The sequence below is a fragment of the Burkholderia sp. APQ4-4ca genome (genome assembly GCF_057837105.1).
This window is the reverse complement of the sequence record NZ_JBYQCG010000236.1, coordinates 1-42059: the sequence shown is the minus strand read 5'-3', so window position 1 is coordinate 42059 and position 42059 is coordinate 1. Positions and strand designations below refer to the sequence as shown.

At 70.1% G+C, this 42059-nt stretch carries 20 protein-coding genes and 2 pseudogenes; 19 read left to right on the top strand and 3 right to left on the bottom strand.

Annotation, left to right across the window (positions count from 1 at the left end; all coding sequences use genetic code 11):
• Positions 1–497: porin (locus tag AC3IFE_RS30520; protein WP_489193958.1), on the top strand; the 497-nt coding region annotated here is incomplete at its 5' end.
• 236 nt (positions 498–733) lie between these two features.
• Positions 734–2815: a putative bifunctional diguanylate cyclase/phosphodiesterase gene (locus AC3IFE_RS30515; protein ID WP_489193956.1), complete on the top strand. Its 2082-nt coding sequence runs from the start codon at positions 734–736 to the stop codon at positions 2813–2815.
• Between the two features lie 95 nt (positions 2816–2910).
• On the opposite strand, the gene AC3IFE_RS30510 is transcribed toward AC3IFE_RS30515, so the two are convergent.
• Positions 2911–3702, bottom strand: coding sequence for a thioesterase II family protein (locus AC3IFE_RS30510; RefSeq protein ID WP_089471028.1), 792 nt, complete (start codon positions 3700–3702; stop codon positions 2911–2913).
• Positions 3703–4031: 329 nt separating this feature from the next.
• Here AC3IFE_RS30510 and AC3IFE_RS30505 point away from each other — a divergent pair, with 329 nt between their 5' ends.
• The 13 genes from AC3IFE_RS30505 to AC3IFE_RS30445 all read left to right on the top strand — a co-directional run bounded on the left by AC3IFE_RS30505 (position 4032) and on the right by AC3IFE_RS30445 (position 33953).
• Positions 4032–4241: an MbtH family protein gene (locus AC3IFE_RS30505; protein WP_089471029.1), complete on the top strand. Its 210-nt coding sequence runs from the start codon at positions 4032–4034 to the stop codon at positions 4239–4241.
• 226 nt (positions 4242–4467) lie between these two features.
• A complete protein-coding gene (locus tag AC3IFE_RS30500) occupies positions 4468–5796 on the top strand; it encodes an MBL fold metallo-hydrolase (protein WP_489193953.1) in 1329 nt (442 codons plus the stop codon).
• Between the two features lie 25 nt (positions 5797–5821).
• Positions 5822–6712 carry a cupin-like domain-containing protein gene (locus AC3IFE_RS30495; RefSeq protein ID WP_489193951.1) on the top strand — a complete coding sequence of 297 codons (891 nt, stop codon included), beginning with the start codon at positions 5822–5824 and terminating at the stop codon, positions 6710–6712.
• A 70-nt stretch (positions 6713–6782) separates the two neighbouring features.
• The gene (locus tag AC3IFE_RS30490) at positions 6783–8192 is read left to right on the top strand and encodes a hypothetical protein (protein ID WP_489193949.1); all 1410 of its coding nucleotides are present in this window, start codon (positions 6783–6785) and stop codon (positions 8190–8192) included.
• Between the two features lie 70 nt (positions 8193–8262).
• Positions 8263–11511 carry a non-ribosomal peptide synthetase gene (locus AC3IFE_RS30485; RefSeq protein ID WP_489193947.1) on the top strand — a complete coding sequence of 1083 codons (3249 nt, stop codon included), beginning with the start codon at positions 8263–8265 and terminating at the stop codon, positions 11509–11511.
• On the top strand, positions 11511–25592 hold the full coding sequence (locus AC3IFE_RS30480; RefSeq protein WP_489193945.1) for an amino acid adenylation domain-containing protein: 14082 nt from the start codon (positions 11511–11513) through the stop codon (positions 25590–25592). The genes AC3IFE_RS30485 and AC3IFE_RS30480 overlap by 1 nt, the downstream gene beginning before the upstream one ends.
• A 1-nt stretch (position 25593) precedes the next feature.
• A complete protein-coding gene (locus AC3IFE_RS30475) occupies positions 25594–27186 on the top strand; it encodes an MBL fold metallo-hydrolase (protein WP_489193943.1) in 1593 nt (530 codons plus the stop codon).
• Between the two features lie 65 nt (positions 27187–27251).
• Positions 27252–28715 carry a serine hydrolase domain-containing protein gene (locus AC3IFE_RS30470; RefSeq protein WP_489193941.1) on the top strand — a complete coding sequence of 488 codons (1464 nt, stop codon included), beginning with the start codon at positions 27252–27254 and terminating at the stop codon, positions 28713–28715.
• Positions 28696–29139 carry a GNAT family N-acetyltransferase gene (locus AC3IFE_RS30465; protein ID WP_489193939.1) on the top strand — a complete coding sequence of 148 codons (444 nt, stop codon included), beginning with the start codon at positions 28696–28698 and terminating at the stop codon, positions 29137–29139. Before AC3IFE_RS30470 ends, AC3IFE_RS30465 begins: the two co-directional genes overlap by 20 nt.
• A complete protein-coding gene (locus AC3IFE_RS30460) occupies positions 29136–30383 on the top strand; it encodes an MFS transporter (RefSeq protein WP_089471037.1) in 1248 nt (415 codons plus the stop codon). The genes AC3IFE_RS30465 and AC3IFE_RS30460 overlap by 4 nt, the downstream gene beginning before the upstream one ends.
• Positions 30384–30477: 94 nt before the next feature.
• Complete coding sequence (locus tag AC3IFE_RS30455; protein ID WP_489193937.1) at positions 30478–31296, top strand: aspartyl/asparaginyl beta-hydroxylase domain-containing protein; 819 nt, start codon at positions 30478–30480, stop codon at positions 31294–31296.
• Between the two features lie 405 nt (positions 31297–31701).
• Entirely contained in the window at positions 31702–32421 is a 720-nt protein-coding gene (locus AC3IFE_RS30450) for a response regulator transcription factor (protein WP_489193935.1), read from the top strand.
• Positions 32421–33953 (top strand): sensor histidine kinase, encoded by a 1533-nt coding sequence (locus AC3IFE_RS30445; RefSeq protein ID WP_489193964.1) that lies wholly within the window; start codon positions 32421–32423, stop codon positions 33951–33953. Before AC3IFE_RS30450 ends, AC3IFE_RS30445 begins: the two co-directional genes overlap by 1 nt.
• Positions 33954–33969: 16 nt before the next feature.
• Here AC3IFE_RS30445 and AC3IFE_RS30440 read toward each other — a convergent pair whose 3' ends face one another.
• Entirely contained in the window at positions 33970–35070 is a 1101-nt protein-coding gene (locus AC3IFE_RS30440; protein WP_489193933.1) for an AraC family transcriptional regulator, read from the bottom strand.
• Between the two features lie 312 nt (positions 35071–35382).
• Between AC3IFE_RS30440 and AC3IFE_RS30435 the strand changes: the two genes are divergently transcribed.
• Positions 35383–37017 carry an AMP-binding protein gene (locus tag AC3IFE_RS30435; protein ID WP_489193931.1) on the top strand — a complete coding sequence of 545 codons (1635 nt, stop codon included), beginning with the start codon at positions 35383–35385 and terminating at the stop codon, positions 37015–37017.
• Entirely contained in the window at positions 37017–38177 is a 1161-nt protein-coding gene (locus AC3IFE_RS30430) for an AraC family transcriptional regulator (protein WP_489193962.1), read from the top strand. The genes AC3IFE_RS30435 and AC3IFE_RS30430 overlap by 1 nt, the downstream gene beginning before the upstream one ends.
• A gap of 112 nt (positions 38178–38289) precedes the next feature.
• Here the strand turns inward: AC3IFE_RS30430 and AC3IFE_RS30425 are convergent.
• Positions 38290–38499: pseudogene (locus AC3IFE_RS30425) on the bottom strand (hypothetical protein); the annotation flags it as partial.
• 356 nt (positions 38500–38855) lie between these two features.
• On the opposite strand from AC3IFE_RS30425, the pseudogene AC3IFE_RS30420 reads away from it, so the two are divergent.
• Positions 38856–40645, top strand: a pseudogene (locus AC3IFE_RS30420) (acyl-CoA dehydrogenase).
• A gap of 80 nt (positions 40646–40725) precedes the next feature.
• A partial coding sequence (locus AC3IFE_RS30415; RefSeq protein ID WP_489193960.1) for an NAD(P)/FAD-dependent oxidoreductase occupies positions 40726–42059 on the top strand: 1334 nt, incomplete at its 3' end.

The window sequence follows — 42059 nt, the reverse complement described above, 5'->3', positions numbered from 1 at the left end:
GTTTCGGCGCCACCGTCATCTATGGTCTTGGCGGCGTTGCGGGTTCGCCCGGCGTCGGTAACCTCGGCATTCACTTGAACTATCGTGGGCATGGCCTCACGGCCGTGCTGTCCGGCCAGCGCGTGCGGTATACCGCGGCAGGGCCGGTCGGCGCGCAGTACGCCTATCTGGCCGGCGCGGCATACGACTTCAAGCTCGTCACGCTCTACGGCGCCTGGGCGATGACGAGCGACACGAGTACGCCGACCGGCAGCCACACCTACGAAGCGGGTGTGTCGATCCCGTTGTCGCCGGCCGACTTCCTACTGGCGGAATGGGCGCGCACGAAGCGGTCCGGCGCTACCCGAGCGGCCGGCAGCCTGCGGAACACCGCGTCCGTCGGCTACAACCACCTTCTGTCGAAACGGACGAATGTCTACGCGATTTACTCCTACGACAAGCTGAGCGCTCACCCCACCGGCAACACGTTTGCGGTGGGCGTTCGTCACACGTTCTGATTCCGCCCGCGCGCCCTCCAACGCCCCCGCAGCCGTCAATCCTTTCCTGAACGCGAGGTCGCGTTTATGATCCGCCTTGCAAGCGGTGGCCGCTGGAATCGTCTGATCGGTCGTACGACCGGTCCGTTCCTTCGGCACCGCTTTCCTTTTGCGCCCAACCCTCACACGAATTCACGAGGCCCCCCGGCAACTCGGGGTCTCGTCGTCGCCGAATCGAAAGCGATCTGTAAATAACAATGCTGCCGACCAGTTACAACGCGTTGCTCGTTCTTCTTTCGCTCCTGATCGCCATATTGGCGTCCTACACCGTGCTGGACATGGCCGGGCGTATCAAGACGGCCGACGGGCGCGCCGCGCACTGGTGGCTGGTCGGCGCGGCCAGCGTGATGGGCGCGGGCATCTGGTCGATGCATTTCGTCGGCATGCTTGCGTTCGCGTTGCCGATTCCGCTGGGATACGATCCGGCCATTACGGTGCTGTCGTTGCTGATCGCCATTGCCTGCTCGACGGTTGCGCTGTGGCTCGTCTGTCGGGGCACGCTCGAGTGGCATCGGCTTGGCGGCGGAGCGATGTTGATGGGGGCTGGCGTAGCGGGAATGCATTACACGGGCATGGCTTCGATGCGCATGTCGCCGGGCATCCAGTACGATCCGTTGCTCGTCTGCCTGTCGGTCGCGATTGCCGTCGTCGCATCCGGCGCCGTGCTGTGGATCGTATTCATTCGGCGAACCGGTTCGTCGCGCGTGCGCCTGCTCAATCTGGGGGCAGCGGTCCTGATGGGGGCCGCCATCGCCGGCATGCACTATACGGGGATGGCGGCCGCCCGGTTCCCGCTGGGCAGCCTCTGCGGGGCCGCGCGCGCCAGCATGGATCCCGGCTGGCTTGCGCTCGTCATCGTCGTGGCCATGTTGGCGATACTCGCCATTGCGCTGATCGTTTCCATCCTCGACCTGCGTCTGGAATCCCGCACGGCGGTACTCGCGACGTCGCTGGCCGAAGCGAACCAGGAGCTGACGTATCTGGCGCTGCACGACACCCTCACCAAGCTCCCCAACCGCGTGCTGCTCGAAGACCGGATCGACCAGGCGATCCAGAGCACCGACCGCGAGCACGGGTGTTTCGCGCTGATGTTCATGGACCTCGACGGATTCAAGGCCGTCAACGATGCCTATGGTCATCATGTCGGCGACCTGTTGCTGGTCGACGTGGCCCGGCGCATCGGCGCGAACCTGCGCTCGCAGGACACGATTGCCCGTCTGGGCGGCGACGAGTTCGTGCTGGTCGTGGCCGTGAACGAGCCCGCGGACGCGGCCGACGTGGCGGACAAGGTATTGGCGGTGATGCGGAAACCGTTCCGCGTGTCCGAACACGAATTGCGTGTGTCGGCCAGCATCGGCATTGCGCTCTATCCCGGCAACGGCAGCGATTTCCGCGAGCTGATGACCAATGCCGATGCAGCGATGTATCACGCCAAGGCGCTCGGCCGAAACGCGTACTGCTTCTTCGAGGCATCGATGAACGCGAATGTCCGCGAGCACTTGAAACTCGTGCAGGAACTCCGTCTGGCGCTGGAGCGGCATGAACTGGTCCTGCATTACCAGCCGAAGTTCGAAGTTCCCGACGGACCGATCATGGGCGTCGAGGCGCTGTTGCGATGGAACCATCCGACGCGCGGCCTCATTTCGCCCGATCAGTTCATCTCGATTGCGGAAAAGACCGGATTGATCGTGCCGATCGGCGAATGGGTGCTGGACGAGGCCTGCCGGCAGATACGCGCGTGGCGGGATGGAGGTCGAACCGACTGGACGATGGCAGTGAACCTTTCGCCGTTGCAGTTCGGTCACGCGAGCCTGATCCGGGTCGTGGAGGCCGCATTGCAGCGGCACGCGCTGGCGCCGCACTGCCTAACGCTGGAGATCACCGAATCGACCGCGATGCGCGATGCCGACGCCAGCTTGAGAATCCTGCAGCAGCTTCACGACATGGGGGTGCGCATTTCGATCGACGACTTCGGAACGGGTTATTCGAGCTTGCTGTATCTCAAGCGCCTGCCGGCCAGCGAGCTCAAGATCGATCGCGGATTCATCCGGGATCTCGAGCACGATACCGAAGATGCCGCGATCATCTCCGCGATCGTCGCGCTCGGCCGGGCACTCGACCTGAAGATCGTCGCGGAGGGCGTGGAAACGACCGCGCAGCAGCAGTTCCTGACCCGGCTCGGCTGCAATTCGCTGCAGGGCTTCTTGCTCGGTCGTCCGATGCCGGCGGATCACTTCGTCGACGTGATCGCGCAAGGCACGGCGATCAAGAGCATGTGATCCCGATTCGGAACGTGTCGGGGTCGCGCGGCGCGATCGCCCGGCGCATCTGCGCAACGGTCGATCACGGCAAGCGGGGGCGCCCATGTTATCGGCTACGGTATCGCGCAATCATCGGTGTCGCGCTGCCCCGCCTGCGCCAACGCCTGGCCGATTGCGTGCTGAACCGCGGCCGGGTGGTCCAAAAGAAAGAAGTGCCCGCCATCGAACGCGCGGAAATCGACCGGATGGTGCGACGCACGCAACCAGTCACGTTGCCCGGCCGGGCTCAGCAATGTGTCGTCGCGGCCGGAGAAGACCGTGACGGGGCAGGGTAGCGCGGTCGCGGACGGCAAGGGGAAGAACCGCTCGACGACGCGGAAATCCGCCTTGGCGAGCTTCAGCAGCATGGCCCGTAGCGCGTCGTGTTCCACCACTTCGCGTGGCGTCCCGCCGAGCGACACGACGTAGTCGACGATCTGGGCGTCGGTGCGCAAATGAACCGGCATGCCATCGCGGTGCGCGTGGCGATGCGCGTAGAACGGCGCATCGGCGCCGGAGGCGCCGAGCCAGACGGGCGGACGCCCCTGTTGCGCCATGTCGCACGCGAAACAATACGCGATCAACGCCCCCATGCTGTGGCCGAACACCGAATAGGTGGGCGGCAACAGCGGACGCAGCGCGCGCAGGAAGTCGATCAGTTCGGGCAACGTATCGATCGCGCGAGCGCCCAGACTCCGGCCGCGGCCGGGCAGTTCGATCAGCCACACCTCGATGTCGTCCGGGAACGACGCCCCCCATCGATAGTAATTGGCCGCCGCGCCGCACGCGTGATGGAACACCAGCAGCCGATGCCGCGCCGTCGGGCGCTCGAGCGGAATGGTGACAGTACTGGCCAGCAAGACCATGCTTGTGAACTCCAATTAAAAACGAACCGGAAAAAATACAAAACAATCGGGATGATTATGGATTTATTTGAAAAGGCATATTTCGCATATCTGTTCACATATTTATGAAACAATGGGCTCGATTATTGGTTGTCGGGGAATATGATTTATCCCGGTTTCATGCAATAGAAATGTAATTGATTTAAGGTGAATTATGGTAAAGTCGGTTCGCTTCGATTCTTAGCGTGCTTGCATCGTCACTCGATGCTATCGGGCGTGCTGTTCTTATCGAAATATCGAATTATGTGATGCGTGTGACACGCGTGATCGATTATTGAAACGAGAGAGACATGGAAGCCGAAACGCCGCAAGACGATACCGTTTTCAAAGTAGTCGTCAATCACGAGGAGCAATATGCGATCTGGCCGGACGACAAGCATGTGCCGGAAGGCTGGCGGGCGGCGGGCCCGTCGGGAAACCGGGAGGCCTGTCTCGAATGGATCGGCGCCAATTGGACCGACATGCGCCCATTGAGCGTGCGGGCTGCGCTGTCGAGATAATTATCGACGCTTCGCGCCACGAGCGCGCAATAAAAGATAAAGGAACGATGCGGCATTTCGCGGCCCGGTGACGGCGCGCGGGAGGACGTTTGCGTTTCGCCGAGAGAATCCGAGGGTAAAACACACCATGTCAGTCGATGATCGCCTGGGGGTCTTCCTCAATACAGGCATTCTGGCTTCACGCGCGCATGATCTGGGCTCGCTGATCGAGCGACAGGACGCGCTCATGCAGCAATTCATGGAAGCGAAATTCGAACCGGCCGTCTGCGCCGCGCTGTTGCGCGATGCGATTGCGCGTTATCCGTTTCTCGCCGAACTGTTCGATCCGGATTCCGTGGCGGCCGGCGGCTGCATCGCGAGCCGTGCGTTGCTCTACGATCTGCATCAGCGCCGCGACCGCTGGACGCTCGCGCTGGCGCCGCGGAGCGGCGAGCCGATCGTGCTCGATACCGCCGCCGGCGACGTGCCGCAGCTCGCGCATGCGCTGCGCGACGCGCTTCAGCGTAACCGCTGGCAGCCGCTGTCCGAGCTGTACGCGGAGCCCCGCCTGCTCGGCTGTGAACGGCCGCAGGGCGACGCGGCGCTGGCGTGGCCGGCGTTCGACGGCCCCGGCATCCAGCGGCTCGAACACGCGTCGCTGCTGATCGCATCCGAAACCACCCGCCTGCTGACCGACCCGATCAGCCTCGCGAACGGCGGCAACGTCGGCCTGCCCGATCTCGATCGCGCGCCGTCCAACTTGGGGCGGCAGATCGACGGCATGCTCGTGACGCACGGGCATCTCGATCATTGGCACATCCCGACCATCCTGCGGCACGGCGGCGACGGATCGGTGCCGGTCATCGTGCCGCACGTTCCGGTCGCCTCGCTGCTGGCGCAGGACGACATGCAGCAATCGTTGCGCGACGTCGGGCAGACGGTGCTCGCGCCCGGCTGGGGCGAGACGGTGCGGATCGGCGACATCGAGATCGACATCCTGCCGTTCTACGGCGAGCAGCCGACCATCGGCGCGGCCGTGCCGCCGCCCGACGTGCGCAACTGGGGCAATTGCTACCGGGTCACGACGCCGCAGTTCTCGGTGATTCTGCTCGTCGACAGCGGCGAGGACGCGAAGGGCTCGGTGATGGACGTGATCGATCGGTCCGTCGCCCGGCGCGGCCGGCCCGACCTGGTCCTGAGCTGCTGCCGCGAGATGCGCAAGGCGCCGTTCTGGCAGGGCCTGTTTACGTTCTGGATGGTGCTGCCGATGACCGACCTGCAGCGCCTGCCGCACATCGCGGAAGCGGGCGACGGCCCGTCCATCACGCTCGGCCCGTCCGGCATCGGCGAGCTCTGCGCGCGCGCCGGCGCCCATGCGTTCGCGCCGTATGCGAACGGGTTCCGCGGCATCGCCACCGAGATCGACGACATCGGCTGGATCAACGGCGAGCCCGCGGAAGCCGACACCCTCGACCAGATCGACGCGCGCCTCGACACGCTCGGCGCCACCACCCGCGTGATCCGCTGGCTGCCGGGCGACGTGCTTCGGCATGACGGCGATTGGCAGGTGTCCTGATTTTCCTGTCGACAGGAGCCCCACGATGACTGGCAGCAAGATTGTGCCGATGCCGCGCATTCGCTACGACGGCAGCCGGAGCATGCGCGACGTTCTGGCCGGACTGAAGCATCCGGCCGTGCTGGAAGGATTCATCGACGCCTGGCCCGCGCGCACGCGCTGGACGCCGGATTTCTTCGTCGAGCGCTACGGCGAACACGAGATCACGGTGGAGACGTCGCAGCTGTCGCCGACGCCGACCCGGCCGGACCTCTACCTGGGCGCGCGCCGCTACGAAACCGCGCGCCTCGGCGCGACGATCCGCGCGATGCAGGCGCAGGGCAGCGCCCGCACCGCGTACATCACCTACGCGGCGATCTATTCGACGGCGCCGGAGCTGAAGGACGACATCGTGCCGCTGCACGAGCAGCACGGCTTTCCCGGCTGGATGCCGCACTGGCTGAGGCGCCGGCTGGTGTTGCGGCCGGGCTTCTGGCTCGGCCCCGAAGGGATTTCGTCGCCGATGCATTTCGACCGGCACGAGAACCTGAACGTGCAGGTGTACGGCCGCAAGCGCTGGGTGCTGTTCGCGCCCGAGCAGTCCGCCAACGTGTATTACCGGCGCCGCCGCGACCTGCCGGTGATCTTCAGCCCGGTGGACATGAGCGATCCCGACCCGGTGCTGTTTCCGCGCGTGCAGTCGGCGCCGCGCCACGACTTCGTGCTGGAGGCGGGCGAGGTGCTGTACCTGCCGCCCGGCTGGTGGCACTACGTGGAATCGCTGAGCGATTCGATCAACGTGAACTACTGGTGGTGGTCGCCCCGCGCCGTGCGGACCTTCTGTCGGGTCGAGCTGGCGAGCCTGTGGCAGGCGCTCGCGCGCCGGTGGCGCCGCGCGGCCGACACGGCCGGCAAGCCGATGTCGATGCCGCGCTGACGCGCCGTCCCCACGCCGTTCGTTCTATCGGCCCGCCGTGCCGGCGGCCGTGTCTCTTCAGGAAGCCATGATGCAGAACGAGTTCGATTTCACCGTCATCGATGCGCTGTACGCGACCGGCTATCACGGGCCGCGCGCGCTCGACAAACCGGAGTTCTACTGGCGCTCGATGCTGGGCTCGATGGTCGCCTATCGCGACAGCTTCTTTCGCCCGCTCGGCGAGGAGATCGCGCCGGCCGAATCGCGCGACGGCATCGAGATCGAGGCCGCGCGCTGCGAGTACGAGGGCAGCCGGTTTCATCACGCGCTGCCGATGAACATCTCGTCGCTGCGGCAGTTCGGAAACCACTGGCATCTGGTGCTGCCGACCATCTCGACGCTGCGCGACGGGTATTGCCGGCTGCGCGGCCACGACGGCGCGGTGTCGATGCTCGACCTGTGGTTCATCAGCAAGCTGTGCCAATTGCTGCCCGCCTACCTGATTCGTCGGCGCGAGCAGCCGGCCGACCCGGACAGCATTCCCGTCGTGCCGTCGATCATCTACCGGATCTCGCTCGGCATGCACCGGATCGTGCATATCTCGCTGATCAAGCGGATGGCCTCGGGCGGCGATCCGGCCGCGCCGTGCCTCGCCAGCGACGCGTATTACCTGATCGCCGAGGCGGCGGGCCTGCTCGTCGGCCGCAACTCGGTGTGCGCGGGGCCGCAGACGATGGTCGAGCAGGCCTACCGCGCGATGATCGAGCCGGCATCGCTCGCGGGCGCCGACGCGAGCGCGGCCGAGCCCGGCTTCTACCGCTACGCGGCGGCGTTCCTGAAGCTCGAAGCGGAAAAATACCTGTTCGCGGTGCGTGCGGCGCGGCAGTTGCGTGCGCTGATCGTCGCGCTCGACGCGGTGCCCGGCCAGGCGCGCACGCAAGCATTCCGCGACGCGCTGGCGCGGTTCGAGGATTGGTCCACCGAACACACGAGCCCGCTCGCGCACGAGATCGCGCGCGAGGATCTCGCGATGCTGCTGCAGGGGGACGAGGCCGAGATCGCGCGGGCGCGGCAATGGCCGGCGGGCACGGTGCTGCGCCAGATGACGGACGGGCTGAATCAGCTCGTCGCCGCGGCGGACCGGATGTGCGTGGCCACGCTCGGCGCCGACGGGCCGGCCCTGCTGGCCGAAGTCGACGCGATGCGCGACGCGCCGCGCGCGGCGGACGAATGGTCGGCCGACGCGTTCGCGGCGCACGGGCTCGACGCGGCGGCGGCGCAGGCGACGGCGGCCGCGCTCAATACGTACCTGCACGACGAGCGCGCCGCGCGGCGAATCTTCACGCGACTCCAGCAGGAGGTGGACCGCGCGCTCGGCATCGATGACGTCGTGGCGCCGTACTCGGCCGACGACATCGCCGCCGTGTTCGGTCCGCGGCTGCGCCACTGCATCGCCGAACACTTCGCGGAAACGGCCGTCGCGGACCACGCGGCGCGTTGACGCGCGGTGCGCCGGGATCGACTCGCCGCGCCGTCCTTCACGTCCTTCATGTATCCAGACAGGGGCTACCATGCGTACCACTTCGCTTTCAGCCTATCAGTACCGCTTCTGGCTCGAGTGGCAGCTCAATCCGCACTCGTCGGCCTACACGACCGCGCTCGTCTATCGCCTGTCGGGGCCGCTGGATCGCGATGCGCTGCGGCGCGCACTGGACGCGTTCGTCCATGAGCACGACGAAGGATGCCGCAGCACGTTCCGGATGGACGGCGCCCGCGTGGTGCGGGACGTGCACGATCGCGTGACGGTCGCGCTCGACTACCGCGACGCGCGCGCGGCGCCGTCTCTCGACGCCGCCGAGGCCGACGCATGGATCGCCGCGCGCGCGGCGCACGTGTTCGCGCTCGACGACGCGCCGCTGTTCCGCTTCGCGCTGCTGCGCGAGGAGGCCGATGCGCACCGGCTCGTGCTCAGCTTTCCGCACATCCTCTCCGATGCGTTTTCGGCGGTGTACATCAACCAGCGGCTGACGGCGCTGTACAACCACGCGCTCGGCGCGGGGCCGGCGCCCGCGTGCACGTTGCGGGATCTCGGCGAGCAGCTCGCGATCGAAGCCGCGTACCGCGCGTCGCCGCGCTACGACGAAGATCTGGCCTATTGGCTCGGCGCGCTCGCGCATGCGCCGCTCGGGGTCGAGTTCGACGCGGCGGCGTCGGCGGGGCCGCGCGAGGGGCGCATCCACCGGATGCGTTTCGACGCGGACACGACCCGCCGGCTGCGCGCCCGCGCCCGCGCGAGCCGCTCGACGCCGTTTCTCGTGCTGTCGAGCCTGTTCGCGATCGCGCTGGCCCGCTGGCAGGACCTGCGCGAGCTGGTCGTGACCTATCCCGTCAACATGCGCGCGCCGGCGTTTCACGACGCCAGCGGATGCTTCGTCAACAACCTGCCGATGCACTTTTCGCTGCGGCCGGGCGACACGTTCCGCGACATCGTCGCGCGTACCACGGCCCGGCGTGCGCAAGGCAAGCGCCATCAGCAGCTGTCGCTGACCGAGCTCGTGACGGCGCTGCGGCGCTCGCGTTCGCTGGCCGACACGCCCGTCTTCAACGTCGGCGTGACGGAAGCGTTCTTCGTGCAGGATGCGCCGCTCGCGTTCCATGGCGTGCAGGCGGAATTGCTGCCGGTGGTCGCCGCCGAGCGGCCGTTCGACCTGAACTTCGCGTATCAGCTGACGCACGACGGCCTGCACGTGAATCTCGAATACGACACCGGCTGCCTGCCACCGGCGCGGGTCGGCGAATTCGCCGCGCGTTTCGGCCGACTGCTGCGCGCGTACCTGGACGACGATGCGCAGCCGGCGCTCGCGGTCGACCTGCTGGCGCCCGAGCAGCGCGCGCGGCTCGCGCAATACTGGCACGGGCCCACGCGCCCGATCGACGCGACGGACTGGCCGGCCCGCTTCGCCGCGCAGTGCGCGGCGACGCCGGATGCGCCGGCCGTCCGGTTCGGCGCGGAGCAACTGACCTATCGCGAACTCGATGCGCTGTCGGCCCGGCTCGCCGGCTTTCTCGCGGCGCGCGGCGTGACGCCTGGGGCGCTCGTCGGGCTGTGCTGCGAGCGCTCGACGGAGATGGTGCTGGCGATCGTCGCGGTGATGCGCGCGGGCGCGGCCTACGTGCCGCTCGATCCCGCTGCGCCGCCGGACCGGTTGCGGCGCATCGTCGACGATGCGGGGCTCGCGCTGTTGCTCACGCAGCGGCACCTGCTGGCGAACCTGCCCGCCGGGCCGGTCGCCCGGCATGCGCTCGACGAGCGCGCGATCTGGCTCGCCGCCGAACCGCTGCCGCCGCAACGCATTCACCCGGACGGGATCGCGTACGTGATCTACACGTCCGGCTCCACCGGCGCGCCGAAGGGCGTCGCCAACACCCATCGCGCGCTGGTCAACCGGCTCGACTGGCACGGTTCGCTGCTGCCCGATAGCGCGCCGGTGCGCGTGCTGCAGAAGACGCCGTACTTTTTCGACGTGTCGGTCTGGGAATTCCTGTGGACGTTGCAGAGCGGCCATGCGCTGGTGATCGCGCCGCCCGGGCTGCACAAGGACCCGGCCGGGCTCGCGGTGCTGCTGCGCGATGCGCGCATCGCGGTCGCGCACTTCGTACCGTCGATGCTGAATGCATTTCTGGATGCGACGCCCGGGCAGGTCTTCCCGGATCTCGCATTGGTCGTCTGCAGCGGCGAGGCGCTGCTGACCGAGCAGGCCGAGCGCTTCCACCGGCTGCTGCCGGGGGTACGGCTCGCCAACCTGTACGGGCCGACCGAGGCCGCGATCGACGTGAGCGTGTGGCATTGCACGCCGGACGACGCTCATGCGCGCGCCGGCGTGCCGATCGGCCGGCCGATCGACAACGTGTCGCTGTACGTGCTGGATGCGGGCCTCGAGCCGTGCGCGCCCGGCAGCGCGGGCGAGCTCTACATCGGCGGCGCGGGCCTTGCGCAAGGGTACGTCGGCCGCCCGGATCTGACCGCGGCGAGCTTCGTGCCCGATCCGTACGCGGGCCGCCCGGGCGCGCGCATGTACCGCACCGGCGACGTCGCGATGTTCGGCGAGCACGGCGAGCTGCATTACCTCGGCCGGCGCGACGAGCAGGTCAAGCTCAACGGTAACCGGATCGAGTTGCGCGAGATCGAGGCGTGCCTGCTGGCGCTGCCGGGCATCGCGCAGTGCGCGGTGGTGCCGGTGCGGGTGCAGGGCCGCGTGCGGCTGCTGCACGCATTCGTCGAGCCGGCCGCGGGGTGGGACGCCTGGCCGGTCGACGCGCTGCACGCGGAGCTGGCCGCGCGGCTGCCCGACGCGATGCGCCCGGCGCGCATCGACGTGGTGGAGCGCATCGCGCTGCTGCCGGCCGGCAAGATCGACCGCAAGCGCCTGGCCCAGCTTGCCGAGGCGGCGCTCGAGGCGCGCGCGCACGGCGCCGACGTGCGCGCGAAGACGCCGTTCCAGGCCGAGGTCGCCGCCGAGTGGTCGGCCGTGCTGGACGTCGCCGATATCGGGCCGGACGACCATTTCTTCATGCTCGGCGGCAGTTCCGTGCAAGCGATCCAGTTGATCGGGCGCCTCAATGGCCGCTACGGGCTGCTGCTGTCGCCGCCGCTGCTGTTCGGCGCACCGCAGCTCGACCGGTTCAGCGCGCAAGTGCTGGTGGCGCTCGGCCAGAAGGCCCGGCAGGAGGACCGCCTGGACGCGCTGCTCGATCGTCTCGCGCCGGACGACATGGACGAACTACTCACAGTGTTTTCATCGTCGGGAGAGCTGGTTTGATGTCGCATAACGATTCCACCGAAAACAAGCGTCGCCAATTGCTCGAAGCGTTCGGCAGGCAGCGTGGCGCGGGCAGCCGCGACGCGATCATTCGCCAGGCGCGGCCGGCGGACCTGCCCGCGTCGGCGGAGCAGTTGCGGATGTGGGTGCAGATGGCGATCAGCGGCGGCGCCGGCCATTTCCACGTGCCGCACGTGCTGGAGATCCCGGGCGCGCTCGACGAAGCCGCGTTGCAGGCGGCGCTGCGCGACGTGGTGGCGCGGCACGAGGCGCTGCGTACGACGTTCGACGAACGCGAAGGCCACTTGTACCAGCGCGTACATCCCGAACTGGCCCCGTCGCTGCCGGTGCATCGGCACGCGGCCGATGTGTCCGACGCGGAGATCGCCCGCGCGATCACGGCCGAAATCGCGCAGCCGTTCGACCTCGCGCACGGGCCGCTGCTGCGCGTGTCGCTGCATCGTCTCGGCGACGCGCGGCAGATTCTCGTGCTGACCGCTCATCACCTGATCGTCGACGGATGGTCGCTGGAACTGATGCTGGCCGACTGGTGGTCGGCCTATGCGGCGCGGCTGGCGGGCCGCGTGCCCGAGCCGCCCGCCAGCGACGCGCCGCAGTATGCGGACTATGCGCTGTGGCAGCAGGCGCGCAGCGCCGCGGACAGCGCGCCGAGCCTCGCCTACTGGCAGGGCCGGCTGACGGGCGCGACGACGCTCGAATTGCCGTTCGCGCTGCCGCGCCCGGCACGGCGCGCGCACGACGGCGAACTGGTGTTCTTCGCGATTCCCGCCGCCGTGCGCGCGCGGGCCGAGGCGCTGGCGCGGCGGCAGGGCGGCACGCTGTTCACGGTGATGCTGGCCGCGTGGCGCTGCCTGCTCGGCGACTACGCGGGCCAGGACGACTTCTGCATCGGCACGACCGCGTCGAACCGCGTGCATCCGGGCAGCGAGCGCATCGTCGGCTTCTTCGCGAACCTGCTCGCGTTGCGCACCGCGCGGCAAGGGTGCGCGACGTTCGCCGCGCTGGTCGAGCGCGAGCGCGACACCGTCGCCGATGCGTTGCGGCATCAGGCGGTGTCGTTCGACCAGGTGGTCGAGCAGGTCGGCGTCGCGCGCGATGCCGCGCGCAGCCCGCTGTTCCAGGTCAACTTCGTGCTGCAGGACACGAAAGGCGCGGTGCCCGGCGCCGCCGAGCCGGCGACGGCGGCCGGGATGCCGGCGATGACGGTGCGCGACGACCTGTACCGCTACGCGCAGTTCGACCTGACGCTGTTCGCCGAGCTGACGTCCGACGGCGTGCGCTGCTGCACGGTGTTCCGCACCGACCTGTTCGAGGCCGCCGATATCGAGCGGCTGTCGCGCACCTATGTGCAGTACCTCGACGTGCTGACCGCGCAGCCGGACGCGCCGTTCGGCACGCTCGCGCGCGGCGACGCGGCGACGCTCGACGCGCTGCGCGGCTGGCAGCGCCGGCCGCTCGCGCAGCCGCTGCCCGACTCGATCGGCGCGGTGATCGACGCGCTGGCGCGGCAGCATCCGGATCGCCCGGCGATCCGCCACGGCGACGCGACGCTCGACTACCACGCGCTGAACGCCCGCGCGAACCGGCTGGCCGATCACTTGCGCGATCTCGGCGTGTCGCCGGGCTCGACCGTCGGCCTGTGTCTGGAGCCGGGCGCGGAGCTGATCGTCGCGATGCTGGCGGTGCTCAACGCGGGCTGCGCGTATGTGCCGCTCGACAGCCGCTATCCGGCGGACCGGCTGCGATTCCTGCTCGACGACAGCCAGGCGAGCGTGATCGTCACGCGCGAGGACGTGGTCGCGCGCACCGATGCGCTGCGTGACGGCTATCTGAACCTGATCGTCCTCGAGGACCACGACGACGAGATCGCCGCGCGCGACGGCGCGTTCGTCGCGAGCGGGCTGCCGGCGCAGATGCCGGCGTACCTGATGTACACGTCGGGCACCACCGATCGCCCGAAGGGCGTGATCGTGCCGCAACAGGCGATCCTGCGGCTCGCGTACCGCCCGACCTATCTCGACGTGACGCCGGACGACGTGTTCCTGCAGTTCGCGCCGACCGCGTTCGACGCGTCGACCTTCGAGATCTGGACCGCGCTGCTGAACGGTGCGTCGCTCGTGGTGCCGGCCGGACGCGATGCGTCGCTCGATCAGCTCGGGCCGTTGCTGATCGACGCGCGCGTGACGATTCTGTGGCTGACGAGCGGCCTGTTCGCGGCGATGGTCGATCACGCGCCGGACGCGCTGCGGCGGCTGCGCTACCTTGTCTGCGGCGGCGACGTGCTGTCGCTGCCGCACGTGGAGCGCGCCCGCGCGCTGCTGGAACACGGGCAGGTGGTCAACGGCTACGGGCCGACCGAGACCACGACGTTCGCGACGGCATACCCGGTGCGTGGCGCGCCGGCGGCGGGGCGCGCGGTGCCGATCGGCATGCCGATCCAGGGCACGTCGGTGTACGTGCTCGACGACGCGCTGAATCCGCTGCCCCCCGGCGCGGCGGGCGACATCTACATCGCGGGGCTCGGCGTCGCGCACGGCTACGCGAACCGGCCGGACCTGACCGCCGCCGCGTTCGTGCCCGATCCTTACGGCGGCGAGCCGGGCGCCCGCATGTACCGCAGCGGCGACGTCGGCTACTGGGCGCATGACGGCGCGTTGCATTACCTCGGCCGGCGCGATCGCCAGGTGAAGCTGCGCGGCTACCGGATCGAGCCGGCGGAAATCGAGGCGGCGCTGGCCGCATGCCGCGGCGTGCAGGCCGCCGTCGTGACGCTCGACGCGACGCCGCAGGGCGACAAGCAGCTCGTCGCGTACTGGACCGCCAGCCCGGGCACCGGCGCGGACGTGCCGGACGAAGCCGGCCTGCGCGCGCAGTTGCGGGCATCGCTGCCGGATCACCTGGTGCCGGCGCGTTTCCACGCGGTGCCGCACATTCCGCTGACGGCCAACGGCAAGGTGGACCGGGCCGCGCTCGCGCGGCTCGCGCCTGCGCAGGCGGCCGCGGCAACGGCGCCCGAGACGCTGACCGACACGCAGCGCATCCTGCGCGCGTTGTGGGAAGACGTGCTGGGCCGCGGCGGCTTCGGCCTCGACGACGGTTTCTTCGATCTCGGCGGCGATTCGCTGCTGGCGATCCGGCTGAAGGCGCAGGCGCAGCGCCACGGGCTCGAATTCGAGATCCAGGACCTGTTCGTCCACCAGAGCGTGCGTACGCTGGGCGAGCACATCGAACGGCAGCGCGGCGCCGGCGCCGGCACCGGCACTGGCATCGGCGCAGGCGCAGGCGCAGGTGCGGAGGCGAGCGCGCCGGCCGAGGCCGCCGCACCGCGGGCGCCGCTGACGAGCGACGCGGACCGCGCGCGGCTGCCGGCCGGCGTCGTCGACGCGTATCCGCTCAGCCGCCTGCAACTGGGGATGCTTTATCACAGCCGCCGGCACGAGCGCTCGAGCCTGTACCACGACGTGATCGGCTACGAGGTCGCGTATGCGTACGACGAAGCCTGCCTCGCGCATGCGCTCGACCGGCTGTCGGCGCGTCATCCGGCGCTGCGCACCGCGCTGCGGATGGAAGGGTTCAGCGTGCCGCTGCAGCTCGTGTTCGACACGGCGCGCATTTCGCTGGCGGTCACCGACCTGACCGAACTCGATGCGGCGGCGCAGGCCGCCCGGATCGCCGCGTTCATGGACGGCGAGCGGTTCGCCGCGTTCGACGTCGCCGCCGCGCCGCTATTCCGCTGCTTCGTGTTCAAGCTGGCCGCGCAGCGCTTCAAGCTGGTCTGGAGTTTTCATCACGCGATACTCGACGGCTGGAGCGAGGCCGCGCTGACCGCCGAATTCATCCGGCTCTACACGGCGGGCCTGGCGGGCGCGCAACACGGGCAGAGCGGGCAGGAGGGGCAGAACGACGAACCGGTGCAGGCCGGTTACCGCGATTTCATCGAGCGCGAACAGGCCGCGCTCGCCGATCCGGCCCAGCGCGATTTCTGGCGCGGCCAGCTCGACGGCGCACAGGCGCTGTCGCTGCGCCGCGCGCCGCTGACGGACGACGCGGCAGACGAGCGCGTGGATTATCTGGAGGTCGAGATCCCCGCCGAACTGGAGGCGGCGCTGCGTGCGCTCGCGCGCGACGCGAACGTGCCGCTCAAGAGCGTGCTGCTCGCCGCCCACCTGCGCGCGCTGCAGGCGCTGAGCGGGCGGCGCGACGTGCTGACGTCGATGGTGACGCACGTGCGGCCCGAGACCGAGGATGCGGAGCGCGCGGTCGGGTTGTTCCTGAACTCGGTGCCGGTGCGCGCGGCGCTCGACGGCGACGCGTCGCCGGTCGCGCAGGTGCGGCAGGTGTTCGAAATCGAGTCGGGCATTTTCCGGCACCGTTTTTATCCGTCGCAGCAGATCCGGCAGGACAACGGCGGGATCGAGCTCGGCGAGGTGCTGTTCAATTTCACGAGCTTTCACGTGCTGCGCGAGCTGGACGACGCGGACGTGCGGATGCTGGCGGGCCGCGACGGCCACGCGGTCAACAGTTTTCCGGTGCAGGTCGATTTCTCCGTTTCCGCGAGCGACCAGCGGCTGCGCTGCATCGTCGGCTACCGGGCCGACAGCCTGCGGCGTGACGACGCGCAAGACATCGTGCACGCCGAGCACGAAGCGCTGCGGCGGCTCGCCGGTGCGCCCGCGGCGACGTGGCTGCTGCCGGCCACGCTCGCGCGGCTCGACGACTGGGCGACGCCGAAGCCCGGGCTGCCGGTGAGCGCGAGCGTCGGCGAGCGTCTCGCCGCGTGCGTGGCCGCGGCACCGGACGCCGTCGCGCTGATCGACGACGCGGGCGAGACGACCTATGCGGCGCTGCTCGAGCAGTGCGACCGGCGCGCGGCGGCGCTCGCCGCGCTGGGCGTGCGGCAGGGCGACGTCGTGGCGGTATGCGCGGGCCGCTCGGCGGCGACGCTGCAGACGGTGCTCGCGCTGTTCCGGATCGGCGCCGTGTATCTGCCGCTCGATCCCGCGTTGCCGGAAGCGCGCCATCGCTTCATGGTGGACGACGCGCGCCCGGCGGCGATCGTCGGCGATGCCGCCGCGCCCGCCTGCCTGCGTGCGTGCGGCGTGCGTTTCGTCGAGCTGGCGGCGCTGGCGGAAACGGGCCACGCCACCTTGGCCGCCGCGCCGCGCGTCAGCCCCGAAGCGCCCGCCTACATCCTCTATACGTCCGGCTCGACCGGCACGCCGAAGGGCGTGCCGTGCCGCCAGGAAGGCATCCTCGCGTTGTTCGACGCGCTTGCCGACACCTATCCGCTCGCCGCGGGCGACCGCGTGCTGTGGAAGACCGCGCAATCGTTCGACGTGTCGCTCACCGAAATGCTGTGGCCGTTGATGAAGGGCGCCGCGATCGTGATCGCGCGGCCGGACGGCCAGTACGATCCACGCTACCTGCAGCGCGCGATCGAGCAGCATCGCGTGACGGTGGTCAATTTCGTGCCGTCGATGCTGCACCTGTTCCTGCAATCGCTCGACGCCGGCGCGGCGAGCCCGCTGCGCGCGGTGTTCGCCGCCGGCGAGCCGCTGCTGCCCGCGACCGTCGAGCTGGCGGCGCGCGTGCTGCCGCATGCGCCGTTGTTCAACGCATACGGCCCGACCGAGGCCAGCATCTACGCCACCGTGTGGCGCTGCGCGAGCGGCCCGGTGCTGATCGGCCGCGCGGTGGGCGACGTCGGCACGCATATCCTGTCGCCCGAACTCGCCCGGCTGCCGATCGGCGTGACGGGCGAGCTGTACCTCTGCGGGCGCGCGCTGGCGTCGGGCTACCTGAACCGGCCTGAACTGAGCGCGGAGCGCTTCGTGCCGAACCCGTATGCGACGGGCGACGCGGATCGCGTGCTGTATCGCACCGGCGACCTGGCCCGCTTCGATCGGCACGGCGACATCGAATTCGTGGGCCGAGACGACCAGCAGGTCAAGGTGCGCGGCTTCCGCATCGAGACGGGCGAAGTCGAATCGGTGCTGGGCCGCCATCCGGGCGTCGCCAAGGTCGCGGTGCTGGCGCGTTCGGGTAACGCAGGCGCCGTGCTCTGCGCGTTCGTGCAGGCGGCGGGCACGCTGCCGGACGGCGCGCTGAAGGCGCATGCGCAACAGGCGCTGCCGCCGTACATGGTGCCCGACCGGATCGTCGTGCTCGACGCGATGCCGAGGACCGGCAGCGGCAAGATCGATCGCCTCCGGCTGGCCGACTGGCCGCTCGAGGCGGCGAGCGTTGTCGCCGAGCGCGCCGTCTCCGCCGCCCCCGCCAACGCCGCGCGCCGCGCGCCCGGCGATGCGCAGGCCGCGGTCGCGGCGATCTGGCGCGACGTGCTCGGCCTCGCCGAGATCGATCCGGACACCAACTTTTTCGACGCCGGCGGGCATTCGCTCGCGCTGATCCAGTGCCAGGCGCGGCTGCGCGGCGAATTCGGTCGCGACGTCGACATCGATCACCTGTTCCGCTACACGACGATTCGCACGCTGGCCGACTGGCTGTCCGCGTCCGGCGAACGGGCGGCCGAAGCCGGCGGCATGGCCGAGGCCGCGCGCGCGTCGGAGGTCGGCAGTCGCGACGTCGCGATCATCGGGATGAGCGCTGCCGTCTCGGGCGCGGACGACGTCGAGCAGTTCTGGCGCATGCTGCTCGCGGGCGAGGACGGCATCACCCGGCTCGACGACGCGCGGCTGCGCGCGCTCGGCGTGCCGGACGCGCTGCTCGGCAATCCGCGCTTCGTCGCCGCGCGCGGGTTGATTCGCGATCCGGACTGTTTCGATGCCGCCTTCTTCGGCTATACGCCGCGCGAAGCCGAGATCATGGATCCGCAGCAGCGCAAGCTGATCGAGGAAAGCTATCGCGCGCTCGAGGACGCCGGTTACGCCGGGCCCGGGCCCGCGCGCGACGTGGGCGTCTACGTCGGCGTCGGCGCGAGCCAGTACCTCGCGAACCACGTGCTCGGCAACCGCGACGCGGTCGACGCGCTCGGGCTGTACCAGATCAACGTGCTGAACCAGCCCGCGACGCAGATCGCCTACCGGCTGAATCTCACCGGCCCCGCGGTCACGCTGAACACCGCGTGCTCGACGTCGCTGGTCGCGCTGCACATGGCCGCGCGCGCGGTCGCGCAGGGCGACTGCGAACTCGCGCTCGCGGGCGCGGCGTCGATCGGCGTCGACGGCGTGCCGGGCTATCTGCACCGTACCGGCGGGATCTTTTCCGCGGACGGCTATTGCCGCGCGTTCGACGCGGCCGCGAGCGGCACCGTGGAGGGCAGCGGCGCGGGTGCGGTCGTGCTGAAGCGGCTCGACCTCGCGCGCCGCGACGGCGATCACGTGTATGCGATCGTCAAGGGCTCCGCGATCAACAACGACGGTCACGACAAGGCCGGCTACACCGCGCCGAGCCCCGCCGGCCAGGCGCGGGTGATTCGCGCCGCGCTGGCGGACGCGGGCGTGGACGCCGCGTCGGTCGGCTATGTCGAGACGCACGGCACCGGCACGCTGCTCGGCGACCCGATCGAAATGGCCGCGCTGAAGGCGACCTACGGCCAGCATCCGGCCCATGCGCCGCGCCTGCTCGGCGCGGTCAAGACGAGCGTCGGGCACCTGGACAGCGCGGCCGGGCTCGCGGGCGTGATCAAGGCGGCGCTCGCGCTCGAGCGCGGCAAGGTGCCGGGCACGCTGCACTTCGACACGCCCAACCCGCTGCTCGAACTCGACGACGCGGCCTTCCGCATCACCGCGCAAGCGACCGACTGGCCGGACGGCGGCGCGCCGCGCCGCGCGGCCGTCAGTTCGTTCGGCATCGGCGGGACCAACGCGCACGTGATCCTGGAAGCCGCGCCGCCCGAGGCGGACGCGCCGACGGCCGCCGCCGCGCATTGCCTGCGGCTGTCGGCCGCCACGCCCGACGGGCTGCGGCGTGCGGCGGACGGCCTCGCCGCCGCGCTGCGCCGCCACCCGGAATGGGCGCTGGCCGACGTCGCGTACACGCTGCAGGCCGCCCGGCAGGACCATGCGTGCCGCGCGTTCGTGGTCGCCGAGTCGCGCGATACGGCGCTCGACGCGCTGGCCGCGGGCGTGTCGCCGCTCGCCGACGACGCGCCGCCCGCGCGTCCGGTGATTTTCCTGTTCACCGGGCAGGGCGCACAGGCCGCCGGGATGGCGCGCGACCTGCATCGCGAGAATCCGGTGTTCCGCGCGGCGCTCGACCAGGTGTGCGCGCGGTTCGCGAGCACGGCCGGGCTCGCGCTCGAGCCTTACCTGCTGGGCGACGCGAGCACCATCGACACCGCGCTGGTGCAGCCGCTGCTGTTCGCGTACGAGTACGCGCTGTATCAGGCGTGGGCCGCGCTGGGCGTGACGCCGGACTACCTGATCGGCCACAGCCTCGGCGAATTGGTCGCCGCGTGCTGCGCGGGCGTGTTCTCGCTCGACGACGCGGTCGCCCTGGTGGCGGCGCGCGCGGCGGCGATGCAGGCGCAGCCGGCCGGCGCGATGCTGTCGATATCGATCGCGGAAGACGAACTGGCCGCGCAACTGCCGCCGACGCTCGCCCTCGCGGCGGTCAACGGGCCGCTGCAATGCGTGGTGTCCGGCCCGGTGGACGCGGTCGACGCGTTCGCGGCGCGGTTGCGCGACGGGGGTGTCGCGCATGCGCGGCTCGCGTCGTCGCATGCGTTCCACTCGCCGATGATGACGGACGCGGCGGCACGTGTGCACGCGCATGCCGCGACGATGGCGCTGCATGCGCCGCGCATCCCGTTGATCTCCAACCTCGACGGCACGCTGCTGGACGCGCCGCGCGCCACCGATCCGGCGTACTGGGCCGCGCACGTGCTCGGCACGGTGCGCTTCTCGGCGGGCGTGCGAACGCTGGCGGCACTGGGCGACGCGCTGTGGGTCGAGATCGGCCCGCGCGACGTGCTGGCGGCGCTGGTGCGCGCGCATCGCTGCGCGCCGGCCGACGCGGTGCTGGCGAGCTTCACGGAGCGTACGCCGCGCACGATGGCGACGCTGCTCGCCGGCTACGGGCGGCTATGGGCGAAGGGCGCGCGGCTGACACGGCGCGACGCCTACGCGGGCGAGCGCCGCAAGCGCCTGCCGTTGCCGGGCTATCCGTTCGAGCGGACGCGTCACTGGCTGCCCGCCCAGCACGTCGCGCGCGTGCAGCCGGAGGCACTGGCGCCGTCGATTGCCGCGGTTGCCGCGCCGGTCGCGGTCGAGACTCCGCTTGTCGCCTCGGCGGAAATCGACGACGTGCGGCATGCATTGACGCGTATCTGGACCGAGTGCCTTGGCCATGAGCGGATCGCGCCGACCGACGATTTCTTCGAGCTGGGCGGCGATTCGCTGCTCGCCGGGCGCGTGCTCACGAGAATTCACGAGCGGCTGAACGTGGAGCTGACGCTCGCGGCGTTCTTCGGCGCGCCGACGATCGACGGGCTCGCCAGCGCGATTCGCGTGCAGTCCGAACCGACGCCGCCTGCCATGCCGGCGGCGACGATACCGGCCGGCCTGCCGGCCGCCGGGCCGCGCCGCGCGCCGATGTCGTTCCAGCAGCGCCGGTTGTGGACGCTCGAACGGCTCGGCATGGGCGGTTCGGTCTTCCACCTGCCGCAATGCCTGCATCTGCACGGCGACCTCGACCGCGCCGCGCTGCACGCGGCGCTCGCGGGGCTGGTCGCGCGCCATCCGGTGCTGCGCACGTCGTTCCACGAAGGACCGGACGGCGGCGGCGAGCAGCACGTGCATGCCGACGCGACGATCGCGCTGTCGATCCACGCATACGCAGGCGGCACGGACGACGCCCTGCACGCGTTCATCGCGCGGCATCGCGATGCGCTGCGGGCGGAGCCGTTCGATCTCGCGCGGCCGCCGCTGTTTCGCGCACGACTGCTGGAACTCGGGCCGCGCCACGCGTGCCTGCTGATGTCGTTCCATCACATCGTCGTCGACGGTTGGTCGTTCCGGCTGATCGCGCAGGATCTCGCGTCGCTGTACGGCGCGGCGAGCCAGGGCGGCGCGCTGGATACCGCACCGCCCGCGTGGAATTACGCGGACTACAGCGAGGAGCAGGCGACGCGGTTCGCCGCCGGGCACGACGCGGCCCACGAGGCGTTCTGGGCGCACCTGGACGGCGCGCCGGTGCTCGACCTCGGCGGCGATCGACGCCGCGCGCGCACGCCGGGGCGTCTCGCGCACAGCGGCCGCGTCGCGGTGGACGCCGAGCGTGCGCGGCAGGTCGACGCGCTGGCGCGGCGCTTGCGGACGACGCCGTACGTCGTGTTCCTGTCCGCGTTCCTGCTGATGCTGTCGCGGCGCACCGGGCAGCGCGACCTGGTGGTCGGCTCGCCGGTCGCCAACCGCGCGTCGAGCCGCACCGAAGGGCTCGTCGGCTTTTTCGTCAACCTGCTGGCGCTGCGCGTGGCGTTCCCGGCCGCCAGCCGCGCGCGGGCGTGGATCGAGCGGGTGCGCGACTGCGTGATGGCCGCGCACGCGCACCACGACTATCCGTTCGAAAAGCTGGTCGAGCGCTTCGCGGGCCCGCGCGACACGTCGCTGACGCCGCTGTTCCAGGTGGTGTTCTCGATGCAGGAGGCGCCGGTTCGCCAGGTGCGGATCGGCGGGCTGGACGTCGCGTTCGAGGACACGCCGGAAACGGAAACCGAATACGACCTGACGATGAACCTGCATCGCGACGGCGCGGGCTACGGCGGCGTGCTGCTGACGCGCGACGGCGCGCTGGAGCGGGGCGAGGCCGACGAGGTGATCGAACAGTTCCAGGCCGCGCTCGACCTGCTGCTGACGCTGCCGGACGATGCGCCGCTCGGCGACGCGGGCGTGCTGTCGGCCGCGCAGCGGCAGGCCTGGCAGGCGGCAGCCGGGGTGGCCGACGTGTCGTCGTGGGCGGCGTCCGACCTCGTGTCGCTGCTGTCGGGCACGCTGACGGACGCCAACGCCGCGCCGGCGGTCGCGACCGCGCACGAGACGCTCAGTTACGCGGCGTTGCGGGCTCGGGTGGAGCAGGTCGCGGGCGCGCTGCACGCGCGCGGCGTCCGCGCCGGCGATCGCGTCGCGCTGTGCTTGCCGATGGGGCTCGACGCACTGGTGTCGCTGCTCGGCGTGCTGCGCATCGGGGCGACGTACCTGCCGCTCGATCCCGCCGCGCCGGCCGCGCGGCATCACGCGATCCTGTCGCAAGCGGCGCCGGTGCTGCTCGTGCACGATGCGGCGGCGGCCCCGCCGACGTGGCCCGGATGCGCGGCGATCGCGTTCGCCGCGCTCGGCGACGTGCCCGCCGGCGCGCCGCCCGCACGTATCGATCCGCAACAGGCCGCCTATACGCTGTTCACGTCCGGCTCGACCGGCGTGCCGAAGGGCGTCGACGTCAGCCATCGGGCGGTCGCGCACAAGATCCAGGCGCTGTGCGCCGCGTATCGCATGACGGCCGACGACCGGGTCGTGCAGTTCTCGTCGCTCGTGTTCGATGTGTCGATCGAGGAAATCTTCACGACGTTGTCCTCTGGCGCCTGCCTGCTGCTGCTCGAGCGCGCGGCGTGGCCGACGTTCGGCGCGTTCAGCGGCCTGCTCGACGCACAGCGCGCGACCGTGCTCAACCTGCCCGCGTCGCTGTGGCGCGAATGGGTGCGTGCGCTCGGTCTCGGCGAGGCCGCGCTGCCCACGCGGCTGCGGCTGGTCGTGACGGGCAGCGAGACGGTGCCGCTCGCCGCGGTGCAGACATGGCGCGCCGTGACGGGCGGCCGTGTGGCGCTGATGAACGCGTACGGGCTGACGGAAAGCGTGATCACGTCCGTCGTGCACGACGTGCCGGCCGACGCGCGGCCGGATGAACGCGACGTGCCGATCGGCGCGCCGCTGCCCGGCACCACGGCTTATGTACTCGACGCGCACCTGCAGCCGGTGCCGCCGCTGTGCCGCGGCGAGCTCTACCTCGGCGGCAGTGCGCTCGCGAGCGGCTACCCGGGCCGGCCCGGCCAGACGGCCGCCGCGTTCCTGCCCGATCCGTTCGCCGGACGGCCGGGTGCGCGCATGTATCGCACCGGCGACCTCGTGCGGCGCGACGGGACGGGCGCGCTGATCTACCTCGGCCGCAGCGATCGCCAGATCAAGGTGCGCGGCGTTCGTGTCGAGCTGGCCGAAGTGGAAGCGCTGCTGCTCGAACAGGACGGCGTGCGCGAGGCCGCGGTGCGGCTGTCGGGCGGGCCCGACGCGCCGGCGCCGCGCCTGGAGGCGTTCATCGTCGTCGACACCGACGCGTCGGGGGCGGCGGACACGTCACGCGAGGCGGCGCGCGAGCGGCTGCGCGCGCTGCGCCGCATCGCGCCCGCGCATCTGGTGCCGCATGCGCTGGCGATCGTGCCGTCGCTGCCCAAGACGTCCGGCGACAAGATCGATCGCCAGTGGGTAGCGACGGCGGTGCTGCCGGACGCGGACGCGGCCGCGGCCGCGGAGGGCGACGACACGCCGCCGCTGCGCGCGCTGCTGACGGTGCTGCGCGACGTGCTGCGGCTGGAGCGGATCGGCCGCGACGACAACTACTTCGGGCTGGGCGGCGACTCCATCCTGGTGCTGCGGGCCGTCGCGCAGCTGAACCGGGCCGGCTGGACGGTCGATCCGCAGGATTTCTTCGCGAGCCCGACTCTCGCGGACCTGGCCGATTGCCTGCGGCCGCTGGCGGCGCGACCGGACGCGCACGATGGGTCCGCGTTTCCGCTGACGCCGTATCAAAGGCGCGTGCTGCAGCGCCCGCATGCGCACCACTGGAACCGCGCGTTGCTCGTTCGGGCGGCGCAACCGCTCGACGCCGACGCGCTGCGGGCGGCGCTGCGCTCGCTGCTCGACGCGCATCCGGGGCTGCGCTGCGTATTCGATCGCGGCGCGCTGTCGGGCCGTGTCGCGCCCGCGGACGCGGACGCCGTGCAGCGCTGCTTCAGCAGCCACGCGCTCGCGGCGGACGAGGCGGCGCGCTTCATCGTCGCGCACAGCACGACGCTGCAGCAGGGCTTCGATCTCGCGCAAGGGCCGCTGGTGCGGGTCGCGCACTACCGATGCGGCGCGGCCGGCGACCGGCTGCTGCTCGTCGTGCACGGCCTCGTCGCGGACAGCCATGGCTGGGCGGTGCTGCTGGACGACCTCGCCAATGCGTATGCGGCGCATGCGAACGGCCGGACGCCGGCGGTGGCCGCGCCGACGCTGGCCTATCCGGCCTATCTTCGCGCGCTGGACGCACGTATTGCGGCCGCGCGGCAGGCGGGCGAAACCGCCGCGTACTTCGCGCCGCTGGCGGCCAACGTCGCGCTGCCGCGGGATCGGCACGCAGCAGCCGGCGCGAACACCGAGGCGAGCCAGCAGGTCGTGCGCGACCGGCTGACGGGCGAGGCCGCGCGACGGTTGCTGGCCGTCGTGCCGCAGCGTCTGCGCGTGAAGGCCGCCACCGTCGCGATCGCGGCGGCGGCGCGCGCGCTTACCGACTGGGCGGGCGGCGCGGTCGTCGCCGATCTCGGCCGGCACGGCCGCGACTGGCTCGACGACGGGCCGGCGGTCGAGCGCGCGGTGGGCTGCTTCGTCTGCGACGTGCCGCTGCTGTTGCCGCATCACGCCGGCGTGCCGAGCGTCGCCGCGCTGCGCGAATGGGAGGCGACGCTCGCCGCGCTGCCGCTGGCGGCGCTGGGCGGGGCAGGCCTGCCGCCGCCCGCCGGCGTCGATCCCGACGCGTGGCGGCGCTGCGTGCAGCCGCAGGTCAGCGTCGATTTCGTATCGGCGGCCGCCGCGCGTCCGTCCGCATGGTTCTCCGCCGCCACCGAGGCGGTGGGCGCGGACCGCGCGGCCACCGACGAACGTTCGCACCTGCTGAACCTCGTCTGCGTCGCGGGCGACGGCGAACTCGCGTTCGAGTGCCGCTACAGCGACGCCGTCCACGCGCGGTCCACCGCCGAACAGTTGCTGCGCCGGTGGCGCGAACACATGGAGGCCGCGCTCGCGCACGTCGCCGACGCAGCCGTTCCCGTAGTCGAACACGATCATTCCTGACATGACCCAGATCTACCTGAAACCGAACGTCGTCTTCGAACCGCTGATCAATCAATGGTATGCGTGGACTTTCCTGCTGCAGCCCGCGACCTGCGCGCTGGTGATGAAGCAGGTGCATCTGCGCATCATGGAATCCTTCATCCGCGCGCCGGAGCTGCATCGGCGTTCCGCCGCGAAGATGGCCGGCGGCCCGTTTCTCAACGGCGGCCGCGAGCGCGTGCCGGCGGTCGACGCGCTGATCCGCGAGACCCGCACGCGCGCCGCGCCGCTGCTGGCGCTGGCGGACGCGCTGCGCGAGCTCGACGAACTGCTCGCGCGGGAAGGGGGCGGCGATACGCTGTCGCCGCTGTATGCGAAGGTGCCCGAGCCGTTGAAGGGATTCGTCGAGCTGGGCTACGACCTGCGCGGCCACGCGTCGTACCGGCTGTTCGAGCGGCTGCTGTACGACAGCGCCGGCTACCTCGACGCGCTGCAGAGTGTGAACGGCTTTCTCGCCACCAGCGACGACCGGAGCTTCATGCTGAGCACGCCGCGCTTTCCGGACGAGCACATGGTGCAGATTCGCCTGCCGTTTCGCGACGCGCTGTACGACGAGCTGTTCGCGGCCCGCCACACCGGCGCCGCGCCGGACCTGGTCGACCGCCTGCTCGCGCACGCGGAGGGCGGCGCCGCGCGGCGCACGGCGCTCGAAACCTGGTTCACCGACGCGCCGCCGCCGCGCCCGCCGGCGGCACCGGCGCGCGGGCAGCCGGTGCGGGTGCGCTACTTCAACCATGCGACGGTCCTGGTCGAAACCGCGGCATTCTCGCTGCTGACCGATCCGATCGTCGGCTATCCGCTCGGCCAGGGCGACGATCCGTTCACGTTCGCGGATCTGCCCGAGCGCATCGATTACGTGCTGCTGACCCACAACCACCAGGATCACATCGTGCTCGAGAGCCTGCTGCAGCTACGGCACCGGATCGGCACGCTGGTGGTGCCGCGCAGCCACGGCGGCTTCCTGCAAGACCCGTCGATCCGGCTCGCGCTCGAAGCGTGCGGGTTCGAGCGGGTGATCGAGGTCGGCGAGCTGGACATCGTGCCCGTGCCCGGCGGCGAGATCGTCGCGCTGCCGTTCCTCGGCGAGCACGGCGATCTGCATATCGCCGCGAAGATGGCGTTCGCGCTGAAGGTGGACGGCAAGAGCATGCTGTTCGCGGCCGACTCGAACAACCTGCAGCCGGAGCTGTACCAGCGCATCGCGCGGCGCATCGGCCGGATCGGCACGCTGTTCATCGGCATGGAATGCGAAGGCGCGCCGATGTCCTGGCTGTACGGCGCGCTCCTGAACGAGCCGCTCGGGCGGCAGTTCGACCAGAACCGCCGCCTGAACGGCTCCGATTGCGAACGCGCGTGGCCGCTGGTCGAGTGCTTCGCGCCGCGCCAGGTGTTCGTCTACGCGATGGGCGCGGAGCCGTGGCTCAAGTTCATCTCCAGCATCGAATACGCGCCGACCTCGCTGCCGATCGTCGAATCGGACAAGCTGATCGCCCGCTGCCACGCGCACGACATCCAGTCCGAGCGGCTGTACCTGAAGAAGGAAATCGTCCTTTGAGCGCGGGCGGCCGCGGGGCCGCCCGCATCGTCTCGTCCAATCGTCGAACCAGGAAACCCTCCCCCATGCCGGATCGTCGTCCGTCCCGTGTCGCTACCGCCGTCAAGATTCTCGCCGTCGCCGTCATGCTGTTGCTGGCCGTTGCCGTGGGCCTGCTGTATTGGGCGCTGCCCGCCGCGACCGGCTATGCATCGCATTACCTGTGCGTGCGCGTGCTCGCCGGCGGCGCCGGCAGCGACGGCGATGCGCGCACCGTGTTCGCGCGCGAGGTGCGGCCGATCAACCCGTTGTTCGACTTCGTCACGTACCGGATCGACCGTGCGCGGCAGACCGTCGAGGCGGCCGGGCTCGGCGTGCTGCGCTCGACGGTCGCGTTGTACCGGCCGGGCCTCGGCTGCACGATCGCGCCGGCCGACGCGCTCGACGCGTTGCGCGTGGAGGGCGAAGGCCTCGCGCTGCCGGGCGCGGCGGCCGGGGCCGACAACCTCGACGATGCCGCACCGTCCGATCCGCCGCCGGCGCTGCGCGCCGTGCTGGATCGCGCGGTGGCGGAGCCGGCGCCCGGATCGCTGCGCAACACGCTGGCGGTGGTCGTGCGGCAGGACGGCCAGCTCGTCGGCGAGCGGTACGCGCCGGGCGTCACGGCCGACACCCCGTTGCTCGGCTGGTCGATGACGAAGACCGTCATCGGATTGCTGGCGGGCGTACTGGTCCGCGACGGCAAGCTGACGCTCGCGCAGGATCGCCTGCTGGACGACTGGGCGTCGTCCGGCGATCCGCGCCAGGCGATCCAGTTGCGCAACCTGCTGCAATGGACGAGCGGGCTGGACTACCAGGAAGGCTATCTGCCCGGTTCGGACACGACGAAGATGCTGTACCAGTCGACCGACATGGCGCGCTTCGTCGCGAGCCGGCCGCTGAAGGTCGCGCCCGGCCGCGAGGTCGACTACCAGAGCGGCGGCAGCGTGCTGGTCGCGAAGATCATCGCGCGCGCGGTCTCGCCGCGGCCGCTCGACGTCGTGCCGTTCGCGCGGGCGCGGCTGTTCGAGCCGCTCGGCATCCGCACCGCGATGATGGAGCCCGACGCGTCGGGCACGCTGGTCGGCAGCAGCTACATGCTGGCATCGGCGCGGGACTGGTCGAGGCTCGGCGAGTTGATCCTGCAGCACGGCGTATGGCGCGGCGCGCGCATCGTCGACGAGGACTGGGTGCGGTTCATGGCGACGCCCGACGCGACACGGCACGACGGCCGGCTCGGCGCGCATCTGTGGCTGAATGCCGGCGCCGGCGGCGCGCGCCGGTTTCCGTCGCTGCCGGAGGACCTGATGATGATGGACGGCTTCAATCACCAACTGGTGGTGATCGTGCCGTCGTGCCGCGCGGTCATCACGCGGCTGGGCGCGACGGTGGACCACAGCTGGGACACCGAACGCTTCGTCGCCGACGTGATGGCGAGCCTGCCGGGCTGCGCCGGCCCCGCAACCACGACCGCTGCAAGGGAAGCGAATCATGAAGATCACCGTACGTGACGCAGTGGCCGCCGATATGCCGGCCCTGCGCGAGCTGTTCCTGCACTCGCGCCGCGAGACCTTCGTCTGGCTGCCGGCCGGCGCGTTCCAGCTGGCCGACTTCGAGGCCCAGACGGAAGGCGAGCGGCTGAGGGTCGCCGACGACGGAAGCGGGCGGCTCGCCGGCTTCGTGTCGGTCTGGGAGCCCGACCATTTCATCCATCACCTGCACGTGTCCCGGCCGCACCACCGAAGCGGCGTCGGCCGCGCGCTGCTGCGCGCGCTGCCGGGCTGGCCGGCCACCCGCTATCGGCTCAAGTGCCTGCGCGCCAACGTGCCGGCGCGGGCGTTCTATGCGGCGTGCGGCTTCGTCGAGATCGGCGCCGGCAGCGCGGAAGACGGCGAGTACCTGCTGCTCGAGTCCGGCGACAAGGACGGCCGATGACCGTCCACCTGCGGTACTGCCTGCAGCAGGCGGCGTTGTGGGGCACCTTCGGCCTCGTGCTGCCGGTCGTCACGCTGTTCCTGCTGCACAACCATTTCACGCTGTTCGAGATCGGGCTTTACGCGGCGCTGTTCAGCCTGTCGACCATCGCGCTGGAGCTGCCGTTCGGCGCGATGGCCGACCGCGTGGGTCGCATCCGGACCTACCGCGTATCGCTGCTGATGAACAGCGTCGGCTGCGCGCTGATGCTGTGCTTCAGCCAGAAGCCGATGCTGTACCTCGCGGCGGCGAGCTTCGGCATCGCGCGCGCGATGAGTTCCGGGACCGTCGACGCATGGTATGTCGGCCTGCTGCGCGAGCACGGCGAAACGAAGCGGATTCCGTATTTTCTCGGCCGCGCGGAGCTGGCCTCCGCGCTCGGGCTGGCGAGCATGTCGCTGGTCGGCGGCCTGCTCCCGGACCTGGTCGGCAGCCGGCTGTTCGACAACCCGTACAAGATCGGCCTCGCGCTCGCATGCGGCTTGTTCATCGTGCTGCTGGGCCTCACGTCGTGGTTTTTCGCCGAGGCGGAGCAGGCGCCGCACGAGGCGGTGCCGGCCGGCAGGATCCTCGACGATCTTCGCGAACTGGTCCGGTTCACGTGGCATGGCGGCGCGGTGCGGCCGCTGATCCTGCTCTGCATGCTGCTCGGCGGCGTCGTGTCGGTGCTGGAGAGCTACTGGCCGGTCGTGTTGAAGACGCTCGTGCCGATGCATGGCGCGACCTGGGCGTTCGGCCTGTTCCTCACGCTGATGCTGGTCGTGAAGGGCGCGGGCGGCTGGGTGTCGTATCGCGTGATGAAGCAATGCGCCGCGCGGCCGGCGCTCGCCGTGACGCTGCCGTTCGCCGGGCTCGCCGTGAGCCTCGTGCTGACGCGCTGGGCGAATCACGTCGTCGCGTTCGGCGTCGTGCTGAGCGGGGTCGCGCTGTGCCTCGGCATCGCCGGCGCGGTGGTCAACGCGGTGCTGCATCACCGCACGCCCGATGCGCTGCGATCGCGCGCCGTCTCGTTCTTCTCGCTGGTGTTCCAGCTCGGCAGCATGATCGCGTCGGTCCTGCTCGGCTACCTGGTCAGCCAGTGGGGCGTGCAGGCGGTGTGGTGCGGCGTCGGCGTGCTGGTCGCGGCGGCGTCCGGATACGGCGCCACGATCGGCGGCTGGACCGCCGACCCGGTGGAAGAGGCGAAGGCGACCGCGCGCGTGTAGCGCCGGGCGCGCCGGTTCGATTCAGGTGCGATGCGTCATGCGGTAGCGGCAATCTTTTTCGTTTGTCACCCCACGATAGCCAAGGAGAGCGACTTTGAAACAGGAGATGCGCAATGCGATTCACGACACGCTGGATGCGCTCGTGTCGCAGTACGGGAGGGCGGAGCTCGAACGCGTGATCGCGTTCGTCGACATCAATACGGGGCGGGTTCCGTTGCCCGTGTTGCCGAAACATCAGCGGCCGCTGCTGTTTTATTTCCCGGGGCTCGACGGAAAGCCGTGGTACGAGGCGTCCGATTATCCGGAGCTCGAAGCGTTCACGTCGACGCTCGAGGCGTCGGTCGACGTGCTGCGCGAGGAGTTTCTCGCGCAGGTGACCACGCCGATGCTGCTGCCGTACGAAGAGCAGGTGGCGGGACGGTTCGAGTCGATCCGGCGCAACGACTGGGGGTCGTTCTATTTCCGGCGCAAGGGCGAGCCCGAGGTCGAGGAGAATTGCCGCCGCTGCCCGCGCACCGCGGCGCTGATGCGCGAGGTGCAGGATTTCCTCAGCCCGAGCGGCGCGTTCATCTTTTCGGTGATCCAGGGCGGCACGCGGATCCCGCCGCATTCGGACACGACCAATCTCAAGCTGACCTGCCAGCTTCCGCTGATCGTGCCGCACGGCTCGCGACTGCGCGTCGGCGACGAGACGCGCGAGTGGCCGGACCGGCGCGCGATCATTTTCGACGATACGTTCGAGCACGAGAGCTGGAACGACAGCGACGAGCCGCGGGTTTGCCTGCTGGTCGATATCTGGCATCCGGGCATCACGCGGATCGAGCGGGACGCGGTCGAGCGGCTCGATGCGGCGATCAGCCAGCATCTCGGCCAGGATTTCCGGCCGCCTTGGGCCGAAGCGGCCGCGGCGTAACGCGGGGAAGGGCGGCTGGCTGGCGGCGGCCGCCTTTTCGATCAGCGACCGATAGCGGCTCGGGCAGGCGGGCATTCGGCGCCGCGCTCGGTTTTGCACCGGCGCGCGTGGGTGCCGGCCGCGCGCCGCGCCGAGGGAGGCGGCGGCACCGGGCATCTCGCGCCCGTTTTTTCGTGTCTATTGCGGGGGCGCGCGGAATCGAGCTCGACGGGCCGGAGCGGGAAGCCTTGCGGATATGGGCTCACCTCACGCGCACGATCGAAACTTAAACGAAATGTGACCCCTCGCCGCCGCAAAATTTTGCACAATGACGGCAGCGCGGCTTTCCTCCGCGCTTCGACCCGGGCCGATCGCCCGCCGACCACCGTGACCGAGCCCCGCTCCGACGTGCCGCCGCCCACCGCCATGGACCAACCGAAACGCATCCTGATCGTCGAGGACGACGCCGACATCGCCGACGTGCTGAGCCTGCACCTGCGCGACGAGCGCTACGAGGTCGTGCACAGCGCGGACGGCGCCGAAGGGCTGCGTCTGCTCGAACAGGGCAACTGGGACGCGCTGATCCTCGACCTGATGCTGCCGGGCGTGGACGGCCTCGAGATCTGCCGCCGCGCGCGGGCGATGACGCGCTATACGCCGATCATCATCACGAGCGCGCGGTCGAGCGAGGTGCACCGGATCCTCGGCCTCGAACTCGGCGCCGACGACTACCTCGCGAAGCCGTTCTCGGTGCTCGAACTCGTCGCGCGGGTCAAGGCGCTGCTGCGGCGCGTCGATGCGCTCGCGCGCGATTCGCGGATCGACGCGGGCACGCTCGACGTCGCGGGGCTCGCGATCGACCCGATCGCACGCGAGGCGAGCGTCGACGGCGCACGCATCGACCTCACGCCGCGCGAATTCGACCTGCTGTATTTCTTCGCGCGGCACCCGGGCAAGGTGTTCTCGCGGATGGACCTGCTCAACGCCGTGTGGGGCTACCAGCACGAAGGCTACGAACATACGGTCAACACCCACATCAACCGCCTGCGCTCGAAGATCGAGGCCGATCCGGCCGAGCCCGTGCGGATCCTCACCGTGTGGGGGCGCGGCTACAAGCTCGCCGCGCCGGGCCAGCGGGACGCATGATGCGGCTCACGCTCACCCGGCGGCTGTCGCTCGTGTTCTCGATCCTGCTGCTCGCGTGCTCGGGCGCGTCGGCGTGGCTGCAGATCCGTGCGAACGACATGCGCGAGAAGGAAGTCGTGCAGGCGCTGTCGCGCGACCTGGCCGCCAACATCGCCGGCAGCGCGCCGCTGATGGATGCGAACGGGCTGCGCGCCGACGCCGTGCGCACGTTGTTCGGCCAGTTGATGGGCGTGAACCCGAGCGTCGAGGTGTACCTGCTCGACAACGCGGGGCGCATCAAGGGCGACGATGCGCCGCCCGGCCACGTGAAGCGCGACCGCGTCGATCTCGCGCCCGTGCAGCGCTTCATCGCGGGCCAGCCGCTGCCGATCCTCGGCGACGATCCGCGCAGCCCGGACGCGCGCAAGGTGTTCAGCGCCGCGCCGCTGCAGCGCGCGGGGCAGCCGCCGTCGGGCTACATCTACGTGGTGCTGCAGGGCGAGGCGCACGACCGGCTCGCCGCGCGCGTCGACGCCGGCAACGTGCTGCGCACGACGCTGTGGTCGATGGCGATCGTCGCGCTGCTCGGCCTGCTCGCGGGCCTCGTCGCATTCGGCTTCATCACGCGCCCGCTGCGCCGGCTGACGGCCGCGATGCGCGACTTCGACGCGAACGGTGCGCCCCGCGCGCCGGATGGGCTGGACACGCCCGACACGCCGCCGCCGCCGGTGCTGCACTTGCCGCCCGGCCGGCGCGGCGACGACATCGCGGTGCTCGAATCGGCGTTCGCGCAGATGGCCGACCGGATCGGCGACCAGTGGCGCGCGCTGACGCGCCAGGACCAGCAGCGGCGCGAACTGATCACGAACATCTCGCACGACCTGCGCACGCCGCTCACGTCGCTGCACGGCTATCTGGAGACGCTGTCGCTGAAGGCCGACACGCTGCCCGAGCCCGAGCGGCGCCGCTACCTGTCGATCGCGCTCGCGCAGAGCGCGAAGGTCGGGCGCCTCGCGCAGGCGCTGTTCGAACTCGCGCGGCTCGAATCGGGCGGCGTGCAGGCCGAGCGCGAGCCGTTCTCGCTCGTCGATCTCGTGCAGGACGTGTTCCAGAAATTCGAGCTGGCCGCGCAATCGCGCGGCGTCGCGCTGCATGCGCGGATGCCGCCGCGCGTGCCGGTCGTGTCGGGCGATCTCGGGATGATCGAGCGCGTGCTGACCAACCTGCTCGACAATGCGCTGCGGCACACGCCTTCGCACGGCGAGGTCGAGATCGAGATCGCGCCGGCGCCGTCGGGCGACCGCGTGATCGTGACCGTGTCGGATACCGGGGAAGGAATTCCGGCCGCACGCCGCGAAGGGCTGTTCCAGCGGCCGCAGCGGCCGACGGGCGGCGGCACGGCGACGAGCGGCGGGCTCGGCCTGTTGATCGTGCACCGGATGCTGGCGCTCAACGGCAGCGGCATCCGGCTCGTCGACCGGGCCGGGCGCGGCGCGGTGTTCGAGTTCGCGCTGGCGGTCGCGTCGCCGGCGGCGGGCGACGGCACGCGCTGACCGCGCTCGGCAGGCGCTACTTGCCGCGCTTGCGCCGCACGTCGGTCGGCGTCGTGCCGGTCCAGCGCTTGAACGCGTGGCGGAATCCCACTGCATCGCTGAAGCCGAGCGTCAGCGCGATGTCCTCGGTGCTGAGCGTGGTCGTGCCGAGATAGTCGATCGCGAGCGCCTTGCGCACGCTCGTCAGCAGTTCGCTGTACGACGTGCCTTCGGTTTCGAGCTTGCGGCGCAGCGTGCGCGACGTCATGCACAGGCTCTCGGCGATCGCGTCGATGTCCGGGAATTGTCCCGGCGTGCGGGTGAGCTCCTCGTAGACGCGTCGCGTGATGCCCGACTGGCTGCGCAATGCGTCGAGCAACTGCGCGCAGTGGGACGACACCTGCGCGGCGGTGATCGGGTTCGCGAGTTGCGGCGCGCGCGCGAGCCATGCCGCCGGATAGCTGAGCACGTGATGCGGCTGGTCGAACGCGATCGGGCATTCGAGCGCGTCGGCCAGCCGCGCCCCGTGCGGCGGCCGCGGCTGCGCGAACTGCGCGCGCGCCGGCACGCACCACGCACCCATCACGTCCTTGATGATCGTTACGTGCAGCGCGAACTGCATGTCGATCAGGAAACGGTACAGCGGCTCGTCGAGATCGGGCAGCGCGACTTCGTGGCGGTCCGGAAACAGCCACGATGCGGTGTCGCCCTGTTCGACCCAGCGGATCGGCAGCATGCCGTTCGCGAGCCGGTGATATTTGACGGCCGCATCGAACGCGCGCGCGAGCGATTCCGAGCACAGCATCGCGTAGCCGTACATGCCGTAGCTCGACGCGCGCAGCAGGCGGCCGACGCGCACGCCGAGGTCGGTGCCGTCGTACCGGCCGACCGCATTGCGCGCGGCCGTGAGGAACTGCAGCGGCGACGTGAGCGTGAACGGGTCCGCGACGTCGGCCGGCGCGAGGCCGGTGCCGGCGAGCACCGTCGCCGGGTCGAGGCCGGCTTGCGCGGCCACGTCGACGAGCACGGCCAGCTTGGCCGGCGTGAAGCGCTGCTCGCGCAACGCGTGGGCGGAGGCGGCGTCCGGCAGCCGGGCGGGCTGGGCATGGGGCGGTTTCGAGAGCGCACTGCGCGGCATGGCGGGAGTCCTGCGTCCGAATCGATATCGTTGACGGCACGCCATTCTGCGCGGGAACGGCCCCATTCGCCACAGGGTTCACCCTGATGCACCGACGAAGCTGCCCGGGCGGGCAGGCGTTCGCCGTGCGATGTTGCGCAGGCACGCGCCGCGCCTGTCCGTTTCGATCATGTTTTCGGCCGCCCGAATCATTTGCAAAGCGCGTCGCGCGCGCGATAGTCGCCGGTCAGGCGGCGGCCCGCGTCCTTTGGGCGTGCAGGCCGCCGTGCGAACGGCACGCAGGCTGGCGTGCCGTCCCCAGAGGAGTGAGACATGACGAACAGACACTGGCTCGGGTCGTATGGCCCGATCCCCGCCGAGATCGACGCCGATCGCCATCCTTCCGTCAGCGCGCTGCTGGACGACGCGATGCACCGCTTCGCCGAGCGTCCGGCGTTCCATGCGCTCGGCCGCACGCTCACCTATGCCGACGTCGAGCGCCTGTCGAGCGCGCTGGCCGCGTATCTGCAGCAGGTCGTCGGCGTGCGCAAGGGCGACCGCGTGGCCGTGATGCTGCCCAACGTGCTCGCGTTTCCGGTCGTGTTCGTCGCCGTCGCGAAGATCGGCGCGGTCCAGGTCAACGTGAATCCGCACTACACTGCGCGCGAGCTCGCGCATCAGCTCAACGACGCGGGGGTCGAGGTGGCGATCGTCTGCGGCGGGTCGATGGGCACGTTCGCGGACGTGGTCGGCGGCACGCGCGTGCGCACCGTGCTGAGCGTGGGGCGCGACGATCTCGGCGTCGTCGATGCGCCGGCCGGCGCGTGCGACGCGCTGCCGCCCGGCTCGACCGCGCTCGCGCACGCCATCGCCGCCGGCGAGTCGCTCGCGTGCGAGCCGGTTGCGCTGAGCGGCGCGGACCTGTTGCTGCTGCAGTACACGGGCGGCACGACCGGCCTGTCGAAGGGCGCGGCGCTGTCGCATCGCAACCTCGTCGCGAACGTCGCGCAGTTCGGGGCGATCGTGCCGGCCGCGCGCGTGCCTGGCGAAGAGGTCGTCGTCACGGCGATCCCGCTGTATCACATCTTCGCGCTGACGGTGAACTTCCTGTCCTACTTCGCGATCGGCGCGCAGAACTGGCTCGTCGCGAACCCGCGCGACATGGACGGCTTCATCGACGTGCTGAAGGCCGCGCGGCCGACGGTGTTCGTCGGCGTGAACACGCTGTACGCGGGGCTTGCCGGCCATCCGCGGCTGAAGGAAGTCGACTGGTCGCGGCTGAAGCTGTCGGCCGGCGGCGGCGCGGCGGTGATCGACGTGATCTCGGCGCGCTGGAAGGCGGTGACGGGCAATTTCATCCGCGAAGGCTACGGGCTGTCGGAAACGTCGCCGGTCGTGTCGTTCAACCCGCAGGCGATCGACCGGTTCACGGGCACCACGGGCCTGCCGCTGCCGTCGACCGACGTGAAGCTGCTCGACGACCAGGATCGCGAGGTGGCGATCGGCGAAGCGGGCGAGATCTGCGTGAAGGGGCCGCAGGTGATGAGCGGCTACTGGCGGAAGCCGGACGCCAATGCGGCCGCGTTCACCGCGGACGGCTATTTCCGCACCGGCGACGTCGGCGTGTTCGACGCGGCCGGCTTCCTGCGGATCGTCGACCGCAAGAAGGACATGATCATCGTGTCCGGCTTCAACGTGTACCCGAACGAGGTGGAGGCGGTCGCGACCGCGCTGCCGGGCGTCGCCGAATGCGCGTGCATCGGCGTGCCGGACCCGCGCACGGGCGAGGCCGTCAAGCTGTTCGTGGTGCTCGCGCCGGACGCGGACGTGACCGAAGAGCAGCTCGTCGCGCATTGCCGCGCGAGCTTGGCCGCATACAAGGTGCCGAAGCTCGTGCGTTTCGTCGACCGGCTGCCGAAGTCGACGGTCGGCAAGATCCTGCGCCGGGAACTCAGCCGCACCGACTGATCGGCGCGACGCACCGCGCGGCTGCGGCTGCGCGGCCCCGTGCGCGGGAAGCCCCGACGCTGGCGCGCGGGCCGCTCAAGTACAATGCGGTCGGTTCGATCGACGGGGACGCGATGACCGGCTCAGATTCCCTTTCCGCCCGGCCCGGGCGTGCGCTGCCGTCGCCGAGCGCGACGGTGCCGATCTCGCTCGTCAACGGTTTTCTCGCGAGCGCGGGCGTGCAGCGCGACGTGGTCGAGCGCTACTTGCGCGGCGCCGGCATTCCGATCGAGCTGCTCGGCGAGCCGCACGCGCGCGTGACGGAGGAACAGTTCTCGACGCTGTACCGCACGCTCGCGATCGACCTCGACGACGAGATGCCCGGCATCTTTTCGCGCCCGTTGCGCGGCGGCACGTTGAAGTACCTGTGCCTGAGCCTGCTCGATGCGCGCAACCTCGAAACGGCGCTGCATCGTTTCGGGCAATTCTTCCATATCCTGCTCGACGACTTCTTCGTCGAATCGAAGCGCGACGAACTCGTCGCGCAGGTGCTGCTGCGCCCGAACGACGCCATCGGGCCGATCGGCGCGCTCGGCCAGGAGCTGATGCTCAAGCTCGTGCACGGCGTGTGCTCCTGGCTGATCGGGCAGAAGATTCCGCTGCTGCAGATCGAGTTCGCGTGCCCGCGGCCGCGCCATGCGGTCGATCACCTGTACTTCTTCACCGGCGCCGTGCAGTTCGACTGCGAGCGCACGCTGATGCGCTTCAGCGCCGATTATCTCGACGCGCCGATCCGGCAGAGCAAGCGCAACCTGCGCAAGTTTCTCGCGCGCGCGCCCGGCGACTGGATCTTCGAATCGTTCAGCGAACAACTCGTGTGCCATCGGGTGCGGCAGTACCTGTCGGCGGCGCTGCCGGATCTGCCCGTGATCGATCAGGCGGCCGAGCACCTGCATTGCTCGGTGCGCACGCTGAGCCGCCATCTGGCCGCCGAAGGAACGACGTTCCAGGTGCTGAAGGACGAGCTGCGGCGCGATATCGCGATCCAGCGGCTGACCGATACGCCCGACACGATCGCGGCGATCGGCGCCGATATCGGCTTCGACGACCCGAGCGCGTTTCATCGTGCGTTCCGGCACTGGACGGGCAGCACGCCGGGGACGTATCGGCGCCGCGCGTGACGTGAGGCGCCGGGGGCGCTGCGCTCCGCGGACGGCTCCCATAACCGGCTCCCTTCGCGCGCTCCCATGGCCGGCTCCCATCAACCCCCGACGTTCCGCCCGATGGCCACGCTTACATCGGCGGCGCGACGCCGTCCTTTTCGACGACGACGAATTTGCCGTCATAGACGCCGGTTGACTTGGGTGTGGCCACGGCGAACACCTTCTTGCCCGTCGTCAATTCGGCACGGGTCGCCGGAATCAGCGTCACGACGGGAACGTTGGTCGGCACGGTGACGGTATTGCTGCTGCCCTTGTATGAAAGTCTGAGATCGCGTCCGCTCTCCCGTACGCTCGGGGGGCAATGCGCAGGCGGGCGAGCCAATGCCGCGTCGTGTCACGGTTCGCGCGTGGGCTGCGCGGGCATCCGCGGTGCCGCGCTCACCCCGCATCGTCCGGCATACTGGTTGCTCGCCGATTCACCGAAGCCGGCTCAGGCCAAACCCTTATCCCATCGGTCGTTTCCGGCGACGCACGCGCATGCCGTGGCCGGTTTTGTCACCATGTGGGCCGGATATGACAATGGGAATCGGAATCCCCGGCGTTAGGATGGCCCATCACGTCGCCCGGCGCTGGCCGGTTTTGCCTTATCGGACCCCGTGGCGCCCCCTATTTCACCGCCTGATTGGAACATCGACCATGAGCTATAACGCCCCCGTCAAGGACATGCTGTTCGTGCTGAAGGAACTCGCGGGCATCGACGCCGTTGCGCAGTTGCCGGGTTTCGAGGATGCGGGTTACGACACGGCGCAGGCCGTGCTCGACGAATCCGCGAAATTCTGCGGCGAGGTGCTGGCGCCGCTGAACGTTGAAGGCGACCGTAACCCGAGCAGCTGGAAGGACGGCGCCCCCCCCCCACGCCGGGCTTCGGCGCAGCGTTCCGCCAGTTCGTCGAAGGCGGCTGGCAGGGGCTGCAGCATCCGGCCGAATACGACGGCCAGGGCCTGCCTAAGCTGATCGCGACGCCGTGCATCGAGATGTTGAACGCATCGAACCTGTCGTTCGCGCTGTGCCCGCTGCTCACCGACGGCGCGATCGAGGCGCTGCTGACGGCCGGCACCGACGAGCAGAAGCAGCGCTACGTGCCGAAGCTGATCTCGGGCGAGTGGACCGGCACGATGAACCTGACCGAGCCGCAAGCCGGCTCCGACCTCGCGCTGGTGCGTTCGCGCGCGGAGCCGCAGGGCGACGGCACGTACAAGGTGTTCGGCACCAAGATCTTCATCACGTGGGGCGAGCACGACATGGCGGACAACATCGTCCACCTCGTGCTGGCGCGCACGCCGAACGCGCCGGAAGGCGTGAAGGGCATCTCGCTGTTCATCGTGCCGAAGTTCATGGTCAACGACGACGGCTCGCTCGGCGCGCGCAACGACGTGCACTGCGTGTCGATCGAGCACAAGCTCGGGATCAAGGCGAGCCCGACGGCGGTACTGCAATACGGCGACCACGGCGGCGCGATCGGTTACCTGGTCGGCGAAGAGAATCGCGGCCTCGAATACATGTTCATCATGATGAACGCGGCGCGCTTCGGCGTCGGGATGCAGGGGATCGGCGTGGCCGACCGCGCATACCAGAAGGCCGCCGAATTCGCGAAGGAACGCGTGCAGAGCCGCCCGGTGGACGGCTCGGCCAAGCAGTCGGTGACGATCATCCATCACCCCGACGTGCGCCGGATGCTCGGCACGATGCGGGCGCTGACCGAAGGCGCGCGGGCGCTGGCGTATGTGGCCGCCGCGCACAGCGACATTGCGCACCGCCATTCGGACGAGGCGACGCGCGCGCGTCATCAGGCCATCTACGAGTATCTGGTGCCGGTCGTGAAGGGCTGGAGCACCGAGATGGTGAACGACGTGGCGAGCCTCGGCGTGCAGGTGCACGGCGGGATGGGCTTCATCGAGGAAACCGGCGCCGCGCAGTACTACCGCGACGCGCGGATCCTCGCGATCTACGAAGGCACGACCGCGATCCAGGCGAACGACCTCGTCGGCCGCAAGACGCTGCGCGACGGCGGCGCGGTCGCGAAGGCGCTGATCGCCGAGATCGGCGACACGTTCGCGGCGCTCGGCAAGATCGACGGCGCGGCGGCTGCATCGATGAAGGCGCAACTGGAGAAGGGCGCGCGTTCGTTGTCGGCGGTGGTCGACTACGTGCTCGCGAACGCGAAGCCGGACCCGAACGCGGTGTTCGCGGGGAGCGTGCCTTACCTGAAGCTCGCGGGCGTCGTGCTGTGCGGCTGGCAGATGGCGCGCGCGCTGCTGGCCGCGCACGCGAACCGCGCGAGCGACGTCGCGTTCTTCGATGCGAAGATCGCGATCGCGCAGTGCTATGCGGAGCACGTGCTCGTTCAGGCGAGTGCGCTCGAAGCGTCGATCGTCGGCGCGAAGGGCAACGAGAGCGTGCTCGCGTTGACGGAAGACCAGTTCTGACCGCTGACGGTCGGGACGCAGCAGGAGACAGGATTTTGACCACACAGGACTTGCTCGCGCAATACGGCCCGCGCGAATCGATGGAATACGACGTCGTGATCGTCGGCGGCGGCCCCGCCGGGCTGTCGGCGGCGATCCGGCTCAAGCAACTGGCCGCCGAGAAAGGCGCCGAGATCGGCGTGTGCGTGCTCGAGAAGGGTTCCGAGATCGGCGCGCACATCCTGTCGGGCGCGGTGATGGACCCGCGCGCGATCACCGAGCTGTTTCCCGACTGGAAGGAACGCGGCGCGCCGCTCGACGTCGAGGTGAGCGAAGACCGCTTCCTGTTCCTGTCCGAGAAGAGCGCCGTCACGACGCCGAACTGGGCGCTGCCGGACAACTTCAAGAACCACGGCAACTACGTGATCTCGCTGGGCAACGTGACCCGCTGGCTCGGCCAGCAGGCCGAGGCGCTGGGCGTCGAGATCTTCCCGGGCTTCCCCGCTGCCGAGATTCTCTACAACGACGACGGTTCGGTGAAGGGCGTCGCCACCGGCAACATGGGCGTCGGCAAGGACGGCGAGCCGACCGAGAACTTCCAGCTCGGCATGGAGCTGCACGCGAAGTACACGCTGTTCGCCGAAGGTTGCCGCGGCCACCTCGGTCGTCAACTGATCTCGACGTTCAAGCTCGACGCGAACGCCGATCCGCAGGCGTACGGGATCGGCATCAAGGAACTGTGGGAAATCGATCCGGCCAAGCACAAGCCGGGCCTCGTGATCCATACGGCCGGCTGGCCGCTGAAGTCGGACACGTACGGCGGCTCGTTCCTGTATCACATGGACAACAACCAGGTCGTGGTCGGCTTCGTGGTGGGCCTGGGCTACACGAACCCGTACCTGTCGCCGTTCGAGGAATTCCAGCGCTACAAGACGCATCCGTCGATTCGCGCGTTCCTCGAAGGCGGCAAGCGCGTGTCGTACGGCGCGCGCGCGATCACGGCCGGCGGCCTGCTGTCGCTGCCGAAGACGGTGTTCCCGGGCGGCGCGCTGATCGGCGACGATGCGGGCTTCCTGAACGCATCGCGGATCAAGGGCAGTCACGCGGCGATCAAGACCGGCATGCTGGCCGCCGACGCCGCGTTCGACGCGGTGCAGGCCGGCCGTCGGTCGGACGAGCTCAATGCGTACCCGGATGCGTTCAGGCAATCGTGGCTGTACACGGAGCTGTACCGTGCGCGCAACTTCAAGCAGTGGATGGCCAAGGGCCTGTACCTCGGCACGCTGATGGTCGGGCTCGAGCAGAAGGTGATGGGCGGCAACGTGCCGTGGACGCTGCATCATCAGCATGCGGACCACGAGATGCTGAAGCCGGCGTCGCAGTGCGAGCCGATCGAATATCCGAAGCCGGACGGCAAGCTGACGTTCGACCGGCT

What these genes read in the sequence shown, in the direction of transcription:
- AC3IFE_RS30495 (WP_489193951.1), top strand. Translation starts at nt 5,822, where the DNA reads ATGACTGGCAGCAAGATTGTGCCGATGCCGCGCATTCGCTACGACGGC.
- AC3IFE_RS30485 (WP_489193947.1), top strand. Translation starts at nt 8,263, where the DNA reads ATGCGTACCACTTCGCTTTCAGCCTATCAGTACCGCTTCTGGCTCGAG.
- AC3IFE_RS30475 (WP_489193943.1), top strand. Translation starts at nt 25,594, where the DNA reads ATGACCCAGATCTACCTGAAACCGAACGTCGTCTTCGAACCGCTGATC.
- AC3IFE_RS30465 (WP_489193939.1), top strand. Translation starts at nt 28,696, where the DNA reads ATGAAGATCACCGTACGTGACGCAGTGGCCGCCGATATGCCGGCCCTG.
- AC3IFE_RS30505 (WP_089471029.1), top strand. Translation starts at nt 4,032, where the DNA reads ATGGAAGCCGAAACGCCGCAAGACGATACCGTTTTCAAAGTAGTCGTC.
- AC3IFE_RS30480 (WP_489193945.1), top strand. Translation starts at nt 11,511, where the DNA reads ATGTCGCATAACGATTCCACCGAAAACAAGCGTCGCCAATTGCTCGAA.
- AC3IFE_RS30515 (WP_489193956.1), top strand. Translation starts at nt 734, where the DNA reads ATGCTGCCGACCAGTTACAACGCGTTGCTCGTTCTTCTTTCGCTCCTG.
- AC3IFE_RS30435 (WP_489193931.1), top strand. Translation starts at nt 35,383, where the DNA reads ATGACGAACAGACACTGGCTCGGGTCGTATGGCCCGATCCCCGCCGAG.
- AC3IFE_RS30490 (WP_489193949.1), top strand. Translation starts at nt 6,783, where the DNA reads ATGCAGAACGAGTTCGATTTCACCGTCATCGATGCGCTGTACGCGACC.
- AC3IFE_RS30460 (WP_089471037.1), top strand. Translation starts at nt 29,136, where the DNA reads ATGACCGTCCACCTGCGGTACTGCCTGCAGCAGGCGGCGTTGTGGGGC.
- AC3IFE_RS30445 (WP_489193964.1), top strand. Translation starts at nt 32,421, where the DNA reads ATGCGGCTCACGCTCACCCGGCGGCTGTCGCTCGTGTTCTCGATCCTG.
- AC3IFE_RS30470 (WP_489193941.1), top strand. Translation starts at nt 27,252, where the DNA reads ATGCCGGATCGTCGTCCGTCCCGTGTCGCTACCGCCGTCAAGATTCTC.
- AC3IFE_RS30510 (WP_089471028.1), bottom strand. Translation starts at nt 3,702, where the DNA reads ATGGTCTTGCTGGCCAGTACTGTCACCATTCCGCTCGAGCGCCCGACG.
- AC3IFE_RS30450 (WP_489193935.1), top strand. Translation starts at nt 31,702, where the DNA reads ATGGACCAACCGAAACGCATCCTGATCGTCGAGGACGACGCCGACATC.
- AC3IFE_RS30440 (WP_489193933.1), bottom strand. Translation starts at nt 35,070, where the DNA reads ATGCCGCGCAGTGCGCTCTCGAAACCGCCCCATGCCCAGCCCGCCCGG.
- AC3IFE_RS30500 (WP_489193953.1), top strand. Translation starts at nt 4,468, where the DNA reads ATGCAGCAATTCATGGAAGCGAAATTCGAACCGGCCGTCTGCGCCGCG.